The organism is Geminicoccus sp. (genome assembly GCF_036263595.1).
Lineage (GTDB): Bacteria > Pseudomonadota > Alphaproteobacteria > Geminicoccales > Geminicoccaceae > Geminicoccus.
The window spans coordinates 1-51,163 of record NZ_DATAGQ010000145.1; the positions used below are offsets into that span (position 1 = coordinate 1).

Below are 51,163 nucleotides of genomic sequence, written 5' to 3' on the forward strand. Positions count from 1 at the left end.
GATCTTCGGCACCATGAAGCGGCGCTACCTCTACCGGCGCGTGCGCTACCGTGGCCTCGTCCGCAACCGCTGCCAGCTCTGGCTGCTTTGTGTCGCCATGAACCTGCGCAGAGCGGATCAGATCACCGCCTGAACGGTATCGAGGGTACGGCATCGATCGATCCGGTGCCAACCAGCAGCGTGATGGGCCGGAACTTCCTGCCCGAGGCGCTTAACCATCCGCCCTGTTCACCGGACAAGCCAGGCACCACGGCTTTCGCGCCAGTCTCCAGAGGCTTCAGCGCTTTACGTAACGCCGGGCACGAGCGTAGGGGCTGAGGCTGAGGATGTCGGTATGCACCACGTGCCCAACTCCGTGCCGCTGCAGTCCGGCAGCCAAGATGGACAACGCAGGCGCATCTTATTCTTGCGGCTAACGTAAGTTAGCGCCTTCCTGGTGCCTTTCTGCGACGTCCACATAAGCAGCCTTGAAGTTCAGGGCCCATGTGGGAGGCGCTTCATGGAAATACCGATCGGACTTCCGTGGTATCGGCGGGACGCCTACTCTGATCTACGGAGAATATTTGTAGATGGGCATCGCCTCCCTCCTGCTTATGACCAGTGGCTGGAGGATGCCGAGGCAAGCTTCGCACAATTGCAGGTGTATGGCGGCCTCGTGATGAAAGTGCATCTGGATCCCCGGCATTTCAGCTTCTGGTGCGAAAAGCGGCACATCCCGATGGACTTCCGGGCGCGCCAGCAGTTCGCGATGGAGATGGCGCGCGAGCACGCCGCGAAAGTGCCATCGGTGGCGCTTCTGTAAACGCCGATCCGCCTTCTAGCCATAGAAGTTATTGGACGTCAGCGTCGTCACCCCGACCAGCGTGATGGTGTGCTGCTCGACCGTGAAGCCGAGGGCCTTGCCGACGTCCAGGACCAGGGAAGCCTGGCCTTCCACCGTGCGCGCATAAACAGACGTCTCGGTACCGCTCAAGGTCCCGTTCTTGTCGCTGTCGAGCCTGGCGAACATCTGGAAGGCGTGGACCGTGACGTTCTTGCTGTCGTAGCCCTGGACATACAGGCCGTCTTGCGCGCGGTCGAAGTCCTGGACGACGTCCTGGCCGATGGTCTCCTTGACCCTGGAATCGAGGTTGAAGAAGCCCGTGTCATAGCCTTGGCCGAGCTCGATACGGTCGTTGCCCGCCATGCCCTGGATTGTGTCGTCCCCTTCCCCGCCCGAGAGCTGATCACCCGCAAGGCCACCGACCAGGAGGTCGTCACCCGACATGCCGGCGAATGCTACGGCGCCAGCGCTGGCCGCCGCCCCCTCGTCAAAGATATCGTAAGCATAAATCTCGTCGCTGGCAGACGATCCGACGATCCGCTCGATGCCGCTCAGTCCGTCGCCGGCGGCGTAGCCCGCTCCATTGACGAGGACGACCAGGATCGAATCGCTTTCATCGGCAAAGCTGGCGGTATCGAACCCGGCGCCGCCATCCAGATCGTCATCACCCTGGCCACCGATCAGCAGGTCATCGCCGCTCGCCCCATCGAGCTGGTCATCGCCATCTCTGCCTTCCAGCACGTCATCGCCGGAACTGCCGCTCAGCGCATCCGCATGATCGGATCCGAGCAGCCGTTCGATGCCCGCCAGCGTGTCGCTGCCGGCACCCCCGGTGGCTTGTGCCGTGGCGAGGGCCAGATCCACGCTGACACCACCGGACGCGGCCCCGTAGTCCACCGTGTCGATGCCACCCGAGCCATCGAACCACTCATTGGCCTCGGTACCGGCGAGCACATCGTCGAAGTCTGACCCGATGAGACCCTCGATGTCGTCGAGGCGGTCGCTGCCCGCCCCACCGGTGGACTGGACGCCTGCCATCGACAGGTCCACCGCAACACCACCTGACGCACCGGCATAGCTCACCATGTCCGCGCCGGCCCCGCCATCAAGGTCGTCATCACCGCCCGTGCCGGCCAGGATGTCGTCGAAGCCGGATCCGATCAGCCGCTCGATGGCGATCAGCCGGTCGTTGCCGGCACCGATCGTGTCCTGAACGTCCGTGATCGACAGATCCACCGTGACGCCGGCAGATGCCGAGGCGTAGCTCACGGTATCGATGCCGGCTCCGCCGTTCAGCACATTGTCTCCGTCGGACCCGCCAAGGACATCGTCGAAGCCGGAGCCAACCACGTGCTCGATCCCGGTCAGGGTATCGTTGCCTGCTCCAACCGTCGCCTGCGCATCCTTGAGCGACAGGTCAACGACCACCGCAGCACTGGCCGTGGCATAGCTGACGGTATCATCGCCTTCTCCGCCCTCCAGCCGGTTGTCGCCGCTGCCCCCGGACAGGTGGTCGTCGAAGTCCGAACCGATCAGCCGCTCGACCCTGACCAGCGTGTCGGTGCCGGACCCACCCGTTGCCTGCGCGTCGGCCCGGCTGAGATCCACCGTCACGCCGGCACTCGCCGTCTGGTAGCTGACAGTGTCATGGCCCGCGCCGCCGTCCACGACATCGTCACCGGCGGAGCTTTCAAATCGGTCGTCAAAGTCCGAACCTAGCACACGCTCGAAGCCGATGAGCATGTCGTTGCCAGCTCCACCCGTCGCCTGGACCCCGTTCAGGTCCAGATCGAGCGTGATGCCTGCCCCGGCGCCAGCGTAGCTGACCGTGTCGATGCCTGCCCCCCCATCCAGCACGTCGTCTCCCGACGTTCCAGCCAGCGAATCGTCGAACCTCGAGCCGATCACCCGTTCGAAGCCGACCAGCAGGTCATTGCCGGCCCCACCGGTTGCCTGCGTCCCCGCAAGGCTCAGATCGATGCTCACGCCCGACGAGGCGCCGGCATAGGACACCGTATCGATGCCAGCGGCCCCATCCAGCACGTCGTCGCCGGCACTGCCTTCCAGCTCGTCATCGAAGTTCGAGCCCAGGATCCCCTCGAACCCCATGAGCGTGTCGTTGCCGGCGCCAACCGTGGACTGGGACCCTGCCATCATCAAGCTTACGGAGACGCCGGCTTCAGCGCCGGCATAGCTGACCGTGTCGCTGCCGCCCGAGCCGTCCAGCACGTCGTTGCCCGACGTGCCTGCCAGGATGTCATCGAAGCCGGATCCGATCAGCCGCTCGATGCCGATCAGGCGGTCACTTCCCGCTCCGCCGGTCACCTGGATCCCAACCGAAGCCAGGCTGACGGTCACGCCGCTCGAGGCGCTCGCATAGCTCGCTGCATCGACACCGGTGCTCCCGTCCAGTTCGTCGTCGCCGCTGCCTCCATCGAGCGTGTCATCGCCAATACCGCCGAGCAGCACGTCATTGCCGTTGCCGCCTGCCAGGATGTCGTTGCCGGAACCACCTTCCAGGCGGTTCGCGACGCTATTCCCGCGCAGGGTGTCGGCATGGCTCGAGCCCGTCAGCCCTTCGATGCTGGCCAGCGAGTCGTTGCCGGCTCCACCCGTCGCCTGGGCACCGCTGACTGCCAGGTCGACCACCACGCCCGATGCCGCGTTTGCATAGCTGGCGGTGTCGATCCCGCTGCTGCCATCGAGCGTGTCGTTGCCAGCGGCACCATCGAGAAGGTCGTTGCCGGCACCACCGGCAAGCTTGTTGACCCCACTGTTACCGCGCAAAACGTCGTCAAAGGTGGATCCGATGACGATCTCGATGCTCTTCAGCGTGTCGCTGCCGGCAGCACCGGTCGCCTGCGCACCGGCTAGGCCAAGGTCGACCTTCACAGCCGAACTGGCCGACGCGTAGCTAGCTGTGTCCGAGCCGAGGCCCCCCTCAAGGAGGTCGTTACCCAGCCCCCCGTCGAGCGTGTCGTTGCCGGCGCCGCCCGTCACGATGTCATTGCCGCCGCCGGCCTGCAGCAGATCATTGCCGTTGCCGCCGTCCAACGTGTCGTTGGCGGCAGCTCCCTTCAGCACGTCGTTGAAGCCGGAACCAGTCACCCGCTCGATGCTCAGCAGCGTGTCGCTGCCCGCTCCGCCGGTCGCCTGGGCGCCGGTCAGGCCCAGGTCGACGGTGATACCTGCCGTGGCGGCGGCATAGGTCGCGTGGTCGGTGCCGAGCGCGCCGTCGAGCACGTCGTTGCCGGCTCCACCGTTCAACGTGTCGTCGCCCTCGCCACCGGCAAGACCATCATTGCCGTCATTGCCCTGCAGCAGGTCGTTGCCCTTGCCGCCGTCGAGTAGTTCTTCGCCGGCACTACCCTTCAGCACATCGTCGAACGCGGAGCCCGTCAGCCGTTCGATGCTCAGCAGCGTGTCATTGCCGGCCGTATTCAACGCTTGCGCCGCCGTCGATGCGAGATCGATCGTGATGGCCAAGGTTGCGCCAGCATAGCTGACTGAATCGGTCCCGATCCCGCCATCGAGGAGGTCGTCGCCAGCACCGCCATCCAGGATGTCGTCGCCTGCGTCTCCCATCAACGTATCATTGCCGCCGCCGCCCTGCAGCAGGTCGTTGCCTCCGGCGCCGCCGAGCCGGTCACCGGCGGTTCCACCCTTGAGCGCATCGGCAAAGCCCGACCCAGCCAATGCTTCGATTCCAACAAGCGTGTCGCTTCCGGCGCCACCGGTGACCTGAATCCCCGTCAGGCCCAAGTCGACGCTGACGGCGGCCGTCGCCGAGGCATAGCTTGCGGTGTCGGTTTCCGCGCCTCCGTCCAGCACGTCATTGCCTGCTCCACCCTCGAGCAGGTCGTTGCCGCTCCCGCCGGTCAGCCGATTAGACGATGTGTTGCCCTTGAGGGTGTCGCCGAAGCTGGAGCCGGTCAGCGCCTCGATCCCGATCAGCGTGTCGCTGCCCGACCCGCCGGTCGCCTGCGCCACCGTCAGCGCGAGGCTGACCGTCACCGCCGCCGTCGCGGAAGCATAGCTGGCCGTGTCCGTCCCGGAGCTGCCATTGAGCACGTCGCTACCGGCACCACCATCCAGCAGGTCGTTGCCGCTGCCGCCCGACAGGCGATTGTTCTGGGTGTTGCCCCTGAGCGTGTCGCCAAAGGCGGACCCTGTCAGCGACTCGATACTGCTGAGCGTATCGCTGCCCGCCCCACCGGTCGCCTGCGCCACCGTGACCGCCAAGTTCACGGTGACGCCGCTCGTGGCTGATGCATAGCTGGCGGTGTCGATCCCGGTGCTGCCGTTCAGCTTGTCGTTGCCGCTGCCGCCGTCGAGCACATCGTCGCCTGCCAGCCCATAAACGGCATCGGCGCTCGCCGTCGTCCTCAGTGCGCTGTTGGCTGACGTCGGCGAAATCACGTCGGCAGCGGTGGTGCCGGTAATCGTGGCCATCAGATGCCCCTTCAGGATAGGCAATCAGGTTTCGGGCGGCGAGAACGGACGGCCGCCCCGATGAATGCGCTCAGACGATGAAATCGTCAGCCGACAGGCTGGCGAGCCCCGAGAATGCCAGGGTGATCGGAGCATCGACATGGAAGTCCGGCTGTCCGGCCGACCCGAGCGTGATCAGGGCCGGTGCCAAGTCGATCGTCAGCCCGTCCACGCCGGTGGTCACCCCGGCGTCTTCGGCGTCGATCACGCCGTCCCTGCTGCTGTCCAGCGCCGCAAAATCGACCAGGGCGGCACCGTCGTCATCGGTGAAGACGAAGTTCAGGCCACCGATACGATCGATGCCTTGCTCGAAGTCACTGACGAGAATCTTGGCGCCACCGGGAAAGGCCCGGCTGTCGCCAGCGGCGTCCAGGGTGAGCCGGTCGGCTCCCATGCCGAGGGCTACGGTCGCATCCAGCGTGGCATAGCCATAGAAACTTGCCAGATCGTCGCCGTCGCCGGCCGAAGCCTGGTCGCTGCCGTAGATGAGCAGGACGTCGTTGCCATGGCCACCGGACAGCGTGTTGCTGCCGCCTCCGGCGTCCAGATAGTCGTCGCCCTGTCCACCCCGAAGCTCATCGTCGCCGAGGCCGCCGCGTAGGTCGTCCTGTCCGTCACGGCCGAGCAGGACATCGTTGCCGGCACCACCCGACAAACGGTCGTCTCCCGCACCTCCATTGACCGCGTCGTTGCCGCCTTCGCCATTGATGAAGTCGTTGCCATCCCCACCATAGATCGTGTCGTCACCATCCCCGCCAAAGCCCAAGTCATCGCCGCGATCCAGCAAGATCACGTCGTCGCCACCCAGGCCCCAAACCTGATCGTTGCCTGCTTTGGCAAGGACTGTGTCCTTGCCCCAGGTCGCCTCAAGAAGATCGTTGCCCAGGGTGCCTTCGATACTGCTCATGACAGACCTTCTCCACTCAAAGCTCAGGCATCAGACAGACAGGGATCATGTGATCGTTGAATTCGCGCCATGAACCGGACGGAGCGTAGAGTTTGCCGGAAGTATTGTAGTATCGTCCGGAGTTGTTGGTGTTGTCTTCGGCGACGGTCGGTACCGACATCGGATTGCAGGGCCAGACCTGGGGGATCGTGATCGGTGGGCGCTGGGTGCCATCGGGCATGAAGGCCCGGCCCTGGCTGGTATCGATGGTGTTGTCCGACTTCTTCCGCCGCAGATTGAGGTAGCGGTGCGGGTTCTTCTGCATCTGCATTGCATAGGCCGAGCCAGGCTCAGCCATGATCTCGATGACATAGCGGTACGAGGCCGAGATCTCGATGCTCGGGTTGATCGTCAGGCGTCCATAAGGAATGCATGGGACAACCCGCTCGAATTCACCGAGCGTTGGCGACGTCCGGGAGGTGAGATTGGTGGGCGTGATGCTGAGGGTCTTGCCTTGCACCACGTCCTGCCCGAAAGCGGCGAAAGTCCCGGCAGGAAAGGCCTTGAACGGGCCGGCACTGCCGACGCGGAACAAGTCGTCGCCATAGGCGTGAGGTGGTGGCCAGATCTGCCTGAACCCGAGCGTCAGGTTACGGCCACCCACCGTGGACACGCGCAGGATCCGGACGCCCAGCCGCTTGTCCTCGCCATAACCGGTGAGGCTGGTCCAACGCCAACCGTGCAGGTACAGCGCGTTGATCTTCTCGCGCTGGAAGTCGGCCGGCGGCGTCAGGACCTGGCGGAGGCGCCGCTCGCCGTACAGCAGCAGTGCGGGACCTCGATCGGCCGTGGCGAGCGCAGGCGCAGTGGGATCGGTCGCATGTTCGTCGAACAGGCGGCCGCCGGTGCTGCCGCCTGGAAAGCGGCCGCGATAGTACCAGGGCTGCCCGTACCAGCGATCGTCGTCGTACCGCAGCAGGTAGAAGGGAATCATGCCCCTGGCCCCGCCGGCACTACTGTTGGTGCTGGGTTGCTCCGTCGCGAGAACATGCTCGCGTACTGCGAGAAGCCGGTCGATCGGCGAATTTGACACGGCCTGTCCCGGATGGGCGGCCGACGCCGAGAACGCATTGTTATCGAAGGAGAAATTGACAGTGGGCTGGGCCGCCAAGTTGACGACCTCGGCCAGGATCCACTCTCCCGCCGTCACCGTCCAGGGCGCACCATCGGCGGTGACGTCGATATAGACATAGGCCGTGCCGCAATAGACGGACTTGCCGTTCAGCGCCTGGGTGCGGTTCAACCAGGCCTGGACGTGCAAGCCTCCCACCAGTTCCGGGCTTCGCGGCACGCCAGCTATGGGCGACGACGGATCGAGGATGTCGAATCCGCCGACCTGCCGGCCGGGATAGTAGCCGAGTTCCCCCGGAGTCACGACGCCGCTCGCCAGCATCGGGCCCTTTGGCTGCGTCCAGTCATTGCAGCGGTGGAACCGCACACGATAGCAGCCGAAATTCCCACCGCTGTGCTGGTCGCCAGGTTCGGCGTGCTGCCTCGCTCCTTGGGTCTGCCAGAGGAAACCCGTGACGACCCCGCTCTTGGGCGCCTGGAACGAGAAATAATGCCCGGCGTGCCAGCGAATGTTGGCATGGGTCGAGGCATAGACCGGACAACCGATCAGCCTAGTCTCCGTCAGTATCATATCGTATCCGCCAGATGAATTGCCGCCGTCGATCATGGACGAGCGGCATCCGCAGTTGCCACGCTATGTTGATGCCAGCGGGCTAGCGTCCTCGACCCCGTCCACGGCGCCATGGCGGCGCTGACTTCGTCCAGTTCGGCGGCAGAGGAGGAGTGCTCCCATTGTCCGGCCGGTCGTCATACCCGGGAATACGTTCTCCTGCCGCGACCGCCGGATGTTCGGCCCCGACCGGAACGAGCGTAGCAACTGCCACGCCTCCACCAAGCAACAACATTTCGCGGCGTCGAGTGATCAAGACCCGCTCCTCCCCCAACATTCATTCGGCCATATATTCGTTCTTAAGTTGCGCAGAGCATCTTAGCGCCGACCCTCCGGAACCAATGTACGGTGTTCCTGTATGTCAGCAAATGTTTGCCGCGGCAATACCACTGTTCGCCGCGGACATGTCAGAAAGTCGAACAACAATATTCATGGGTGGTGATACTGCGACTCCAGGTGCAAGACGTCGGCTGACGTTTGCGCTGGCATTGTGCTCGTTTCCGGAGACGCGCTGGGTGACGGCGGCCGGTGGCGGCGTTGGCAATCCCGGCCATCAGCGCCGATCGTTGGCGTAGTGAGCATGCAGGACGACGACATCAGCCCGCGGCAGCCATGCATTTCGCCGTCACGGCAAAATGCATGGCTGCCGGCCGCATTCGGTGGCGCGATACGAGTTCTATCCGGCTCGACGGGCTCGCCGAGGCGGTTCTACGGATTGCAACCTGCAGACGCCGGTCCCATGGACCGGGCAGGACCGTTCAGGTCGTGGCCATGTCCCTCGCCCGCTCCTGCCGGACTGGCGCCGCTTCCTGATCTGCCCCTGTCTGGCCGAGGACGGGCTGTCCACCGACCGGCACCAGCCGCGCCGGCCCCATTGGCACCTGCGTCGCCGATGCGGCGAAAAGGTGGAAGAGGCCAAGCGCCGCCACGGCCACTCGTCCAGCCGCCGGTTCGCCCCGCAGCGTCGTCGCTGCCGCCAGCAACAAGTTAACGCCGCTGCCGGCGTCCATGTTGAGGTGGACCGTCATCGGAAGCTTGCGCGCGGCCCCAAGCTCGTAGTCGGTGAAAAGGCTGTAGCTCGTGGCCATGAGCCCGTTCATGGCAAGCAGCTTCTCCGTACGCGGGCCCCACCCCATCGCGCGCGGCACCGTCAGGCAGAATGCTGCAGTCAGATAGTCCAGCACGCCGTGGGCCAGCGTCGAGATCGGCTTGGTCGGAGCGAGGGGATCGTGACGGGCATCGGAGGCAGGGACAACGGTGCCGTCCGCCGGGGCCGGCAACGGCCAGTCCAATTGTCCCTGCAGGAAGGAATGAACCAGCCGCGCCGTGATCTGTGCCGCAGAATAGTGCACGTTGTGCGCGGCACCCTCGACGACGACGAGCCTGCCGTTCGGCAGGAGCCGCGTGAACTCCTCCGCCCACTCCTGCGATAAGGTCATGTCATGCTCGCCGCGCACCACCAGGGCCGGCGCCTGCACATCGGGCAGCCTTGTCTCGATCGGATCACCCACCGTGCGGCGCAACTGTTGGATCATGCGCGGAATGCCTGCCGACGCGTAATCCGCCTGCATGATCGGATTGAGCGAGGGCAACTCGAACGGCATGTTCATGACGACGAGGGGATACTGGCGCGCAGGCGTCCGGTAGCGCGGATCCGGCGTAGGGCCGGTCAGGATCAGCCGCTCGACGCGCTCGGGGAACCGCACCGCCACGTCGACCACGACCTGGACACCGACCGAGTTTCCGAAAAGGACGGCACGCTGGATCCCGCATGCGTCCATCCAGGCCAGCAGATGGTCCGCCTGTTCGCGCACATCCGGTCCCGCCGGCCAGGACGCACCGGCCGGAGGGGGGCTGCTGCCAAAGCCCGGCAGGTCCGGTGCGAGCACGTCATAGCCAAGCGCCAGCCTGCGTCCCAAAGGGACCATGTATCGGCTGGAGAGCCCTAGGCCATGAACCAGCACGATTGGTGCCTTGCCATGGCCCTCCATGCTGCCGCGCCAGGTTCGCGCGTGCATGCTGATGCCGAGCGACGGCACCTTCGTCCAGACGCTTCGTGGGGTGCGGGAAGTGCCGAACATCGCGATGGCCCTTTGATCCGGAGGAAGCGGACAGGATGGGAGGGTCCGCTCGGGAGGATGGAACGTCGTGGCGAGCGCGAACCTGCAAGGTCGATCGAGCCGTCCCGTCGGCTCCCATTGAAGCCCGGGGCAGCAGCCGTTCCGCATGGTCACGCGCGGCCGTAACCGGACAGACTGGCCAGGGTTTCGAGATACATCTACTGCTGGGTTTATTCTACCGAAGCGCCGCCCGACTATGCCTCGGCTGAAGGGTGTTCGGTTTCACAGTGACGATCGCGTGCCTAATCATCATGTGGCGCGATCGCATCTTGAGAACTTACTCACCTGCGCCGGCTAAGCTGGGCCCTCAACCTGCAGAATCGCAGTCGGCAAATGGCAGCCGCCGCCGGCCGGCGCTGGTCCCCCAGCCCATCTCACTGTTGCCCTCGCCAGCTTGCGCGCAGGCGTCACCCCAGGAGGTGAGAATCCCTGTGGCCTTGTAAGGCATGCCGGCCGCACGACAGCGTCCGCATGCGCAACTGCGGGGAACCGGTTCGCCGGTCGCAGCCGCGCATGTCTGGCACCAGCCTCGTCGAACGCCGCGTCACCCGTCCAGCAGGCTGGCGAACCGCTCGCGCAAGACGTTCTTCTGGACCTTGCCCATGCTGTTGCGCGGCAACTCGTCCACGAAGCAGACCCGCTTGGGTAGCTTGTAGCGTGCCAGCCGCTCGGCCAGCGCATCGATTGTGGCAGCTTCATCGGGCGTGGCACCCGCGCTCGGCACCACCACCGCCACCACGGCTTCGCCGAAGTCCGGGTGGCGGACGCCGATCACTGCGCTTTCGGAGACCCACGCCAGCTGGTCGAGTTCAGTCTCGATTTCCTTCGGGTAGACATTGTAGCCACCAGAGATGACCAAGTCCTTCCCGCGGCCGACGATGTGCAGGTAGCCGCGCTCGTCGAGCCGGCCGAGGTCGCCGGTGATGAAGAATCCGTCCTCACGGAACTCGGAGGCGGTCTTCTCGGGCATGCGCCAGTAGCCCTTGAAGACGTTGGGGCCCCGCACCTCGATCATCCCTATCTGGCCATCGGGCAACCCCGCACCGGTTTCGGCATCCACGACCCGCAGTTCCACGCCGGGCAATGGCAAGCCTACGGTGCCGGCGATGCGCGGACCGTCATAGGGATTGGACGTGTTCATGTTGGTCTCGGTCATGCCGTAGCGCTCGAGGATGGCATGGCCGGTCCTCTCGGCGAATGCGGCATGGGTTTCCGCGCGCAACGGTGCCGAGCCGGAGACGAACAGGCGCATGCCAGCCGTCGCTTGCCGCGTGAGATCCGGCTGCTGCAGAAGGCGTGTATAGAAGGTGGGCACGCCCATCAGCACGGTGCCGCGCTCCATCATCCGCAGCACCTCGTCCGCATCGAAGCACGGCAGGAAAATCATTGATGCGCCTGCCATGAGCACAGTGTTGGTCGCGACGAACAGCCCGTGCGTATGAAAGATCGGCAAGGCGTGGATCAGCACGTCGTCCTGGGAGAAATGCCAGTAGTCGACAAGCACCCGCGCGCTCGATGCGAGGTTCTCGTGCGTCAGCATGGCGCCTTTGGAGCGGCCGGTCGTGCCCGAGGTATAGAGGATGGCCGCAAGGTCGTCCGGCTCCCGTGCTACATCCTCGAACTGGGTCACCTGCTCCTTCGAGCCAAGCATCAGGCTGCCCTTTCCCTCCTCCCCGAGGGTCAGCAGGCTGGCACCGGTCTCGTACACGGCCGATGCAAGAGTCTCCACCCGCACGGGATCGAGCACCACGAGCTTCGGCTCCGCATCGCCCAGGAAGTAGGATACCTCATGGTCGGTGTAGGCCGTGTTCAGTGGCAGGTATACCGCACCCGCGCGGACGCAGGCGAGATAGATCATCAGCGCCTCGATGGTCTTCTCGGTTTGGACGGCGACCCGGTCGCCCGGCTCCACCCCTTGCGCCAGCAGCAGGTTCGCGATGCGCCCGCTGAGATCGAGCATCCCGCCATAGGTCATGGCCGGACCGTCAGCGGTGTGCAGGAGGACCCGGTCCCTGCTTGGCATACGGTCCAGGAAATGGCCGAAGAGATGATTGCTCATACGATGACTGTCTCCGTCCAACCCTGGACCGGCCGCTCGAAGGTTCAACCGAGCTTGCGGCCCGCCGGGATTCGATAGCTGTCCTTCCAGGGCCTGAGCCGCTCGAAGGTTGCACAGGCCGCGAGGAGATCCGCATCGGCATGCCGCCTGCCCACAATCTGCAGACCCACCGGCAGGCCGTTGGCCGCGAGCCCCGCCGGCAGAGAGGCCGCTGGATGGCCTGTGAAGTTGATGAAATAGGTCATGCACCAGCCGATCAGCCGCTCCACCTGCTCCCCGTTGATCTCCGCAGGGCCCATGGTGTCGCCGTCATCCGCATTCTCGACAGCCAAGCACGCCAGCGTCGGGCTGATCAGGAAATCATGCGTCGCCATCACAGCGTGGATGGCATCGAAGATCTCCGTGCGCATCACCTGGTCGCGCTCGATGTCCACCGCGCTGAGCTGGTAGCCCCGCTCGATCCAGTTGCGGAGGGCAGGCGGAAAGTCGTCGGCATGATCGCGCATCAGGTCCAGGCCATTCGCCTTGAATGCCTCCAACGCACCGATGTTCAACGGCAGGATGAGCCGGCACCAAAGTTCGGCCAGCTGATAGTGGGACCGCTTGATGCCGAGCTTCACCGGCTCGACGATGGCACCAGCCTCCTCGAAGACCTTCACAGCCTGTGCCACCACCTCGGCGACCTTCGGGTCAACCGGGAACACATCAAGGTCAGGGCTCCAGGCGATCCGCATGCCCTTGATCGATCCGGAGGTGGCACCGATGAAATCGACCTTCTCCGGCAAGCTGAACGGGTCGCGATCGTCCGGCCCGTTGATGGCCGTGAGCACCAAGGCCGCATCGGCCACGCTTCGCGTGAGCGGCCCTTCGAAGATGAAGGGCGTGTTGCCGCCGAACGCGTTGGGCCGGGTGATCGTGGGCACGCGTCCCCAGGATTGCTTGTAGCCGAACACGCCGCACCACGACGCCGGGATACGGATCGAGCCGCCGCCATCCGTCCCCTCCGCAAACGGCACCAGCCCGTCCGCTACCGCGCCGGCGCTGCCGCCCGAGGATCCCCCCGTGTTGTGCTTCGTGTTGAACGGGTTGCGGGACGGCCCGAACAGGTAGTTGTCGCAGGTTCCACGGAAGCCGAAGGTCGGGCTGTTGCCCTTGCCAAGGAGGATCGCGCCGGCCTGTTGCACCCGCTCGGAGAAGACACAGTTGAGGTCCGGGCGAAAGTCCTTGAGAGCGCGCACACCACCAGCCGTTGCTGGCCAGCCCGGCTTGAAGTCGAACAGGTCTTTGAGGATGCCTGGAACGCCGAACAATGGCCCGAGTTCGCCGCCCTGCATCAGCTTCTGCTCGGCCGCCTTGGCCTCCGCGCGAGCTCCTTCGTGGTCGACGAAGGTCAGCGCCGTGATCGACGGGTTGCGTGCGTCGATCCGCTCGAGAAAAGCATCGACCACCTCGACTGGCGACAGTTTCTTGCGCCGAATCCGGCCGGCGATGTCGGTGACGTCGGCATAGGCGAGTTCGTCGGACAGGCTGCTCATGGTGCTCCTCGCTTCTTGCTTGGACCACGAGTGGCACCGTGCAGGCGGCTCAGGCAACCGGAAACGTCAGAGGATTTCGTCAGGAGGCTGATAAGGTCCGACGCGAGGCAGTGCATGCGGCGTGATATGCTGCTCCAGCTGCTCGACGCGGTCGAGCATCACGGCCTGGGCCAGAAGCGGAATGGCGGCCTCCAGGCGGATGGCGTCATCGAGCACCCAGGCGGCTCGACCGTCTACCGGCGCTCGCTCGGGAATGAGCGCGTTCAGCACGCCACTCACGTCGATCTCCAGGGGCAGTGCCTCCAGCATCTGCCGGAGTTCGCCTCGGGCCTGGCTTGCCACGGCAGCGACCGAATCACCGAGACCCTGGGCGTAATGGGCCGTACCAGCATGGCCGCAGCGGACCAGCCGGTCCTGCGGGACCAGCTTGTGCAGCACCGGGACGGCGAGTTCCACGCCCTCGGCGTCGCCTGCGACGAGCAGACGCTCGGCGTTCATCGATCCGATGAAGGCCATGTCGACATGGTAGATCGACCGATGCCTCATGCGTCGGAACCGGCGCAACGTGTCCACCCAATAGCTGCCGGTGACGTCGATCACGACGTCGCCCGGCTCCAGCCACTGGTAGACGGCCTCCAGAACGTCGTCGACCAGTGGTCCCGCCGGCAGGTCGAGCACGATCCGGCGCGGAAACTCAAGCTGATCGAAGAAGCTGCGCTCGCCCTGGACGACGCGCGCATCAGCCGGGGGCGCCGGTTCGCCCGGCACGTCACGGCGTGCCACGACATCCAGGTCCGCCGATGCGAGCTTGGCGCCGATGCCATGGGCATTGCCCATGAGGCCCACTGCCAACTTCACCTGCCTCTCCCCATGCTCGTGATACAGCTACGGATCACGCCGGAGCACCGAAAGGCGCAGGACGGTCGCTGCGACAATGCGGACCCAAAAAGAAGGCCGGCAGAACGCCGGCCCATGCAGTTCACAGCAGCAACGGCTTCAGCCGCGGCTCTGGCTGGCCGCCGAACCCTTATCGGCGCCAGGCGCCTTGTGGATCTGGGACTGAGCGACCTGATCCTTATAGGGGCATTGGGCGGCCGCAGGTAGCGCCGCCGCCGAGAAGAGGAGGCCGGTGATCACCAAGGCAAGGACGCGCATGCTCCAACTCCTTTTAGTGCATCCAGTCTCAAACTGGCATCCTTGCCGCGAGATGGCCAGGGTTCACCTGACGGTTTCTCCAAGCATATCCAGCACCATGCTGCCGTAGCGCTCCAGCTTGGTGGCACCCACGCCGGGCACGGCCGCCAGCTCTCCAAGAGTCGCCGGTCTGCCACGAGCAATGGCGGCGAGCGTCGCATCATGGAAGATCACATAGGGTGGCACGCCCTGCGCCCGTGCCTCGGCGAGCCGCCAGCGCCTCAATGCCGCGAACAAGTCCTGCCCGGGACCCGTCAGTTGCTGATCGTCGCGCGGCTGGTCGCGGCTTGCCTTGGCGCGCCCTGGGTCGACCCGCAGCGAGATCCGCTGCTCGCCACGCAGAACGGGCCGCACCGTTTCCGACAGGTGCAACCCTCCGTGGCCATCCACGTCGACCACAACCAGTTCGAGGGCAGCCAGCTGACGAAGGATCGATCGCCACCTGGCGGTGCTGATGCCCTTGCCGACGCCGAAGGTCGGCAGCCTGTCGTGCTGCAACTGGTCGACCCGCTCCGTCCGATTGCCCACGAGCACGTCGATGACGTGGCCAGCACCGAACCGTTGCCCGGTCCGGAAGATGGCGGACAGCGCCATCTGCGCATGCTCCGTACCATCATAGCTGGCAACCGGAACCATGCAGGTATCGCAGTTGCCGCAAGGAACTGGCAGTTCTTCGCCAAAATAGGCCAGCAGCACCTGTCGGCGGCACCGGGTCGTTTCGGCATAGGCGAGCAAGCTGGCCAGCTTGTGCCGGTCGCTGCGCTTCTTGTCGTCGTCGCCGTCGCCGTTCCGGATCTGCGCGAACGTCCGGGCGACGTCGTCCATGCCGTAGGCCATCCAGGCATGGGCAGGGTCGCCGTCGCGACCGGCGCGCCCGATCTCCTGGTAGTAGGCTTCGAAGCTCTTCGGCAGGTCGACATGGCCGACGAAGCGGACGTCCGGCTTGTCGATCCCCATCCCGAACGCGATCGTCGCGACCATGACGAGCCCGTCCTCGGCCAGGAAGCGGTCCTGACGCCGGGACCGCTCGTCGCTTTCCAGCCCGGCATGATACGAGGTGGCCGGTATCCCCTGCCCGCTGAGCCAGGCCGCGAGATCGTCGACCTTGGCGCGGGACTGACAGTAGACGATGCCGCTCTGGCCCTGATGGTGCAGCCGGATCATGTCCAGCAGCTGGCGCTTCGGGTTGTCCTTGACGGTGACGGTCAGGTGGATGTTCGGCCGGTCGAAGCTGGCGCGGAACACCTGGCCGTCGTGAAGGTACAGCCGCTCGATGATCTCCTGCTCCGTGCGCCGGTCGGCGGTCGCGGTGAGCGCGATCCTGGGCACATCGGGGAAGCGGCGGTGCAGGACCGACAGCGCCAGGTAGTCGGGGCGAAAGTCATGCCCCCACTGGCTGACGCAGTGCGCCTCGTCGATGGCGAACAGGACGGGACACCAGCGCTCGAGCCGGTCGAGGAAGCCATCCGCCTGAAACCGCTCCGGCGCCACATAGAGAAGTCGGATCTCCCCCTGGTCGAGCTGGCGTTCCAGCAGCCGCCGCTCCGGTAATGCTACACCCGAATGGAGGGCGGCTGCTTTCACCCCCAGCTGCCGCAACGCTTCCACCTGGTCGCGCATGAGCGCCACGAGCGGCGAGATCACCAAGGTGAGCCCACTCAGGCACAAGGCCGGCACCTGGTAACATAGCGACTTGCCGCCGCCGGTCGGCATCAGGACCAGCGCGTCGCCGCCCTCGACGACATGGCGGACGATCGCTTCCTGCGCGCCGCGGAAGCGATCGTAGCCGAAGACATCGCGAAGGACCTCGAGCGGGTCGGCGGATCCCGTCACGAAAGCTTTCCGAACCCGCCGCCGGCCGGTGTCTGGATCACGAAGATGTCCCCGGCCTGAACCTCCCGCTTGTCCGCCGCCTTGAGCTTCTCGATCCGGCCATCCGGGTGCTCGATCCACTGGTCCCCGACCGAGCCCGGCTCGCCACCATCCATTCCGAACGGCGGGACGCGGCGGTGGTTCGAGAGGATGGCTGCGGTCATCGGTTTCAGGAAGCGCGTCCGGCGGATCGTGCCGTCGCCGCCGTTCCAGCGCCCCTTGCCGCCTGAGCCGCGGTTGATGCGATGGCTCTCCAGCAGGACCGGGTAGCGATGCTCCAGCACCTCCGGGTCGGTCAGCCGCGAGTTGGTCATATGAGTGTGCACGGCGGCCGTGCCCTTGAAGCCAGGGCCCGCTCCCGATCCACCGCAGATCGTCTCGTAGTACTGGTAGGTGGCATTCCCGTACGTGAAGTTGTTCATGGTGCCTTGAGCCGCCGCCATCACGCCCAGCGCTCCGTAGAGCGAATCGGTGACCCACTGGCTGGTTTCGACATTGCCTGCGCAGACGGCCGCCGGGTACTTCGCGTTGACGATCGTCCCTTCGGGAATCGTGATCCGGATCGGCTTCAGGCAACCCTCGTTCATAGGGATGTTCTCGTCCACCAGCGTCCGGAAGACGTAGAGGACGGCCGCACGGGTCACCGCGGCCGGCGCGTTGAAATTGTTCGGCTGCTGCGGGCTCGTGCCGGTGAAGTCGACATGGGCGGTGCGGGCGTCCTTGTCGATCGTGATTCGGACCTCGACCGCCGTGCCGTTGTCGTGCTCGTAGCGGAACTGGCCATCCTTCAGCACGTCCAGGACACGCCGGACGCTCTCCTCGGCATTGTCCTGCACATGACCCATGTAGGCGCGCACCACGTCGAGCCCGAACTGCTCAACCATGGCTTCCAGTTCATTGGCGCCTCGCTGGCAGGACGCGACCTGCGCCAGGAGATCGGCCACCGACTGGGTCATGTTGCGCACCGGCCATTCGCCCCTCGCGAACACGGCCCGCACCTCCTCGTCCAGGAAGCGTCCCTTCGCCACGATCTGCACGTTGTCGAACAGCACACCTTCCTGATCAATATGGGTGCTGTCCGGCGGCATGGAGCCCGGCGTGATGCCGCCGACATCGGCGTGGTGCGCCCGCGACGCCGTGAAGAACAGGAGCCGGCCGGCCTTGTCGAAGATCGGCATCACCACGGTGACGTCCGGCAGATGCGTCCCGCCGTTGTAGGGGTTGTTCAGCGCATAGACGTCGCCCGGTCCCATCTCCTGCCTACGCAGCCGCAGGATCGTCTGGACCGATTCGCCCATGGAGCCCAGATGCACCGGCATGTGCGGCGCATTCGCGATCAGCCCGCCATCCGCATCGAACAGGGCACAGGAGAAGTCCAGGCGCTCCTTGACGTTCACCGAGTAGGCCGTGTTCTGGAGGGTGAAGCCCATCTGCTCGGCGATGGTCATGAAGAGGTTGTTGAAGATCTCGAGCATGATCGGATCGGAATCGGTACCGACCGCCGCCTGCCTGGCCAACGGCACGACGCGGCGCAGTACCAGATGCGAGCGTGCCGTGACGGCCAGGTCCCAGCCGGGCTCCACCACGACGGTCGTCGTCGACGTCACCACAAGCGCAGGGCCAAGCACCCGGTCGCCCACGCGCATGGCCTCGCGGGCATACAGTTCCGCCTCGAACGCGCGAGCTGGTGCATGCGGCGCCTCGGCCGTGAACAGCCGGACGGTCCGCACGGGCATCAGGGCCTCGTCAGGGCCGCGAGGCACGATCTCCTGCTCCGGCTCGTCGATCTGCTCCATGTGGCCGATTCCCTCGACCACGAGCTGCTCGACGACCAGTTCTCTTCCCTCGACCACAAAGCCGTAGCGCGCCCGATGCTCTCGCTCGAAGCCCGCTACCATGCTCTGGAGGTCGGCCTGCGGCACGTCCAAAGCGGCATCGGTTCCGGTATAGCGCAGGTGCACCCGGCTCTCGACCGTCGCCGTGGCCGTATCGACGTTCTGCGCCGCCAGGTCGGTCAGCACGTCGGCTGCCAGCTCTTCCCGTGCCAGGTCGAGCGCTGCCAGCGTCGCCGTGCTCAGCGGCTGCTCGATCGAGCGCTGCTTGATGACGCGCACGTCCGCAAGCCCGATCCCGTAGGCCGACAGGACCGAAGCGAAGGGGTGGATCAGAACCGACGAGACGCCCAGGAGATCGGCGACCCGGCAGGCATGCTGCGCACCTGCACCACCAAAGCAGTTCAGCGTGTAGCCGCCGACATCATAACCCCGCTGGATCGAAATCTTCTTGATGGCGTTCGCCATGTTGTCGTCGGCGATGGCAAGCGCGCCGTACGCGATCTCCTCGGGCGTCCGATCCACGCCCGTCTGGTTCCTGACTTGGTCCGCGAGGGCCGTGAACTTTGCGTGCACGATGTCCGCGTCGAGCGACTGGTCCCCGCCGGACCCAAACACGTGGGGGAAGAATGCCGGATGGACCTTGCCGACCATGACGTTGGCGTCGGTGACCGTCAGCGGCCCGCCGCGGCGATAGCAGGCAGGGCCGGGGTTGGCACCGGCGCTTTCGGGGCCCACCCGGAACTTCGCCCCGTCGAACACGATGATCGAGCCGCCGCCGGCCGCCACGGTGTGGATGTGCATCATCGGCGCCCGGATCCGGACCCCGGCAACCTCGGTGTCGAAGACGCGCTCGTATTGGCCGGCATAATGGGTCACGTCGGTGGACGTGCCGCCCATGTCGAACCCGAGCAGCTTGTTGAAGCCAGCCAGTTCTCCCGTCACCACGGCACCCACGATCCCACCTGCCGGGCCGGACAGGATCGCGTCCTTGCCCTGGAAGCGGTGGGCGTCGACCAGGCCGCCGTTGGACTGCATGAACATCAGCCGCGTTTCGCCGGTCTGCGATGCCACCCGCTGCACATAGTCCATGAGGATCGGGGACAGGTACGCATCGACCACCGTGGTATCGCCGCGCCCGACGATCTTCATCAGCGGGCTGACCTCGTGGCTCACCGAGATCTGCGTGAACCCGACCTCCCTGGCGATGTCCGCCAGCTTCTGCTCGTGCTCCGGGTGGAGGTACGCGTGCATCAGCACGATCGCGATCGCGCGGTAGCCCCGCCCGAAGGCATCCTGGAGCGCCTGCCGCGCGCCCTGCTCGTCCAGCGCCTGCTCGATCGAACCGTCCGTCCGGAGCCGTTCATCGATCTCGACCACATCCCGGTAGAGCTGCTCCGGCAAGACGATCTGTCGGGCGAAGATGTCGGGACGAGCCTGGTAGCCGATCCTCAGCACGTCCCGCAGGCCGCGGGTAACCGCCAGCACCACAGGCACGCCCTTGCGCTCCAGCAGTGCATTGGTAGCGACGGTCGTACCCATCTTGATCGCGCCGATTTGCCTGGACGGCAGCGTCTGGTCGGGCCCCAGGCCAAGCAGGTCCCTGATCCCCTGCAGCGCTGCATCCTGGTAGCGCTCCGGGTTCTCGCTCAGCACCTTGTGAATATGCAGGCGCCCATCGGGTGCTCTTCCCACGACGTCGGTGAAGGTGCCACCGCGATCGATCCAGAACTGCCAGAGGCGCTCATCCAATGCCTGTCTCCAAAGCCGCACGCTGGTCGGACGTGACGGCTGGATAGACGAACGGTCATGCCTTGCCTATCTGGGCACTGACATCGGCCAGAAGCGGGAAGCGATGGCGGTCTGGGGGAAGCTGATTGGTGCTGCGTTGGGTTTCGCAATAGGGCAGTGGATCGGAGCGCTGCTGGGCGGGATCGCCGGGCACGCGTTTGACCAATGGCGGACCGAGGTCAGGGAGCGGCGCATCCGGTCCAGCGGCCAGGAGCCCATCGATCTCGATTCGCTGCTGGATACCAGGCGCGTCGCCTTCTCGACGGCCATCATCGTCCTTGCGGCCAAGCTGGCCAAGGTCGACGGCCGGGTGAACATGGACGAGATCCAGGCGTTTCGCCGAATCTTCGACATTTCGGACGACGATGTCGGCAGCGTCGCTGCAATCTATAACGAGGCCAAGCAGAGCCCGGAAGGCTTCGAAGCTTCGGCACGGCAGGTGGCGGCGGTCTTCGGCACGGAGCGCGTGGTGCTGGAGGAACTGCTGTGCGGGCTTTTCGAGGTCGCCATCGCCGATGGCGCCGTCGACGAGAACGAGCTGCGCTTCCTGCGGGAGGTCGGATCGATCTTCGGGTTCGGCCCCTTCCAGTTCGATACCATTTCCGCCCGCTACATGTTCACCTGGCAAACGCGTCGGTCCAGGCCCGGCGGGACTGGAGTTGACCAATATGCGGTGCTGGGGCTGACACGATCGGCAGCCGACGAACAGGTCAAGCAGGCTTGGCTGGCCCTGGTGAGGGAGCATCACCCGGACCGTCTGGTCGCACGGGGCCTTCCGCAGGAGTTCGTCGACAAGGCCAACCAGCGTCTGGCTGCCATTAACGCGGCCTATGACCAGGTCGCCTCGGAGCGTGGCCTCCGGCGTTAGGCTTGTGGTGCAAGCGCAACTGCGGCATTGCCTTGCATCGGGATGATCCTGAGCGGTTGCGGTGCATGTCGGCAGAATTCCCTCCGATGACCACGACATGCCAGCCAACGAACGCCAGTTTGCTGGCAGTTCTGCCCAGTGGCGAGGCCGTGCGTGCCAGTATGGTTCGGGCGGTCCTACTGGAGGAACTGGCGGGGCTGCTTGGCGAAGAAGACGTACGCTTCCGGGTCGTGGTCGAGATGGAAGACGGCTCCAGGCGCGTGGTCGGCACCGAACTCGCTCGCACAGATGCGATGGACTTGGCGCGGCGTACGGGCCGGCTGATCAACGATGTTATTCGGGGAAGCTGAGGTGTCCGGCTGGCCGATGCTGCCATGGCGGCGGCAGTCGGTTACGACTGCGCCGCCACCGCCGCCGCCAGCCGAGCGTAGCTCGACGGTTGCCGAGGCTCCCAAGCCTCCGCCTGCGCCGGCTGGCAAGCCGGCTGCATCCAAGATCGTCCTCGTGACCGTGCTTGGGATGCGTGGCGAGGCGTTGGCGAACGTGGTCGAAACAGTCACCGCCGAGTGCAAGCAGGCGCGGACAAGGCCGTTGTTCATCACGGACCAGAACAATTTCGCGACGTTTCGTGCCAGCCGGTCACTGTTCGAGCAGGTCATTGACGTGGAGCGCTGCCGCGCCCAGCGGCCGGACCTGGATTGGCAAATGTATGGCGAGCATCAGTACCGGCTGATCGGGCGCAAATGGAAGCCGGTGACGACGATCGCCTTTGGTCGCAAGCCGAACCAAGTGTTCCTCGACGCGGTGCTGCGGGGAGTGCGCGAGAAGCTCTGAGCTCATGCAAGCAGTGGAGCGGACCTGGGTCGGAAATACGGCAGCGCGCCCGAGTTCGCCAGTACGTCGCGGCATGCGACCTGTTCTGCGATCAGGCGCGCGATCTCGCCGGCGCCATCCGCCTTGGGAAGGTGCAGGATGTTCTGATGCATGCGCTCGGCCACGCCCGGTTCCTGCATGGAGGCCAGAGCCCAGACCAGGCGGTCCGTCTCGTGAGACCGCACGGCCACGCCCAGGCCATGCCGCTCCGCCCAGGCTGCACGTGCTTCCTGTTCGTCCATCGAAGGATTCTCGTTCGGCACGAAGATGGTAGGCACGCCGATGGCAATGAGCTCATGGAACGAGTTATAGCCCGCTGCACTGACCGCGAAGTCGAACGCCCGGAAGAGCCGTGCCAGCGGAAAGCCTGACAAGGGTCTTGCTCGCGGAAGCAGGACGGCAGCGTTCGCCTCGCTGATCAGCCACTCTGCTTCTATCAGCACGACGTTCGGGCGGCGTCCCAGTTGGGCGGCGATCGTCCGGCGCACCGGGCCATAGTCGAAGTTGTTCTGCGAGCCCAGCAGGACCACGACCGCCGTGGCGTCCGGAGCGATCCCGAGTTCCAGGCGAGCATCCTCGCGCGACAGCACTTCGTCCGGGTCCAGGAGCGTGACCGGCGCCACCCGCACGATCCCATTCGCCTGCGAGCGCGTCAGGCCCCGGTCTGCTTCGGCAGCATACTCGCCGGGTTCGAAGACCATGTCGAACAGCGAGCTGCGTTCCATGGCGACCTTCCCGGCATCCGGCCGCCAAAGCGCACGGCGCAGCCACAGGAAGCGGCGCTCGGGGATCGCCCGGCGCAGATCAGCCAGGGCCGCATACGGCATGTTACCGTCGAACAGGATGCACTGCGGATCGTAGAAACCGATCATGGCGAGCAGGCGGGCGAGCAGCCCCCTGTTCCAGTAATCGGGGTCGCCACCGTAGTAGGCATGATAGGGAAGGTACTCGGCATGGAAGCCGTATTTCTCTACGACCGCCAGCGCCTGGGACATGGTCAGGAAGATGGGATCGACATGTCCCGGCAGCCGCCGTGCCACCGCCAGCTGTCTCGTCAGATGGCCCATGCCGATCCCGTTTGGGGAGATCATCAGGACCGTTCGCCTGGACTTGCGTATGCCGCGCGGCAGGCCTCCCACGGCCGTGCTGTGACGTAGGCCACGCGCTTCCAGGCGCCCCGCCAGGACGTCGGGTGTCGCCTCGGTGCGAACGTGGTCCAGGGCACGCACGGCGGTCGTTTCCCGGTCCGGGCGGATCTCGCGGAAGTCACCTGCGTGAAACGAGGCGGCCTCCTCCGGCCAGCCGTTCAACTCGCGCGGCAGCGACAACGGCACACCATAGGCGGCGGCTTCCACTACCTCGGCGGTCACGGGTAGCGGCCGGCCCTTCCAGCTGGCGAGGTGCCAGCTGTCCAGCCTGCCCAGGAACGCATCCAACGGCTCGACCGAGGCGGGGATAAGCCGCAGACGAGGCGAAGGCCCCACGATGCGCTGGCTCAGGAGCCCGACCGGTGGGTCCAGGAGGTTGACCTGGAGGGACGCACCCGCGGGGTAGGCTCGTCTGAACGCCGCTGCATCGGAGGGCCAGGCAGCGTTGCCGAGGCCACCATGACGGCCGATTACGGGCCTTTCCGGCTGCAGCGGTTTCTCCCATCTCGCCACGAGGTGGGATGGTGGTAGCCAAGTCTCGGAGGACCCCAGTACATCGGCCGTGTGGCGGTCGGCGGCCACTTCTTCAAAGGGTTGCGCATTGGTCAGGCGACTGAAGTTCGCCCGCACGCGGCTGACCAGTGCCTGGTCCAGCCGATCCTCCCGCCAGGGCAGCTGGTCGAAGCGCAGGACGGACTGTCCGGCGACCACGTGGAACGGGCGGTCCAGTTCCCCGAGCAGCGGTGCGATGTGCCAAGCTACGAACAGGCGACACTGGATCAGCCCATCGGGATCGGCGAGCGTGAGCACCCGTTGATCGAGCAGCTTTCGCAGGGCGGGGGCGAATGGGCGGCTGGACGCATGAAGCGGCGAGCGGGCGGCGAGGAGCGCTACCGAGTAGCCACGTGCGACCATGGTCTCGACAAGACCCGCCAGCGACCGAGCTTCCGCCGAGGGCAGCCGAGGATCGATCAGCAACAGGAGATCGGGACAGGTCAAATCAGCGTTCTCCCGGGGGCACGACGGACGGCCTCACCCTTTTCGCATCGCGGGACATGACGAGCGAAGGCTTCACCTTGATCCCGCCCGCACCTAGAGCAGACCGCGATTGCGGACATGTCGATGAGCTATGATCTGATTTTCTTCCCTGATTACAGGGCGGCCAACCCCTACCAGCGTCTGCTTTATGATCGGTTGGGACCGCTTCACCCGCAAGCCGGCACGATCGATGACGCCATTGCCATGCTCGATCGCGCGGCACCCGAACAGCGCGTCATCTTCCATCTCCACTGGGAAGACGCGATCCACCGGCACATCGCCGACCCCGCGTCCGCGGAACGGGTCGTGAGCGTTTTCATGGCCAGGATTGATGACTTCGTGGCTCGCGGCGGGACCCTGGTCTGGACGATGCACAATCACGGCTCGCACATCGGTGCCCATCCGGCACTGGACCGCAGCCTGCGCAGATACCTCGCCGATACGGCCGACCGCGTGCATGTCCACTCGCTTCGGGCGGCGGCCCCGGTTCTGCGCCAGCTGAACGTTTCGCCGGCAAAGCTGATCGTCCTGCCGCACGGGAATTACCTGCCCATCCATGATCCTCGCGGCATCGACCAGGCCATATCGCTGGCTGGACGTGCTTGGCCAAAGGACCGGCCGAGCCTGCTCCTGTTCGGGCGCCTCGACGCCTACAAGGGGGTCCTCGACCTGCTCGATGCATTCGCCGCCGCGGACGCCGATCTTCGCCTCGTCATCGCCGGCAAGCAGATCGCTCCATTGGAGCCGGACATCCAGGATCTGCCGCCGGCCATGCGCGAACGGGTAACCGTCCTGGACGGATTCATCGCCGAAGAGGACGTCGGCCCCCTGTTCGCTGCCGTGGACGGCGTGGTGCTGCCCTACCGGACGATCATGACGTCCGGCACGCTGATGCTTGCACTGTCGATGGACAAGCCCGTCATCGCGCCCGACCTGCCGGCCATCACCGACATCGTCCAGGATGGCCGCGAAGCCATCCTTTACCCGCACGGCGAGCAGTCGGCGCTTTCCCAGGCACTGGCCCGCTTCGCTGTCCTGAGCGAGCATGAGCGGAGGCGGCTGGCTGATGCGGCCCGGGCGACGGGTCATCTCTACGACTGGGAATGGATTGCCAGGCAGATGGGCGGCGCCCTTGTCGAGGCGACAAGCCACGGAAGGGCGGTGCGCCGGCCCCAGCGCGCTATGGCGCTTTCGGCAGGCCCTGGATGACGAGACGCTCGAACTGGCCGGTCGGTAGGCAGGTGGTGCCTTTCTCGAACGAGCCAGTCTCGCCGGATCGGAAGTCGATCATCCTTTGCTCGTCCTCCCCGTTCTCGGCGGACAGGCTACGGGTGACCACATAGGTCGCGTGGCCGGTGACCCGCGTATTGTTGTTGCCGACAGGCTCGACCTGCACTGCCAAGAAGCCGTCCAGGGTGACGCGGCGTTCCAGCTGCAATGTCTGGTCACCTCGCCGGACGGCAATGGTGGCTCGCTCGGCAGCTCCACCGACTCGTTTGGGCGACGCCCGCTGGCCCTGCTCGAAACTGAAGATCCAGCCGCAGTCGATCCAGGGCGTGGCCTTGCCGCTATAGGTCGCCGCCACGACTCCCGACGTCGTCGTGGCCACGAGGCTCAGGCCGGCTCGCTTGAGATTCGATCGGATCCGCTCCAGCACCTTGTCCGGCGGCAGGGCGACGGTCAGATCGATCGGCAGGGAAGCCCGGCCCGCGGGTTTCACGTAGGTCAGGACCTTGGGTCGCTGCTGGGCTTGCGCCGGCACCCAGAACAGTGCCGCCGCAAGCACGACCAGAAACCGCCGATGCCTAGCGCAGGTCGTCATGCTGCTCATCAGTACAGATCGGCCGTGGCCAATGCACCGGCCGCGGCCAATGCACCGGCTGCAGGCTCTGGCCATTCATCTTCGAGGGCGACGTTGCCCACCCTGCTCCTCTCCACGAGCATGCGGAACGCCTCGCTGGCAAATCGTCCAACCGGGTAGGCCTCAAGATAGGACTGATACGCTTCCGTCGTGTCGGCCGCCTTTGCCTCCAGCCAAAACCTATCCTCCGCCGATAGTTCGATGCTGCTTTCCTGGGCGTGGGCGATGCTGCCGGTTGCAAGCGCTCCGATCAGCAAGGCTCGCACCGCCGCGTAGTATAGTTTTAGGCGCTTCACGAGCCTTGTATTCCACTAGAGGGGGACGAAGCGATGGTCACACTCCGGAGCTAGTCTCCTTAGCGGATAGCGCTGCGTCAAGCTACATGAACAGTCTGTAACCAAAGACCGGATCATCCACCGTACCCAGGTCCCTCACCGTATCAGCAGCGAGGCTAGGCTTCTGGCGACCACACGAGTCGCAGCGTGAAGGTCGGCGAGCACGAGCTTTTCGTCGGCACGGTGCGCATTCGCCTCGAGCAGGTCGCGCGGCCCGGCGCCATAGAGCACGCAGGGCACGCCAGCCTCGGCATAGTGCCGCCCATCCGTGTAGAGCGGAATGCCAGCCGAGGCGACCTGGATGCCCATTACCTCTGTGGCCTGGGCGACCAGCGCCTCGATCAGTTTGGTGGCGCCAGGGAGCTGGGTGAGAGGACGAGCAAGCAGGATGCGGCGGATCCGCACGCTGATACCGGGATATTTCTGGGCGGCACTTTCAATGAGCCTGCGCAATTCGGCTTCGACATCGTCCGGTACTTCCTCGGGGATCATCCGCCGGTCCAGGCGAAGCAGGACGCGGTCCGGCACCACGTTCGTGTTGATGCCCCCCGAGATCAGTCCGACGACCAGGGTCGGCGCTTCGATGCCCTTCACCTTGGACCGGCGCGTCTGCAGCGACTTGCGGGACGCATATAGAGCCGTCAGCACGCCGTTCGCTGCCTCGAGCGCATCGAAGCCGGTATCGGGGCGGGCGGCATGGGCCGAGCGTCCGAGCAACTCGACTCCCAGATGAAGGCAACCATTATGGGCGGTCACGACCGAGTAGGCGAAGCCCGCGCCGATGGCGAGGTCAGGCCGGCTCAGGCCGGTTTCGAGCAGCCGCTTGGGGCCGATTTCACCGCCCGCCTCCTCGTCGTAGGTGAAATGGAGCTCGACTGTGCCGGCGATGTTCCCGGCGACCTCCTGCAGGGCGAGGAGCGCGAAGGTGTAGGTCGCGAAGTCCGACTTGGAGACCGCGACGCCTCGCCCATACATGACGCCATCCACAACCTCGGCACCGTACGGATCCTTGGTCCATCCCTCGCCCGGCGGAACGACGTCCCCATGGGCGTTAAGTGCAATGGTAGGACCGTCGCCAAACTTGCGACGTACGATCAGGTTGGAGGCCGATACCATGCCATTGGCCTGGACGACCGAGGCCGGCACCAGGTCCACCTCCACCGGAAGGCCCAGATCCTCCAGCAGTTCCTTGGTGCGGGCGGCAAGGGGCGCGCAGTCCCCCTTTGGATTGTCGGACGGGACCTTCACGAGTTCGGCGAGAAAGGCCTCCGCCCGAGGTCGACTGGCTTCTAGGAACGTGTCGATGGTGTCGAAGATGGAAGTCATGACGATGCCTCAGGGGGAATGAGGTCGCGCAGGACGCGCAGCAGGACCCGCACGGCGACGTCCGCGTCCTCGACCGTGATGCTCTCGAGGGGATTGTGGCTGATGCCCGACTTGCAGCGGACGAACAGCATCGCGGCCGGGCAGCATTCCGCCATGGCCATGGCGTCGTGCCCCGCTCCACTCGCCAGATACTTCACTGGCAGGCCTTCCGCACGCAGTGCCTGGGCGAGCCAGCGCTGCAGGCGCGGCGCACAGGCCATGGCGCGCTGATCATGTTCGCGGCCGATCGAACAGGCGAGCCCGCGGCTCGCGGCGATCCGCTGGATACCCTGCACGACCTCACTGGCCGCCTGGCCCCGGATCAGGTCGTTCGGCGCACGCAGGTCGACCGTGAACAGGACACGGCCCGGAATGACGTTCACCGCGCCGGGCTGCGCGTCGATGCGGCCAACGGTGCCCACGAGCTCGGGAACGGCGGCACAGCGCCGCTCGACGAACAGGATCATCTCGGCAGCACCGGCCAAGGCGTCGCGCCGGTGACCCATGGGCACGGTTCCGGCGTGGCCGGCCATGCCGTCGAGGCAGACGACCATGCGCGATTGACCCTGGATGGCCGTCACGATGCCCACTGCCCGATCCTCCGCCTCAAGGACCGGGCCTTGCTCGATATGGACTTCCAGGAAGCCCCGGATCGATCCTTGGGAATAGGCCGCTTCCCCCAGCCGGTCCGGATCGCCGCCAAAGGCGCGCAGCGCGTCGGCGAGGCTCGTACCGTCCCGGTCCCGCACCTCGAACACGGCCGGATCGAGCGTGCCGCAGATCGCCCGCGATCCCAGGAACGTCGTAGTGAACCGCACGCCCTCCTCGTCGCAGAACGCCACGACGTCGATGGGAAACGGCAGCCTGTCCCCCTGCTGGTGAAGGGCATGCACCGCGTCGATGCCGCTCAAGATGCCCAGAGGCCCGTCATAGCGCCCGGCAGCCACGACGCTGTCGATGTGAGAGCCAATCAGAAGAGCCGGTGCGTCCGGGTCGTCGCCCTCGTACCGTCCGATCAGGTTGCCGATCACATCGACGCGGGTGATCATCCCCGCCTCGTGCATCCATGCCCTGACCTGTTCCAGCGCCTGACGGTGCGCCGGGGTGAACGGCAGGCGGGTGAGCCGGTCCGAGTCGGAGGAAATCCGACCGAGCTGGTCGAGCCTCGCCATCAGCCTTGGGCCGAACCGGAGGTCGGTCATGCCGGGGGATGCCGGGCCAGCCAGTGCTCGGCGATGTCGATCCGGCGGGTGACCCACACCTTCTCGTGCCCCTGGACATGGTCCAGGAAGCGGGCAAGCGCCGCGGCACGCCCGGGGCGCCCGGCCAGCCGGCAGTGCAGGCCGATCGACATCATCTTGGGCGCGCCCCGGCGGCCCTCCTCGTAGAGCACGTCGAAGCTGTCCTTGAGGTAGGTCAGAAACTGCTCGCCGGTGTTGAAGCCCTGGTTGGTCGCAAAGCGCATGTCGTTGGCGTCCAGCGTGTAGGGGATCACCAGCTGGTCGTGGCGGCCCACCTGCACGTAGTAGGGCAGGTCGTCCGCATAAGAGTCGGCGAAATAGTCGAAGCCGCCTTCGGCGCAGACCAGGGGCAGCGTGTTCGGGCTGCAACGGCCGAGATACCAGCCTCTCGGGCGGCTTCCGGTCACGGCCGCATGGACGTCGATTGCAAGGCGCATGTGCTCGCGCTCGATCTCTAGCGGGACGTGCTGGTAGTCGATCCAGCGGTAGCCGTGGGTGGCGATCTCCCACTCGGCTTCCTTCATGGCGGCCACCGCCTCGGGATGCCGGGAGAGCGCCATCGCCACACCGTACACGGTGAGCGGCAGGTCGCGCTCGGTGAACAGGCGGAACAGGCGCCAGAAACCCGCCCGTGACCCATACTCGTAGATCGATTCCATGTTCATGTGGCGGGCACCGGCGATCGGCTGTGCGCCCACAATCTCGGACAGGAAGGCCTCGGAAGCAGGATCGCCGTGGAGGACGCAGTTCTCACCGCCCTCCTCGTAGTTCAGCACGAACTGCACGGCGATATGGGCGCCGTCCGGCCAGTCGGCGAACGGAACCGAGCGGCCATAGCCCACCATATCGCGCGGATAGAGGTTCAAGGCGTCGCTCCCCCCGAGGTCGTCCCCGGCAGTTCTAGCGAAGTGCGGCCAGCACTCCCAGGGGCGATGACCAGCGTTGCGATCCGGCAGCGGCACCGTCAATCTCCGCCCGGTCGGCTGGACGAGGGAAGCAGGTGCGCATCAAGGTCATCAACCCCAACACGACCGCGAGCATGACCGCCAAGATCGCGGCGGCGGCGCGGGCGATCGCCCTGCCCTCGACCGAGATCATCGCCGCCAGCGGCACGACCGGCCCCGCCTCGATCGAAGGCAACTACGACGAGGCGGTGGCGACGGTCGGCCTGCTGGAGGAGGTCCGACGGGGCGAAGCGCAGGGCTGCGACGGCTATGTCATCGCCTGCTTCGGCGACCCTGGACTGCTGGCGGCGCGCGAGATCGCAAGCGGCCCTGTGCTTGGCATCGCGGAGGCGGCCTTTCACGCTGCGTCGATGGTCGCCACGGGCTTCTCGGTGGTGACGACGCTCGGACGCTCCACGGTCATCTGCGAGCATCTCCTGCACCGCTACGGCTTCGAACGGATCTGCCGGCGGGTGCGGGCGACCGATCTGCCGGTCCTGGAACTGGAGAACCCCCGGTCCGACAGCCGACGAATCATCACCGAGGAATGCCGGCGTGCCCTGGCCGAGGATCGCGCCGGTGCCATCGTGCTGGGCTGTGCGGGCATGGCCGACCTCGCACGCGACCTGTCGGACGAGCTGGGCGTACCGGTGATCGACGGAGTGGCCGTGGCGGTGACGATGGTGGAGGGCCTGGTGCGGCTGGGACTGAAGACCGCCAAGAACTTCGACCTCGCCTACCCCATCACCGGCAAGAGTTGGACCGGCCGGCTCGCGGACATGGCGCCATGAGCATCGATCCAATCGCCTTCCTCCGCGGCCTGTTCGGCCAGGCGGTGCAGGCCGCCGACCCCCTGTTCGCCGTGCCGCCCCATCTGCCCCCGCCACCCAAGGGCCGCACGGTCGTGGTCGGCCTCGGCAAGGCGGCCGCGGTGATGGCCCAGGCGGTCGAGCGCCACTGGCCGGGGCCGATCGAGGGCGTGGTGGTCACCCGTGACGATCACGAGGCACCGACCGACCGGATCACCGTGCTGTCGGCCTCGCACCCGGTCCCGGACGAGCGGTCCGAGGCGGGAGCGAGGCGGCTGCTGGACGCGGTGGCCGGGCTGACGGCCGATGACCTCGTGCTCTGCCTGGTCTCGGGCGGCGGCTCGGCCTTGTGCGCCCTGCCGGCCCCGGGCCTGACGCTCGCCGACAAGATCGCGGTCAACAAGGCGCTGCTGCGCTCGGGCGCCTCGATCGACGAGATGAACTGCGTGCGCAAGCACCTGTCCGGGTTCAAGGGCGGCCGGCTGGCGCGCGCGGCCGCCCCGGCGAAGCTGGTGGCGCTCCTGATCTCGGACGTGCCCGGCGACGACCCGGCGGTGATCGCGTCCGGGCCGACCGTACCCGATCCCACCAGCTTCGCCGATGCGCTGGCCCTGGTCCGGCGCTACCGGCTGGACCTGCCCGACGCGGTGCGCCGGCACCTGGAGGAGGGAGCCGACGAGACGCCGAAGCCGGGCGACCCCGCCTTCGCCCATGTCGAGAACCGGCTGATCGCCGCCCCGCAGCGCTCGCTCGAGCGCGCCGCCGCGTTCGCCCGGGCCAAAGGGATCCGGCCCGTCCTGCTGGGCGACGCGCTGGAGGGCGAGGCACGCCAGGTCGCGACCGTGATGGCCGGGATCGCGCGCTCGGTGCGACGCCATGGCGAGCCGGTAGCGGCTCCCTGCGTGCTGCTGTCGGGTGGCGAGACTACCGTCACGGTGCACGGCAACGGGCGGGGCGGCCGGAACGTCGAGTTCCTGCTGGGCCTGGCGGTCGCGCTGCAGGGCGAGGCCGGCGTATACGGGATCGCCGGCGACACGGATGGGATCGACGGTGCGGAAGACGTGGCGGGTGCGGTGGTGACGCCGGACACGCTCGGGCGGGCAGCAGCACTCGGGCTCGACGCGCGGGCCATGCTCGACGACAACGATGCCCATAGCTTCTTCGAGAAGCTGGGCGACCAAGTGGTGACCGGACCGACGCTTACCAACGTCAACGACATCCGGGCCGTGCTGGTGATGTGAGGGGACGGGACGATGGGGCTGTCGGTCTGGCTGGCGTTCGTGGCGACCGCGATCGGCATCCTGGTGATCCCGGGGCCGACCATCTCGCTGGTGATGTCCTATGCGCTGAGCCAGGGCTCGCGGGCGGCCGCCGCCATCGTGGCCGGCGTGGCCCTGGGCGACCTCACCGCCATGAGCCTGTCCCTGGTGGGCCTGGGCGCCCTGCTCGCGACCTCGGCGACGCTGTTCACGGCCCTCAAATGGATCGGCGCCACCTACCTCGTCTATCTCGGCATCAAGCTCTGGCGCGCCCCGCTCGAGGCTGCCGACACGACCGCTACGACCGTGCCGGCCAAGGTCATGTTCGGCCATGCCTGGCTGGTAACGGCGCTGAACCCGAAGAGCATCGTGTTCTTCGTGGCCTTCGTGCCCCAGTTCATCGACCCGCACCGCCCCTACCTGCCCCAGGCCCTGATCCTGATCGCGACCTTCGTCGTCCTGGCCGCCGCCAATGCCGGTGCCTATGCGCTGGTGGCGTCGCGCCTCAAGTCGGCCATCCGGCGGCCGTCCGTGCAGCGCTGGGTGAACCGGACCGGCGGCACGGTGCTCGTCGGTGCGGGGGTGGCGGCGGTGGCATGGAAGCGGACGGGGTGAGCCAAACAGCCCTCCTACAGTGATTCATCCACGCGGCACCGGCACCTCCACCCCTAGCCGCTCGGCCCATGGCATCAGCGCCGGCATGATTGAGGGATGGAGGACAGCACCTTCGGCCAGGGCCCGGCGCTTCTTCGACATGGCGGCTTGCCCTGGCAGGCGGACGCCTTCCACGCCCGGGCGGGGCGGGTTGGTGCGGCAGGCTTCAGCGATGTGGTCGATCTGGCGGTGGAACCCGGCAAGGCCCGCGAAGGCGGCGGGGTCGATGACCTGGACCCAGACCGAGGCGCCCCAGCCCTCGCCCGGATCGGCGCGGCCGAAGGCGGAAAGCCCCTGGGTCAGCGCCTCGATAGTCAGCGCCAGGCCGTAGCCCTTGTGGCCATGGTCGATCCCGCCGGTTGGCAGGATCGTGCCAGGCGGGTCGGTGGTGAAGACCTTGGGGTCGTTGGACGGCTGGCCGTCGGCGGTGAGCAGCCAGGGATGGTCGAAGGTCCTGCCCTCCGCGAGCAGGCGGTTGGACATGCCGTTCGTGGTGATCGAGGCGGACGTGTCGATCAGGATGGGATCGCCCGAGGTCGGGATGCCGAAGGCATAGGGGTCGGGAGTGAAGACCGGCCGGGTGCCGCCGAACGGTGCCACCGAGCAGACGTTCGGGTCGGAGCAGGCGATGTGGATGAGCAGGCCCTGCTCGGTGGCTTTCGGCAGATAGGTGGCCAGGCAGGCGATATGGTGGGCGCGGCGGATCGAGACTGCGCCGATGCCGGCCGTGCGCGCCATGGCGATGGCCTCGTCCACGGCCTTGGCCGTGAGCCAGACGCCCGGCAGGCGGCGGCCGTCCAGGGTCAGCGTCGCGGCCTTGCGGGCGATCTCCTCGGGCTCGCCGTCGGTCGCCATCGAGCCTTTCTGCACCTCGGCCAGATAGGGACCGGCCAGCGCCAGGCCATGGGTAGTGTGGCCCATCAGGTCGGCGTCGACCAGGAGACGGGCGGTCACCTCCGCCTTGTCCGGCGAGAAGCCTACCTTGCCGAACAGCGCGCCTGCAAACGCCACCAGTGCTTCCACCTCGAACCGATCCGCCGTCACCCTGCCGTCCTCCAGCCGTTGCCGCGCCGAACCTAGGGAGTGCGCCGCCGCCGATCCAGCCCGGCGGCGGCACCCCATGGGAAATGCTCCCGCGGTCAGCCGATCAGCGGCTGGGCGTTGCGCGGCCGATAGGCCAGCTTCTCCCCCACCTTGTCGGCATCGTTGGCCAGCAGCACGACCTCCTTGCCGAAGCGCTGCTTCACGCTCGGATGCAGTTCCTCGCCGATCGTCGGCAGCGGATGGCCGTCTTCGTCCAGCGGCCGGTAGAGCCGCTCGAACACGCTGACATCGATCGTCTTGCCGGCGATCTGCCGGATGGTCGGCGTGAGCCTGTCCTTGCGCGAGAAGTTCAGGCGGGATTCGTGCTGGGGGGCCAACGGGTCGTCCTTGGGGGGCAGCATGGTCCAGTCGAGCTTCAGCCCGGACTTCTCCGCCTCCTCGGCCATCCAGCGGAGCGGGATGTCCGCCAGCCCGCGGTCATGGTAGCCGCCACCGACGTCGGAATGGGCACCGGCGAACCAGACCTGCCGGATGTCGACGCCTGGCGGCAGCTTGCCCGTCCACAAGGTCGGGACGAACTCGTCGCGGTGCTCGTCGATCGCCAAAGCGTGCCGGCCGATCTTCACGATCCGCGACGGGGTCGTGTCGTGGAACTCGTACTCGTCGTCGGTGAGCGCCCCCAGGACGGTGGTCGGAATGCCCAGCGCCCCTACCGTGTCCCAGACACCCAGGAAGGCGACCTGGACGTCCTGGTGGCTGTCTGTCTTGCAGGTCGCGCAGAAATTCGGCGGGCTCCTGTCCTCGCCCGTCCGGTAGTAGTCCCAGGCCGCCCTGAGGTCGGCCAGCTTCTCGCGCTTGAGCAGGCCGCAGCAGCCGATGAAGCCCACCAGGCTGCGAGCGGTGAAGGCGCCGCGGGAAAAGCCGAAGATGTGGATCGTGTCGCCCGGCACGTAGTTCTGGGCCAGGAACATGTAGCCGGAGATGATGTTGTCATCGATGCCGAGCCCGGTGGCTCCCCCCAGCAGCTTCTGCAGGGCGATGCCTGTCGAGCCCACGCCGCGCAGGTAAAGGGTAAGCTGCGGCTTGCCGCCGGTCTCGCTGTTGGCCCGCACGGCGCGGGCGATCCGGGCGACGTTGGTCTCGGCCTCCTTGCTGTCGGCACTGTTCCAGGTACCGTCGAAACACAGGACCAGGCGTTTCATTGGCGGACTCCAAGGATCATCCCGCATCGTAAGGAATCACAGCGCTCCCGGCATGGCAATGGGCTGCTGCCAAAGCCTGCTGCTCGGGTTCGTTCGTGCATCCCGCTCTCCCTCACCTGGGCTGGCTGCACGCCGGCAGGTCCTGCACCCAGGCTGGCGGCCCGAGGCCGTCGCTGCCGTACTTCAGCAGGAAGGTCTCCACGGTGGCGTGCATGGGCGTGGGCCAGCGCTCGGCGATGTGGCAGCGCAGCCGGGCCAGCTCGACCAGGGCGAACTGCATGGGCGTGGTCGGCGGCGGCAGCGGCTCCGGTTCGATCGTGCCGTTCACCTCCTTCGGCGGTGCCTCCAGCAGGGGCGGCGTCGGCACAGGCGGCTCTGGCCGGTGGGCCGGCTCTGCCGGCGGCTCGGGTTCGTTCGTGCCGTCCGGCTGATCGGGCCGGTCGTCGTTGGCGGGCTCGGGTTCGTCCGTGCAGCTTTCCGCCTCCTCCGGTGCTTCGGCTCCCTCCTCCGGTGCTTCGGCTCCCTCCACCGGGGCCGCCACGCCACGGCGCAGCTGGTCCAGGTCCTTCAGTGCCCGGGCAAAGGCACGGTCGGCCTCGGCCAGGTAGCGCAGGATGGTGGACAGCGACGTGCGCCCTGGTCGCTGACGAGCAGGCGGATCAGGGGGTGGGTGGCACCGATCTGGACGTCCGACGGGTAGAGGCACCAGAACGAGCGCTCAAGTTGCTGGGCGCGCTCGGAGCGCCACAGCGCCCGGACCATGCGGGCGCAGATCGCGGCCTCCAGGGCGCAGGCGGGCTGGAAGCGGGCGTGGATGGCCTCGTCCAGCTGGTCGAAGGCCGCCTGGTCCTCGTTGCCGATGAAGGCGAGCCTGGCGGAGCGCAGGCCGAAGCTGCGGGCGTTCTGGGAGGAGCGGGCCTTGCCCTTTGGCGTGGTGGGGCCGGTGGAGCGCTGGCCGTTGCGGCGCGACGCTTCGGCCTGGGCTGGGGTGGGGGAGCGGGGCATGGGGGCATCCGGGGCAGAAGGACGATGATCCTCCTCAGGGTGTACCTAGGATCCTGATCCTTGACAACTGGAATGGGTTCTCCGCCCGCCGGAGTCAACACCGAGGCACACACCTCAAGCTGCGATGTCGACCACTAGCTTGCCCGATGCGTCCCGGCTGGTTAGCGCGGCATGGGCGTCCGCCACATGGTCCAGGCAGAAGCGGCGGGGATCCAGCGACGGGACGAGCTTGCCTTCCTCCACCAGCCGGGTGGCTTCGTGCAGGATCTTGCCGTGATGCGCCCTGCCCTCGCCCGTCAGCAAAGGCAGGAGCGTGAAGACGCCCGAATAGCTGGCTGCGCGGAACGACAGCGGCGCCAGCCGGTGGGTGCCCCAGCCCAGGGCGCTCACCACATGGCCGAAGCGGCGCACCGCCTCGAACGCGGCATCCAGTGCCGGCCCGCCGACCGTGTCGTAGACGAGGTCGAAGCCTTGCCCGCCAGTGTGCGCGGCGACATGGTCGGCCATCGGAACGGCGCGATCGAGAGCCACGGCATCCAGCCGCTCGATGCGCGCCGCCTGCCCTGCGGATCCGGTGGCGAAGACCTGCGCTCCCATGGCGCGGGCGAGCTGGATGGCCATCTGCCCGACCCCGCCGGCGCCGCCCTGGACCAGAACCCTCTGCCCCCGCTGGATGCGTGCCCGGTCGACCAGCCCCTCCCAGGCCGTGATGAACGCCAGCGGCAGGGAGGCGGCCTCGCGCATCGTGAGGTTCACGGGCTTGCGGGCCAGGAGGTCGGCATCGACCGCTGCATACTCGGCAAGCGAGCCCTGGATCCCGCCGACACCGCCGGTCATCCCGTACACCTCGTCGCCAGGCTTCCAGGCGGCCGCCCCCTGCCCTGCCGCTTCCACCGTGCCGGCCAGGTCGATCCCCAGGATGGCGGGCAGCCTGTGGCCGGCATGGGGTGTCGTGCCCGCCCTGATCTTGGCGTCGAGCGGATTGACCCCGCTGGCAGCGATCCGCACCAGCACCTGGCCCGGCCCCGGCACGGGGCGCCGGACCTGCCGAAGGTGGAACGGCCCGTTCTCCGTCTCGAGCACGGCTGCCTGCATGCTGGGAAATGTCGTTCCGGTCATCCTGAACTGCTCCCGCGAGGGTGGATGACCCGAGGGTAGATCTTCAAGATCGTATGGAAACGAAATAGATCGTATCGAATGCATGCGATTTTGTTTGGGCTGGCATGGAGTGGAGTGACCTCCGGATCTTCCTGGCGATTGCCCGGGCGGGCACGCTCGGCGCGGCAGCGCGGCAGGCTGGCCTTACCCAGCCCACGATGGGCCGCCGCCTGCGCGCACTGGAGCAGGCGGTCGGGCAGACGCTGTTCCAGCGGACGAGCGACGGGATGGTGCTGACCGACGAGGGCCAGTCCGTGCTCGCCCATGCCGAGCGGATGGAGGAGGAGGCGATTGCCCTGGAGCGCCAGCTGGCCGGCCGTGGCGGCCAGCTCAGTGGCCTCTTGCGCGTGTCATGCTCGGACTGGTTCGGCAGCCATGTGCTGGCCCCGGTTCTGGCGCACTTCGCCAGCCTTCATCCGGGCGTCACGATCGAGCTCCTGACCGAGGCCCGGCTGCTGAGCCTCGCCCGGCGGGAGGCGGACCTCGTCTTCCGGATCCGCCCGTTCGAGGAGCCGGAGGTCGTCCAGCGCAGGCTGATGCACATGGCGTACGGGCTCTACGCGCCTGTCGGCATGGACGCGCCAGTGGCCGGCGACGGGACCGGCTGCCCGCTCGTCACGATGGATACCGGCTTTGGCGGGATGCCCGACGTCGCATGGCTGCAGCGGATGCTGCCGCGCGCCCGGATTGCGTTTCGCAGCAACAACCGTGACGTCCAGGCCCGGATGTGCGCGCGCGGCGTGGGCCTGGCGGTGCTGCCGCGTCTGCTGGCCGACGGCATGGCGGGCCTGTACCCGGTCGACCTGGGCGAGCCGCCGCCCGGGCGGGACGTGTGGCTGGGCTATCACCGCGACCTCAGGCGGCTCGGACGGCTGCGGGCGCTGCTGGCCCTGGTGATCGAGCGGTTGGGCAGCTGACACGGGGCCTGCCCGAACCGGCGCCACGCGCAAGATGGGGGACAGCTTCAGACCTGCGCCTGCCCCCGATCACGCACGCAGCGCGTCGGCAACCCGGCTGCGATAGGCCAATGCCGCAGGCAGGATCGCCAGCACCAGGCCGATGACGACGATGCCGGCGACGAGCCAGAGTTCGGGCAGGCCCAGGGCGACCGGCAGGGCGATGCTGGTGCGCTGCTCGAACAGGGCCGAGACGGCGAACGCGCTGGCCCAGCCCACCAGCAGGCCCAGCAAGGCGCCGCCCGTCAGCATCAGCGCCACGCTCAGCCAGATCGCGGAGAAGACGAAGGCGCGGGATGCGCCCAGCGCCCGCATCACGCCGATCAGGCGGCGCCGATGGGACAGGCTCGCCAGCACCGCCAGCAGGACCGCCCCGATCACCAGGACCTGCGTCAGCACGGAGATGACGGCGACGAGGTCGCGCACGTCGCCGAGCCGGGCGTAGAGCTGCACCAGCACCTCCGCCGGGAACACCGCGATCGTGCCGCGCTCGTTGGAGCGGAAGGCGGAGCGCAGGCCGTAGGCGGCGGCGAAGGTCGCGGGCTTGACGGCGATGGCCGGCACGCCCGGCAGTTCGGCCTCGTCCCAGGGCGGACCCACCGGCACCACGTCGAGGTCGGGCTCTCCCCCAGGTCCTTGCGGCCAGAGGCGTGCCTCGTCGACCTGGTGGCCCAGCGGTAGCGAGTGCACCCACCAGACCGCTTCGATCGGCACCAGGATCGCCTTGTCCCAGGGATTGCCCTGCCGCGCCAGTCGGCCGACGACGGCCAGCGTGAAGCCGTGATGGTCCTCTTCGTCGTCCATCTCGAGCTGCCCGTGGCTTGGCTCGAACCGGTCGCCGACCTGCAACGGGACATCCGCGCCGACCACGACCTCCTGGAGGCGTTCGAACACGCGCCCCTCGGCAGGCGCCATCCTGCCGCCGCGCGTGACGAAGGCGGGGGTCGACCCGACGATGGCGTGGCCGCGCCAGTTGTCGCCAAAGCCGATCGGTGCCGCATAGGTGACATCGGGCCGGCGCTCCAGCTCGGCCAGCAGCCGGCCCGGGATCAGCTCGATCGCCGCCGGCTGGAGGTAGACGGTGCTGAGCACCAGCTGGGTCTCGCTGCCGCGTGCGCCGATGATGAGGTCGAAGGCGTCGGCGGCCCGAGCACTGCCCTGCCGCAATGCCCGCTCCTGCGCCGAGACCGCGACCCCCAGCCCGACCGCCAGGGCGACCAGCACGACGACGGCCAGGGTTCCGGCCAGGCTCTGGCGGAGGTCGGCCCACACGAACGGCCAGGGATTGAACAAGGCTCAGGCAAGCTCGTAGCTAGCGTCGACCAGCCGTACGCGGCTGACGAAGCCCGTCTCCTCGTCGATCTCCGTGCCGAGCGACAGGGTGCCGGTGACCAGGATCGGCTGGTTGAAGTCGACCCAGTCCTGCTGCCCGGCAAGGCGCACGAGCACGATGTCGTTCGGCCAGTTCAGCTCGCTGTCGCAGAACGGGCAGACCGCCATTGGCAGCTTGGTGAGCACGAAGAAGCTGGCGTCCGGCTTGAGCGGCGGCGCCATGAAGCCCGGCACGGTCACCGTCTTGTCGGCCAGCGCCAGCGCCTGCGGGGAGAACTCAGCTCCGCGGGCATAGAGATCACGGATACGGATGCGCTCGGCCGCAAGACCTGGCCGGGCCAAGCAACAGCCTGCCGCCATCACGAGCGCGGTCCAGCGTCGAGTGAGCCCGGCCATCGGCCAGCTCCTACGGTGCATCCGCGCGCTGGCTGGCGCGCTCGCTGATCTTCGAGGCGAAGTCCATGACATGGAAGGTGTAGTTCTCTTCCACCGTGCCCTGGAACAAATGCGACCACGGGCCGATCGCGTAGATGCCGAGATCCTCGCCGCCATGCGTCTCGCTCTGCATGGGCACCAGCGTCTGCTGGATGAAGTCCGGATCGGTCGCCTCCTCCATGGTCAGCATGCGCCGCTCCTGGCCGCCCTTCTGGCCGCCGGGGCCATTGGCGAAGGAGACGGTGGTGTAGGGCTTGCCGTCCATGCCCAGGATCGGCTCGTTATCGACGCCGACCGAGACGCCGAGGATCGGGTTGCCGCGCTTGGCATAGCCCGCGATGGTCAGCGTATGGCTGTGGTCGCCGGTGACGACCACCAGGGTCTCGTTCAGGTCGACCTTGCGCATGATCGTCTTGACGGCCTCGTTCAGCGCCACGGCGTCGGTCATGGTGCGGTACGCATTGCCGGCGTGGCTGCCATGGTCCACGCGCCCGCCCTCGACGAGCAGCACGTAGCCCTCCGGGTTCTTCGACAGCATGTCGATCGCCTTGTCGGTCATCTCGGCCAGCGACGGCTCGCCCGCCTTGTCCTTGGGACGATCGTAGTCGTACTCCATGTGCGACATCTCGAAGAGACCCAGCACGTGATCGACATTGTCCGGGTCGAGCTTGTCGAACTGTTCCTTGTTCCAGACGAAGGCGCCGCTGTTGCCGTAGCGGGACAGCCATGCCTGGGTCAGGTCCTTGCCGTCCTTGCGCTTGCCCTTCTTGCCTTCATCCTCCGGGTCGGCCGCGGTCGTCGGCAGGAAGTTGGCCCGCCCGCCGCCGAGCGCCACCTCGAGCCCGTCGCCGAACTTCATCTCGACCAGTTGCCGGGCGATGTCCGCGCATCCCTGCGCGATGGCCTCCGGCGTCATCGCGGCATCCGACTCCCAGTCCCGGTTGGCGATATGGGCGTAGGTGGCGCCAGGCGTCGCATGGGTGATCGTCGCGGTCGTCACGGCGCCCGTGGACATGCCGATGGTCTCGGCCATCTCCCACAACGTCGTCACGGTCTTGGACTTCTGGTCTTCGCAGCTGTCGAGCTTCGCGGTGTGGTCCAGCCCCATCACGTCGTTGATGGTCTTCACCCCGGCCGTCATGGCGACCGCGCTGGGTGCCGAATCGGTGATCTGCGCATCCGCCGAATAGGTCTTGGCGGCGGCCAAGTGCGGAAAGGCCTCCCAGGACAGAACGTTCGATTCGCCATCGACCCCGCGCTGCTGGCCCTCGAAGATCCGGGCCGCCGTGACCGTGGAGAAGCCCAAGCCGTCGCCGACCACCAGGATCACGTTCTTGGCGCGATTGGTGTTGTTCTGCTGGGTAAGTACCTGTTGAAGCTGACCCTGTGCCTGCTTGAAGTAGGGATCGTCGCCTTGCACCAGTCTGGCATCCTGCGCCAGCGCCGAACCGGCAGCGGTGCAGACGAGGCAAGTCGTCGCCACCAATCGTGAGATCCTGACCCGAGCGATCATTCTACGCTCCCTGTTCTGTTGCTTCTGGGTTGGCCACGTGACCACGACGAGCGAATGTGACAGTCTGATGACAGCCTGACTACCCCGTTTGCTTCGGATCACCGGTAAATGCGGTGCTGCCCGGCAAGAGCAGGATCCGTGCATGAGCCCTACGAACAGCATCCCGGTGAACCAGCTTCAGTTGCGCAACCTACGGGTGGCCTTCGCCTCGGCCGGAGCGCCCGTGCTCGACATCGAGGCGCTGGACATCGAGGCTGGATCGCAGGTGGCGGTCACCGGGCCGTCGGGCTCGGGCAAGACCACGCTGGCCTATGCGCTGACCGGCATCCAGACGATCGACCGCGGCGAGATCCGCTGGGGCGGCGTCGACCTGGCCAAGCTCAGCGAGAGCGCCCGGGACGGCTGGCGGCGGCGCCATCTGGGCCTGGTATTCCAGAACTTCCACCTGGTGCCCGGCCTCACCCCGCTCGCGAACGTCCTGGCGCCCTGCTACTTCGACGCCCTTCGGCCGAGCAGCGGGCAGGTGGCGCGGGCAAAGGAGCTGCTGGAGCAGATGAAGGTGCCGACGGCACGGCCCGACGCTGCCATGCTGTCGCGGGGCGAGCAGCAACGCGTGGCGATCGCCAGGGCCTTGCTGCACGACCCGCCGATTCTCGTCGCCGACGAACCGACAGCGTCGCTCGACGAGCGGAGCGGCGCGCAGGTGATCGAGCTGCTGACCGACACGAGCCGCGTAGCCGGGCGCACGCTCATCATGATCACGCATGACGTTCGGCTGGTAGACGCCGCCAGCCGCTGCATACTGCTGGCGGCTGGACATCTCGACCAGGGGGGCCATAGCCGCACCAGCCCTGGCCACCTGAACGAGCTGTTCGGCTTTTAGGAGGGCAGACCCATTCCTTGGTAGAGCTGCCGGAACGGTGGATGGGTCATCAGGCCGCGGCCCAGTGCCACCTCGGTCAGCACCAAATGGGGCACCGCATTGCCCTCCATCAGCACGACCCCTGGGCCGGTCACGGCCAGGTCCCAGCCGATCAGCGGGTGCGAGAGGTCCGCCGCCGCCTGCTGGGCAACGCTCACGGCCATCTGAAGATGTGGCACCTCGAACCCCTCGAACCGGAAGCCCGTGTCGGGGTGCGCGGCACAGACCTTGCCGCCATACTCGAAGAACTGCCGAGCCAGCCGCAGCAGCCGGCCGGTCTCCAGATCGATGCCGACGGCAATGCCGCCCTGGCTCGCATTGTCCACGATGCTCCGGCCCATCCCCAGGCGCAGGATCGCGGCGATCACAGCCGGCGGCTGGCCCGGCGCACGGCAGGTGAGCAGTCGGATCGTGTTGATGCTGCCGGGGTAGATGGCGGCGAGGGCCGGGTGCTGGACCAGGGTCTCCTGAAACAGGAAAGGCCGCGCACGGGTATCCTCATACAGCTCGGCCAGATCGGCATCCGCCCTGTCGATGCGCCGGCACCCGTCTCCCTGCATCCCGCCCACCGGCTTGACGAAGATGCTGCCATGGCTGGACCGCGCGCGCAGTTCCTCCACCAGGGCCTTGAACGCGGCAAGGTCGTCAACCTGCCGTTCCGCTCCGTCGACCCAGAACGTCCTGCCCTCGTTGTGCGCGAACTGGCGCGCGAGCGGGAAATTCCTGCTGCGAAACCATGCCTCGAAGCGCAGCTTGTCCTCGAGCAGCCCATGCTCGTCGCTCGCCTTCAGCCGGTCGACCAGCGACGTGATCTGATCCCCATAAAGGTACTCGGTGTGCGGCCCCGCATCCTTGCGATAGGCGAAGGAGTGGAAATAGCGCCATGGGAACTTGCCGCTGCTCCTTGCCATGTCGCCAGCCTCGCGGATCATCCGGATCAAGGGCTTGCGTTGAGGATCGCCCAGAACCTGGCGGACCTCGCCCAAGCGCATCGCTACCTTTGCCATGTTAGGCATTGTCTTTTGGCCCCTTGTCGGCAGCGGTTCTCGGACTGTTCCGGCTCTACCCGCAACGTCCTCGTCAGCCGCGTTTTGGACAAACAGACTGTTCGCCCAAGGGTGGTTCCCGGAGAACGCGAACCGTCGGCTTCCCCCGATGATCGGCCGGCGTCGGCCGGACCCAGCGGGCCTAGATCGGAACGGCGTCGCGGTCGCATTCCGCCAGGAACGCGGCGAATTCCTTGTCCATGATGCCCCGGTCCGTGGCGAGCTGCGGGAGGTCGAAGTCGCCCCCGACATTGAGCTCGACCAGCAACGGACCGTCCGGGCACATCGCCACGTCCCAGGCCTGGAACCGCAACGGGGCGAAGGAGCGCGCCGCGTCGAGGGTGAGTGCCACGAGTTCATGCCAGCCCGGCAGCGTGAAGCCGAGGAGCCGGGCGCCACTGTCCGGGTGCAGCTCGGGCTCCTCCAGCGCCAACCCATAGCCGCGCACGGCCCGGAGCACTCTGCCGGTCTGCGGGTCCAGCGCGCACAGGATATTGCCCGGGCGCCAGAAATTATCGGCGATGTTCGCACCGGCAGGCACCTTCCACAGGGCCCGGAGCACCATCGGCCCCGACGGCCGAAGGGCGACGACCAGCCGGACCGTCGCCAGCCGCGGACCGCAGACGGCGGCGATGGCGGGATGCGGTGCCTGCAACGCCTGGAAGACATATCCCCCGTCGGTCCGGGGATCGAGCGAGCTGGAGAAGGTGGCCAGGTCCATGGTCGATCCGTTCCAAAAGCGCAGCGCGTCGCTCGCCTGGTCGAAGGCCATGATGGCGTGGGCGCCATGGCTGAACATGCCGCGCACGGGCTTGGCAAAGCAGGGATAGCGCATGCCACCGCGCAGCAGATCCGCCAGCTCGGCAGCATCGCGCGGGCTGGGCACGCGTCCGAAGGCCCGGGCGGGAGGGTAGACGGCCAGGATCTCGGGAGTCGGATAGCCGAGCCCCTGCGCGACCGCGTGGAAGAGCAGCTTGTCGTGGGCGAGCAGCCACCAGCGGCGCGGGCTGGTGCGCTCATAGATCCGCGTCTGGGCAGCGTGGCCGCGAAAGGCCTGGCGCTCGGCGTCGGTATGCCGGTCGTCGTAGAGGCGGTAGTAGAAATACTCCTGCGCGGTGAGCCTGCCGGGCCCGCGCCTGAGCGCCACGATCTCCCGCAGCATCCGGCCGACGGGCTTGCCCGAGATCGCCGCAGCTTCACGAAGCGCCTCGGCCAGGTCGATTGTCGGCTTGGGCTTGCCGGCAGCGGCTCGATCCGCTGCGGCGGCCTTGGTCTCGCCCCCAGGCTGCACCACTGGAGGCCGCGCGGGCCCAGCGCCAGCCCTCGCCGCCGCGATGGCCAGCGACCCGGCCTCAGCTCCAAGTTTGAAGGGCTTCACCGACAGGCCGTGGATGGCCTTGCCGACCTTGCGGAGAAATCCGTCGCTCGCCATCCCTTGCCTTCTCTTCCTTGCATCCGGGCAAGCCGGCGTTCCGGCGCTGGCGCAAGGGCCGGCGACGGTACTGGGGCCGATAAGGAACGGAGGCGGACATGGGAGGTGCCGCGGCCGCTTCAGGCACCGGCGCGGGCGAGCGAGAAGGGCCCGCCCAGGCGGAAACGCCGCCCCGGCATGATCACCGGCCGACGGCCGCCACCGTTGCGGGCAGCGGGGCGCCGTTGACGGCCTGCGGCGCGGCTCGCATATCGCAGCCATGGAAAAGCCCACGAAGTTCGCGATCAAGCTCGAGGTCGGACTGACGCCGGCCATGGACCGGGCACTCACCCAATGGCGCCGGCGGCAGGCCGACCTGCCGACCCGGCCGGAGGCCATCCGCCGGCTGGTGGAGATCGGGCTCGAGGTGGAAACGGAGAAGCGGCTGCGCGCGCAGGACCGGCGGGGCGGCGATCAGGAGGACTAAAACGCGCCGTTTGTCAGTGATCGACTGACTCGCGTTGCCGGTCCGTTTGAGCCATCTTGCCTGATGGAGCCCGCACGATCCGTGCGCGGCCGATCAGGAGGAAGCCATCATGCCCGAATTCGTGATCGAGCGGACCATGCCCGGTGCTGGCAAGCTCTCGCCGGCCGAGCTCAAGGCCGCCTCGCAGACCTCGTGCGCCGTGCTGCGCGACCTGGGCCCCGATATCCAGTGGGTGCAGAGCTACGTCACCGACGACAAGATCTACTGCATCTACCGGGCGCCCGACCCGCAGCTCATCCGCGACCACGCCCAGCAGGCAGGCTTCCCCGCGGACCAGGTCGCCGCGATCCGCACCGTGATCAGTCCGATGACGGCGGAGTGACCTGAAGGGAGGCCGGCGGCGGGACGACGACCGTCAAGCAGCCCATGAGCGGCATGGCACGTCGACGCGGTTTGCAGCGATGGATGTTCTACGTGGCGCCGATGTCGGCCTCCCGTCGAAGGCCTCTTCGGAGGCCTGGCCGGGCGCAGGCTCAAGCCTGGCATTTCCTGCGCGATGGCGGACGTTCGAGCCGTCTTCCCGCCTTCTTGAATGGTCTGTCCACGGCGAGCCTCGACAGATTGAAGGCATGGGGGTCCCAGCCCGATCCGCTAGTCATCGCCTTCCTCCAGCCACTTCTGCATGACGACGCGAGGTGCGGGTTCAAAGCCGAGGTGTGTGTAGAACTCGACCACCTGGGTGTTCGTCTCGCGCACCAGCAGCATGACCTTGGCCACGCCTTTGTTCCTCAGCCATTGCTCCGCAGCCTCGACCATCGATCGGCCAATGCCCTGATTGCGGTGGGTCGGAGCGGAGGCAAGATAGTAGATCCAGCCGCGATGTCCGTCGTGGCCCACCATGACGCTGCCGACAATGGCATGGTCCACGTCGACCCCGACCAGAACGTCCGAACCTTCTTTGGCCCGGGCGAAATGGAAGTCCCGCGATGGATCATTGTAGCTGGTCACCAGGTTGCTGGCTCGCCACAAGGCTGAGACGTGCGCTTCATCCGCCTCGGTGGCGCTGCGGATGAGCAAGCGCGGCGCTGCGGCGTCGTCTTGTTCGTGCTTTGTCATTCCCGGCTTCCAACCAGATGGCTGCCCGAGGCGGATCGTAGGCGTCGCCACGGTAGCGCGACGAGGGGCAGTGCAGGAATCCAGGTGGTCGAATGGCGATCCCGGCGCAGGCGCGAGGAGGTCGAGAAGCCCGGCAGCTACAGGATCCGGGGCCTGCCGGCGGGACCGCCCTCGCCTCGCCTGAGCGTGCAGGATCGTCCATGCGAGTTGGATCGTGCCGACGGCGACATCGCCCTGTTCACCAGGTTCTTCCGCGCAGGCGTCTGAGTCTGCCTCACCGCCATGCGCCTTCCAGGGCGGCGGTGGCACGCGCATCGGGATCCTGTCCTGCCAGGGGATCATCCATGGAGCCGCGAAAGTCACCCCGCAGCGCTTTCAGCGCCGTTCGCTCCGCATTGATCTCCTGCATGGTGCGCACACCGAGCCGACGGAACACGGGTACGGGCGGGCACCATCCCTGGAGCGCGTGCTGCAGCAAGAAGGCGGCGACGCCGCCACTCAGGTACAGCCAGCGGCGATCGCGGGTCGCGCCGAGCACCAGGCTGGCAAGGGTGATGGTGGCGGCATTGGCCTCCAGCGTGCGCTCGATATCCCATTCATGGTCGAGCTCCCGCAGGCGCTGGTCGATGAGGTCCGGTCGCCTTGCGAAGTAGCGGGCACGCGCCTCGATCCTGGCGCGATGGTCCCGGCTGATGGCCTCGCTGCTGTGCAAGGCCACGCGTGACGTCGTCGGGGGCAGGTTAGACATGGAGTTTCTCCTTTCAGGTTGCCCGCGCTGTCGGGGGAACGGTCGGACTTGGCGACGAATGAGGGATTCAAGGTCAGGGGCACCACTCCTCTCGAAGCCCCAGGTCGTTTTACAGGGGATTACTTCCGGCGCGGCGGGAAGCGATTGAGGGGGATCTTGAGGTAGGAGGTGCCGTTCGGCTCCGGCTCGGGCAGCCGCCCGCCCCGCATGTTCACCTGCAGCGCATCCATCATGAGCCCCGGCAGCGGCAGCGTGGCGTCGCGTTCCTCGCGCATCCGCACGAACTCTTCCTCCGTGACGCCGTCACGGACGTGGATGTTGTGCGCGCGCTGCTCGGCGACGGTCGATTCCCAGCGCGGCTCGCGGCCTCCCGGCATGTAGTCGTGGCCGGTGAAGATCCGCGTCCGGGGCGGGAGATCCAGCAGCCGGCGGATGGAGCGCCACTGCGTGCGTGCGTCGCCGCCGGGGAAGTCCGCCCTGGCCGTTCCGGCGTCAGGCATGAACAGCGTGTCGTGCACGAAGGCCGCGTCGCCGACGCGGTAGGCGATCGACGCCGCGGTATGGCCCGGCGTGAACAGCACCTCCGCCTCCATCCCGCCAATGCGGAAGCGATCGCCGTCGTCGAACAGGCGGTCCCATTGCGACCCGTCCGCCGGGAAGTCAGGGAGATTGTAGATTTCCTTCCAGATCCGCTGGACGACGACGACACGGCTTCCGATGGCTGTCGGCGCTGCCAGCTTCTCCTTGAGATGGAAGGCGGCGGAGAAGTGGTCGGCATGCGGATGGGTGTCGAGGATCCAGTCGACGGCAAGGCCGCGTTCTCGGATGAAGCCCAGCAGGCGGTCGGCGAACTCGGTGTGGGTCGCCCGCGCGTTGCGGTCGAGATCGAGCACGGGATCGATGACGGCGCAGCGCCGGGTATCGGGGTCGGCGCACACATAGGCGACGCTGTTGGTTTCCTCGTGAAAAAAGCCGGTCACTTCGGGCTGGTATCGTTCGGACATGCCGCTCTCCTTTCTCGACGATGAAGTTCCAAGGCGGTCGGTCGTCGTCACGGCGAGGCCGCGTGCGTTTGGGGTTTCAGCCGATCAGGCCCAGACTGCGGGCGAACATGTAGGCGGCCACCAGGATGATCAGGCCGGCGAAGACCCTGGTGAGCGCGCCGCGCCTTGCTGCCAGGCCGCCGGCCAGGCGGGCGCCGGCCAGGCTGCCGAGGATGCCGCCGCCGACGAACACCGCGGCCAGCGGCCAGTCGACCAAGCCGGACGCGGCATAGCTGCCGGCGGTGGCCAGGCCGAAGGCGGTAACCGCGACCAGCGAGGTGCCGACCGCCTGGAGCATCGGCATGCCGGTCGCCAGGATCAGACCCGGCACGACCAGGAAGCCGCCGCCGATGCCGAAGAAACCGGACAGCGCCCCGGCCGCGAGGCCAGTGCCGAGCAGGGCCGGCGCGTTGCCGCGGTTCAGCCGCACCCGGCGATCCTGGGCGGGGTCGCGCCGGCGCAGCATCAGCACGGCCACGACGACCATCAGCACGGCGAACGCGGCAAGCAGCGCGTCGCCGTCCACGCGCCGACCCAGCGCCGAGCCGACAAGGGCGCCCGCCACGCCCGCCGTGGCGAACACCAGGGCGCAGGGCCAGCGGACATTGCCGGCCCGGGCATGGCCGGCAAGGCTCGCCACGGCATTCGCAGTGACAGCGACGGCGCTGGTGCCGATGGCGAGATGCGGGTTCGACACGCCCACCAGGTAGACCAGCAGCGGCACCGCCAGGATGGAGCCGCCACCGCCGACCAGGCCAAGGGTGAAGCCGACGAGCGAGCCGGAGGCGCCGCCCAGCAGCCCTTGCAGCAAGGAAAGGCCCAGCATGGCCGGTGATCCCTGTGCTCAGGCCGCAGCCGGGGTGCCGGGGGTCGCGGCCGGCCGGTTCCAGGGCATGTGGCGCAGGAGGCTGGCCATCCCGCAGGTTCCGGTCACGCCCGCGAACACGAGGCCGGCGCCGACGAAGCCGGCAAGCGCGTAGAACCAGGGGGTGACGAGCGCGCCCAGCAGGACGAGAGAGCCAGCGGCGATCTGCACCTGGCGCATCACCTCGATCGGCTGGCGGCGGTCCTGCTCGACGGGCAGGCCGGCGCGCTTCCAGGCCTCGAGCCCGCCCTCGACGACATAGGCCCGATAACCCCCCGGCCTTGCCTTCGAGCCGTGCGGCATGGCCGGCGGTGCGGCTGCCGCTGCGGCAGTGGAACAGGACCGGCTGGTCCGGCTGCAAGGCGAGCTTGGCCGTTTCCAGCCCCGAGAGCGGCAGGTTGCGCGCTGCCGGGATGCGCTCGCGGGCATACTCGTCAGGCTCGCGCACGTCGACCAGGAGGGCGCCCTCGCGCAGGAGCCGTGCGGCGTCCTGCGGCTTGATCGAAGTCAGCATCTTCGGTGTCCTTCCTTCCGTCAGTCTTCCGGCGGACAGTACAGATCGCGCAGGACCTCCAGCAGGCGGGCCGCCTTGGGATCGGCCAGGCGGTAGAACACCGCCTGGGACTCCTTGCGCGTTTCCACCAGCCCGTCCTCGCGCAGCTTGGCCAGGTGCTGGGAAAGGGCCGGCTGCGACAGGCCGATCGTCTCGGCCAAGGCACCCACCGTCATCTCGCCCGCACCGGCCAAGTGGCAGAGCAGCAGCAGCCGGTTCTCGTTCGCGAGCAGCCGCAGCATCCGCGCGGCTTCCGCCGCCTTCTCCTGCAGGCCCGCCATGTCCGGCGCCGTCATCGCCATCGTCCTGTACGCCTTTCATTAGCTTGTGCTTAATAAGGTGACACTTATATAAGTTTCAAGCCCCGCGCCTGGGGCAAAGGAGGACGACATGGAACATCCGATTATCCGGGCCTTCTTCGACGAGCCCACCAACACTGTCAGCTACCTGGTCTCTGATCCGGCGACGAGGGAAGGGGCGGTCGTGGACCCGGTGCTGGACTGGGACAACCGGTCGGGAGAGGCCGATACCCGCTCGGCCGACACGATCCTCGAGGCGGCCAGGGACGAGGGAGTGACGGTCCGCTGGGTGCTGGAAACCCACGCCCATGCCGACCACCTGACCGCCGCCCCCTATATCAAGGCCAGGACCGGTGCCCTGATCGGCATCGGCGAGCATATCAAGGACGTGCAGCGGATCTTCCGCCCCGTGTTCGATGCGCAGGACCTCAAGCCGGACGGCGGCGACTTCGACCGGCTGTTCCGGGACGGGGAGCGGTTTGCGCTGGGCCGGCTGGAGGTGGAGGTGATGCATGTGCCCGGCCACACACCCGCCGACATCGCCTATCGGATCGGCGACGACGTGTTCGTCGGCGACACGCTGTTCATGCACGACTACGGGACGGCGCGGGCGGATTTCCCCGGCGGCGACGCGCACGCCCTCTATCGCTCGATCCGCCGCCTCCTGGCGCTGCCGCCAGCCACGCGCCTGTGGATGTGCCATGACTACAAGGCGCCGGGCCGCGACCAGTACGCCTGGCAGAGCATGTAGCCGAGCAGCGCGCCTCGAACCCGCAGGTAAAGGACGGCGTGACGGAAGAGGAGTTCGTGCGCTTTAGGACCGGGCGCGATGCCAAGCTCGCGGCCCCTCTCCTGCTGTTGCCCTCCATCCAGGTAAACATCCGCGCCGGGCGGTTTCCGCAGGCGGAGAGCAATGGCGTGCGCTATCTCAAGATCCCGGTGAAGGCGAAGGGCGGAGCGGCCGTCGGGTGACGGTACCGCGCCTGGCTTGCCTGCCATCGAACGGATCGCTGTTCCTCCATTGCCGTGCCGCCCGCGCGCACCAGCCTTAAGGACGCAGGCCGGCGACCGGCCGGCCTGCCAGACCGTCCGCCCCAGGGCCAAGGCCGCAAGGTTTGGCCTTCACAGCGAGTGCAAGAGATGACGGCCAGCCCGGAGTTCGTTCGCCCGCACTTCATGATCGCGACGGGCATCGAGAACAGCTACCCGACGATCGCCTTGCCCGATGGCCGGATCAAGCGCGTGGACAGCATGGCCAAGTCCGACCACTACCGGCGCTGGCGGGAGGA

The 51,163-nt window shown here is 67.1% G+C and carries 45 protein-coding genes and 2 pseudogenes; 15 read left to right on the top strand and 32 right to left on the bottom strand.

All coding sequences use genetic code 11. The features are described from left to right. Positions 1 to 13 precede the first annotated feature (13 nt). The gene (locus VHL31_RS26975) at positions 14 to 133 is read left to right on the top strand and encodes a transposase (RefSeq protein ID WP_414653740.1); all 120 of its coding nucleotides are present in this window, start codon (positions 14 to 16) and stop codon (positions 131 to 133) included. A gap of 366 nt (positions 134 to 499) precedes the next feature. After that, a complete protein-coding gene (locus VHL31_RS14765; RefSeq protein WP_329661986.1) occupies positions 500 to 802 on the top strand; it encodes a hypothetical protein in 303 nt (100 codons plus the stop codon). 15 nt (positions 803 to 817) lie between these two features. On the opposite strand, the gene VHL31_RS14770 is transcribed toward VHL31_RS14765, so the two are convergent. From VHL31_RS14770 to VHL31_RS14815, 10 genes are all read right to left on the bottom strand, one after another. Then, the gene (locus tag VHL31_RS14770) at positions 818 to 5,275 is read right to left on the bottom strand and encodes a calcium-binding protein (protein ID WP_329661987.1); all 4,458 of its coding nucleotides are present in this window, start codon (positions 5,273 to 5,275) and stop codon (positions 818 to 820) included. Positions 5,276 to 5,345: 70 nt separating this feature from the next. Beyond that, entirely contained in the window at positions 5,346 to 6,221 is an 876-nt protein-coding gene (locus VHL31_RS14775; RefSeq protein WP_329661988.1) for a calcium-binding protein, read from the bottom strand. 16 nt (positions 6,222 to 6,237) lie between these two features. Then, complete coding sequence (locus VHL31_RS14780) at positions 6,238 to 7,902, bottom strand: hypothetical protein (protein WP_329661989.1); 1,665 nt, start codon at positions 7,900 to 7,902, stop codon at positions 6,238 to 6,240. 797 nt (positions 7,903 to 8,699) lie between these two features. After that, complete coding sequence (locus VHL31_RS14785; RefSeq protein WP_329662032.1) at positions 8,700 to 10,169, bottom strand: alpha/beta hydrolase; 1,470 nt, start codon at positions 10,167 to 10,169, stop codon at positions 8,700 to 8,702. A gap of 436 nt (positions 10,170 to 10,605) precedes the next feature. Next, positions 10,606 to 12,120 carry a malonyl-CoA synthase gene (locus tag VHL31_RS14790; protein ID WP_329661990.1) on the bottom strand — a complete coding sequence of 505 codons (1,515 nt, stop codon included), beginning with the start codon at positions 12,118 to 12,120 and terminating at the stop codon, positions 10,606 to 10,608. 44 nt (positions 12,121 to 12,164) lie between these two features. Continuing rightward, the gene (locus VHL31_RS14795) at positions 12,165 to 13,655 is read right to left on the bottom strand and encodes an amidase (protein ID WP_329661991.1); all 1,491 of its coding nucleotides are present in this window, start codon (positions 13,653 to 13,655) and stop codon (positions 12,165 to 12,167) included. Positions 13,656 to 13,721: 66 nt separating this feature from the next. Then, positions 13,722 to 14,513 carry an NAD(P)-binding domain-containing protein gene (locus VHL31_RS14800; RefSeq protein ID WP_329661992.1) on the bottom strand — a complete coding sequence of 264 codons (792 nt, stop codon included), beginning with the start codon at positions 14,511 to 14,513 and terminating at the stop codon, positions 13,722 to 13,724. Between the two features lie 138 nt (positions 14,514 to 14,651). Further along, on the bottom strand, positions 14,652 to 14,810 hold the full coding sequence (locus tag VHL31_RS14805) for a hypothetical protein (RefSeq protein WP_329661993.1): 159 nt from the start codon (positions 14,808 to 14,810) through the stop codon (positions 14,652 to 14,654). A 63-nt stretch (positions 14,811 to 14,873) separates the two neighbouring features. Next, on the bottom strand, positions 14,874 to 16,682 hold the full coding sequence (gene recQ, locus VHL31_RS14810; protein ID WP_329661994.1) for a DNA helicase RecQ: 1,809 nt from the start codon (positions 16,680 to 16,682) through the stop codon (positions 14,874 to 14,876). After that, positions 16,679 to 20,305 carry a hydantoinase B/oxoprolinase family protein gene (locus VHL31_RS14815; RefSeq protein ID WP_329661995.1) on the bottom strand — a complete coding sequence of 1,209 codons (3,627 nt, stop codon included), beginning with the start codon at positions 20,303 to 20,305 and terminating at the stop codon, positions 16,679 to 16,681. The genes recQ and VHL31_RS14815 overlap by 4 nt, the downstream gene beginning before the upstream one ends. A gap of 103 nt (positions 20,306 to 20,408) precedes the next feature. On the opposite strand from VHL31_RS14815, the gene VHL31_RS14820 reads away from it, so the two are divergent. From VHL31_RS14820 to VHL31_RS14830, 3 genes are all read left to right on the top strand, one after another. Next, positions 20,409 to 21,212, top strand: coding sequence for a TerB family tellurite resistance protein (locus VHL31_RS14820; RefSeq protein WP_329661996.1), 804 nt, complete (start codon positions 20,409 to 20,411; stop codon positions 21,210 to 21,212). A gap of 86 nt (positions 21,213 to 21,298) precedes the next feature. Then, entirely contained in the window at positions 21,299 to 21,562 is a 264-nt protein-coding gene (locus VHL31_RS14825; RefSeq protein ID WP_329661997.1) for a hypothetical protein, read from the top strand. 154 nt (positions 21,563 to 21,716) lie between these two features. Next, on the top strand, positions 21,717 to 22,046 hold the full coding sequence (locus VHL31_RS14830; protein WP_329661998.1) for a hypothetical protein: 330 nt from the start codon (positions 21,717 to 21,719) through the stop codon (positions 22,044 to 22,046). Positions 22,047 to 22,048: 2 nt separating this feature from the next. Here the strand turns inward: VHL31_RS14830 and VHL31_RS14835 are convergent, their stop codons facing one another. Then, positions 22,049 to 24,232, bottom strand: coding sequence for a glycosyltransferase (locus VHL31_RS14835; protein ID WP_329661999.1), 2,184 nt, complete (start codon positions 24,230 to 24,232; stop codon positions 22,049 to 22,051). Between the two features lie 123 nt (positions 24,233 to 24,355). On the opposite strand from VHL31_RS14835, the gene VHL31_RS14840 reads away from it, so the two are divergent. Next, the gene (locus VHL31_RS14840; protein ID WP_329662000.1) at positions 24,356 to 25,480 is read left to right on the top strand and encodes a glycosyltransferase; all 1,125 of its coding nucleotides are present in this window, start codon (positions 24,356 to 24,358) and stop codon (positions 25,478 to 25,480) included. Here the strand turns inward: VHL31_RS14840 and VHL31_RS14845 are convergent. From VHL31_RS14845 to puuE, 5 genes are all read right to left on the bottom strand, one after another. After that, on the bottom strand, positions 25,452 to 26,102 hold the full coding sequence (locus VHL31_RS14845; protein WP_329662001.1) for a hypothetical protein: 651 nt from the start codon (positions 26,100 to 26,102) through the stop codon (positions 25,452 to 25,454). The two genes, VHL31_RS14840 and VHL31_RS14845, sit on opposite strands and share 29 nt — an antisense overlap. Further along, on the bottom strand, positions 26,102 to 26,428 hold the full coding sequence (locus VHL31_RS14850; protein ID WP_329662002.1) for a hypothetical protein: 327 nt from the start codon (positions 26,426 to 26,428) through the stop codon (positions 26,102 to 26,104). Before VHL31_RS14850 ends, VHL31_RS14845 begins: the two co-directional genes overlap by 1 nt. A gap of 135 nt (positions 26,429 to 26,563) precedes the next feature. Further along, the gene (locus tag VHL31_RS14855) at positions 26,564 to 27,793 is read right to left on the bottom strand and encodes a M20/M25/M40 family metallo-hydrolase (RefSeq protein ID WP_329662003.1); all 1,230 of its coding nucleotides are present in this window, start codon (positions 27,791 to 27,793) and stop codon (positions 26,564 to 26,566) included. Further along, complete coding sequence (locus VHL31_RS14860) at positions 27,790 to 29,034, bottom strand: allantoate amidohydrolase (RefSeq protein ID WP_329662004.1); 1,245 nt, start codon at positions 29,032 to 29,034, stop codon at positions 27,790 to 27,792. The genes VHL31_RS14855 and VHL31_RS14860 overlap by 4 nt, the downstream gene beginning before the upstream one ends. Next, positions 29,031 to 29,918 carry an allantoinase PuuE gene (gene puuE / locus VHL31_RS14865; RefSeq protein WP_349262453.1) on the bottom strand — a complete coding sequence of 296 codons (888 nt, stop codon included), beginning with the start codon at positions 29,916 to 29,918 and terminating at the stop codon, positions 29,031 to 29,033. The genes VHL31_RS14860 and puuE overlap by 4 nt, the downstream gene beginning before the upstream one ends. 155 nt (positions 29,919 to 30,073) lie before the next feature. Between puuE and VHL31_RS14870 the strand changes: the two genes are divergently transcribed. Genes VHL31_RS14870 through VHL31_RS14880 form a run of 3 tightly spaced genes read left to right on the top strand, consistent with a single transcriptional unit; the run spans position 30,074 to position 32,700 of the window. Further along, positions 30,074 to 30,808, top strand: coding sequence for an aspartate/glutamate racemase family protein (locus tag VHL31_RS14870; RefSeq protein ID WP_329662006.1), 735 nt, complete (start codon positions 30,074 to 30,076; stop codon positions 30,806 to 30,808). Further along, complete coding sequence (locus VHL31_RS14875) at positions 30,805 to 32,067, top strand: glycerate kinase (protein ID WP_329662007.1); 1,263 nt, start codon at positions 30,805 to 30,807, stop codon at positions 32,065 to 32,067. The genes VHL31_RS14870 and VHL31_RS14875 overlap by 4 nt, the downstream gene beginning before the upstream one ends. 12 nt (positions 32,068 to 32,079) lie before the next feature. Beyond that, positions 32,080 to 32,700 carry a LysE family translocator gene (locus VHL31_RS14880; RefSeq protein WP_329662008.1) on the top strand — a complete coding sequence of 207 codons (621 nt, stop codon included), beginning with the start codon at positions 32,080 to 32,082 and terminating at the stop codon, positions 32,698 to 32,700. A gap of 24 nt (positions 32,701 to 32,724) precedes the next feature. Here VHL31_RS14880 and VHL31_RS14885 read toward each other — a convergent pair whose 3' ends face one another. The 5 genes from VHL31_RS14885 to VHL31_RS14905 all read right to left on the bottom strand — a co-directional run bounded on the left by VHL31_RS14885 (position 32,725) and on the right by VHL31_RS14905 (position 37,085). Next, positions 32,725 to 33,783 carry an Ldh family oxidoreductase gene (locus tag VHL31_RS14885; RefSeq protein WP_329662009.1) on the bottom strand — a complete coding sequence of 353 codons (1,059 nt, stop codon included), beginning with the start codon at positions 33,781 to 33,783 and terminating at the stop codon, positions 32,725 to 32,727. A 95-nt stretch (positions 33,784 to 33,878) separates the two neighbouring features. After that, positions 33,879 to 34,985: a DUF2235 domain-containing protein gene (locus tag VHL31_RS14890; RefSeq protein ID WP_329662010.1), complete on the bottom strand. Its 1,107-nt coding sequence runs from the start codon at positions 34,983 to 34,985 to the stop codon at positions 33,879 to 33,881. A 112-nt stretch (positions 34,986 to 35,097) separates the two neighbouring features. Continuing rightward, positions 35,098 to 35,526 (bottom strand): hypothetical protein, encoded by a 429-nt coding sequence (locus tag VHL31_RS14895; protein WP_329662011.1) that lies wholly within the window; start codon positions 35,524 to 35,526, stop codon positions 35,098 to 35,100. Between the two features lie 26 nt (positions 35,527 to 35,552). After that, positions 35,553 to 35,990, bottom strand: a complete 438-nt coding sequence (locus VHL31_RS14900; protein WP_329662012.1) for a hypothetical protein — start codon at positions 35,988 to 35,990, stop codon at positions 35,553 to 35,555. A 114-nt stretch (positions 35,991 to 36,104) separates the two neighbouring features. Beyond that, the gene (locus VHL31_RS14905; protein WP_349262454.1) at positions 36,105 to 37,085 is read right to left on the bottom strand and encodes a zinc-dependent alcohol dehydrogenase family protein; all 981 of its coding nucleotides are present in this window, start codon (positions 37,083 to 37,085) and stop codon (positions 36,105 to 36,107) included. A gap of 128 nt (positions 37,086 to 37,213) precedes the next feature. On the opposite strand from VHL31_RS14905, the gene VHL31_RS14910 reads away from it, so the two are divergent. Beyond that, positions 37,214 to 38,065: a LysR family transcriptional regulator gene (locus VHL31_RS14910; RefSeq protein ID WP_329662014.1), complete on the top strand. Its 852-nt coding sequence runs from the start codon at positions 37,214 to 37,216 to the stop codon at positions 38,063 to 38,065. 69 nt (positions 38,066 to 38,134) lie between these two features. Here VHL31_RS14910 and VHL31_RS14915 read toward each other — a convergent pair whose 3' ends face one another. The 3 genes from VHL31_RS14915 to VHL31_RS14925 are packed head-to-tail and all read right to left on the bottom strand — an operon-like array spanning position 38,135 to position 41,384. Continuing rightward, entirely contained in the window at positions 38,135 to 39,397 is a 1,263-nt protein-coding gene (locus VHL31_RS14915; protein WP_329662015.1) for an ABC transporter permease, read from the bottom strand. Between the two features lie 3 nt (positions 39,398 to 39,400). Beyond that, entirely contained in the window at positions 39,401 to 39,832 is a 432-nt protein-coding gene (locus VHL31_RS14920; protein WP_329662016.1) for a hypothetical protein, read from the bottom strand. A gap of 10 nt (positions 39,833 to 39,842) precedes the next feature. Further along, entirely contained in the window at positions 39,843 to 41,384 is a 1,542-nt protein-coding gene (locus tag VHL31_RS14925) for an alkaline phosphatase (protein ID WP_414653739.1), read from the bottom strand. A gap of 142 nt (positions 41,385 to 41,526) precedes the next feature. Here VHL31_RS14925 and VHL31_RS14930 point away from each other — a divergent pair, with 142 nt between their 5' ends. Then, the gene (locus tag VHL31_RS14930) at positions 41,527 to 42,267 is read left to right on the top strand and encodes an ABC transporter ATP-binding protein (protein ID WP_329662018.1); all 741 of its coding nucleotides are present in this window, start codon (positions 41,527 to 41,529) and stop codon (positions 42,265 to 42,267) included. Here the strand turns inward: VHL31_RS14930 and VHL31_RS14935 are convergent. Together VHL31_RS14935 and VHL31_RS14940 are read right to left on the bottom strand one after the other, a co-directional pair. Then, complete coding sequence (locus VHL31_RS14935) at positions 42,264 to 43,313, bottom strand: sugar-transfer associated ATP-grasp domain-containing protein (RefSeq protein WP_329662019.1); 1,050 nt, start codon at positions 43,311 to 43,313, stop codon at positions 42,264 to 42,266. The genes VHL31_RS14930 and VHL31_RS14935 overlap by 4 nt on opposite strands. A 181-nt stretch (positions 43,314 to 43,494) precedes the next feature. Next, positions 43,495 to 44,784, bottom strand: coding sequence for a sugar-transfer associated ATP-grasp domain-containing protein (locus tag VHL31_RS14940; RefSeq protein WP_329662020.1), 1,290 nt, complete (start codon positions 44,782 to 44,784; stop codon positions 43,495 to 43,497). Between the two features lie 259 nt (positions 44,785 to 45,043). On the opposite strand from VHL31_RS14940, the gene VHL31_RS14945 reads away from it, so the two are divergent. Together VHL31_RS14945 and VHL31_RS14950 are read left to right on the top strand one after the other, a co-directional pair. Then, positions 45,044 to 45,250 (top strand): hypothetical protein, encoded by a 207-nt coding sequence (locus VHL31_RS14945; protein WP_329662021.1) that lies wholly within the window; start codon positions 45,044 to 45,046, stop codon positions 45,248 to 45,250. Between the two features lie 109 nt (positions 45,251 to 45,359). Continuing rightward, a complete protein-coding gene (locus VHL31_RS14950) occupies positions 45,360 to 45,632 on the top strand; it encodes a DUF4242 domain-containing protein (RefSeq protein WP_329662022.1) in 273 nt (90 codons plus the stop codon). A gap of 269 nt (positions 45,633 to 45,901) precedes the next feature. On the opposite strand, the gene VHL31_RS14955 is transcribed toward VHL31_RS14950, so the two are convergent. Further along, the gene (locus VHL31_RS14955; protein WP_329662023.1) at positions 45,902 to 46,417 is read right to left on the bottom strand and encodes a GNAT family acetyltransferase; all 516 of its coding nucleotides are present in this window, start codon (positions 46,415 to 46,417) and stop codon (positions 45,902 to 45,904) included. 33 nt (positions 46,418 to 46,450) lie between these two features. Here VHL31_RS14955 and VHL31_RS14960 point away from each other — a divergent pair, with 33 nt between their 5' ends. Further along, positions 46,451 to 46,633: a hypothetical protein gene (locus tag VHL31_RS14960; protein WP_329662024.1), complete on the top strand. Its 183-nt coding sequence runs from the start codon at positions 46,451 to 46,453 to the stop codon at positions 46,631 to 46,633. Positions 46,634 to 46,640: 7 nt separating this feature from the next. Here VHL31_RS14960 and VHL31_RS14965 read toward each other — a convergent pair whose 3' ends face one another. The 5 genes and pseudogenes from VHL31_RS14965 to VHL31_RS14990 form a co-directional block, all read right to left on the bottom strand. Continuing rightward, positions 46,641 to 47,114, bottom strand: coding sequence for a hypothetical protein (locus VHL31_RS14965; RefSeq protein WP_329662025.1), 474 nt, complete (start codon positions 47,112 to 47,114; stop codon positions 46,641 to 46,643). 119 nt (positions 47,115 to 47,233) lie between these two features. Then, a complete protein-coding gene (locus VHL31_RS14970) occupies positions 47,234 to 48,118 on the bottom strand; it encodes an MBL fold metallo-hydrolase (protein WP_329662026.1) in 885 nt (294 codons plus the stop codon). Positions 48,119 to 48,194: 76 nt separating this feature from the next. Further along, the gene (locus tag VHL31_RS14975; RefSeq protein WP_329662027.1) at positions 48,195 to 48,983 is read right to left on the bottom strand and encodes a sulfite exporter TauE/SafE family protein; all 789 of its coding nucleotides are present in this window, start codon (positions 48,981 to 48,983) and stop codon (positions 48,195 to 48,197) included. 18 nt (positions 48,984 to 49,001) lie between these two features. After that, positions 49,002 to 49,536 (bottom strand): annotated as a pseudogene (locus VHL31_RS26685) (rhodanese family protein). 20 nt (positions 49,537 to 49,556) lie between these two features. Beyond that, entirely contained in the window at positions 49,557 to 49,877 is a 321-nt protein-coding gene (locus VHL31_RS14990; RefSeq protein WP_349262452.1) for a metalloregulator ArsR/SmtB family transcription factor, read from the bottom strand. A gap of 88 nt (positions 49,878 to 49,965) precedes the next feature. Between VHL31_RS14990 and VHL31_RS14995 the strand changes: the two are divergent. Beyond that, positions 49,966 to 50,846 (top strand): annotated as a pseudogene (locus tag VHL31_RS14995) (MBL fold metallo-hydrolase). Positions 50,847 to 51,163 lie beyond the last annotated feature (317 nt).

Excerpts from the sequence above, each read along its gene's own strand:
- VHL31_RS14925 (WP_414653739.1), bottom strand. The coding sequence starts at position 41,384 with ATGATCGCTCGGGTCAGGATCTCACGATTGGTGGCGACGACTTGCCTC.
- VHL31_RS14880 (WP_329662008.1), top strand. The coding sequence starts at position 32,080 with ATGGGGCTGTCGGTCTGGCTGGCGTTCGTGGCGACCGCGATCGGCATC.
- VHL31_RS14890 (WP_329662010.1), bottom strand. The coding sequence starts at position 34,985 with ATGAAACGCCTGGTCCTGTGTTTCGACGGTACCTGGAACAGTGCCGAC.
- VHL31_RS14935 (WP_329662019.1), bottom strand. The coding sequence starts at position 43,313 with ATGGCAAAGGTAGCGATGCGCTTGGGCGAGGTCCGCCAGGTTCTGGGC.
- VHL31_RS14775 (WP_329661988.1), bottom strand. The coding sequence starts at position 6,221 with ATGAGCAGTATCGAAGGCACCCTGGGCAACGATCTTCTTGAGGCGACC.
- VHL31_RS14795 (WP_329661991.1), bottom strand. The coding sequence starts at position 13,655 with ATGAGCAGCCTGTCCGACGAACTCGCCTATGCCGACGTCACCGACATC.
- VHL31_RS14965 (WP_329662025.1), bottom strand. The coding sequence starts at position 47,114 with ATGTCTAACCTGCCCCCGACGACGTCACGCGTGGCCTTGCACAGCAGC.
- VHL31_RS14900 (WP_329662012.1), bottom strand. The coding sequence starts at position 35,990 with ATGCCCCGCTCCCCCACCCCAGCCCAGGCCGAAGCGTCGCGCCGCAAC.
- puuE (WP_349262453.1), bottom strand. The coding sequence starts at position 29,918 with ATGGTGGGCTATGGCCGCTCGGTTCCGTTCGCCGACTGGCCGGACGGC.
- VHL31_RS14975 (WP_329662027.1), bottom strand. The coding sequence starts at position 48,983 with ATGCTGGGCCTTTCCTTGCTGCAAGGGCTGCTGGGCGGCGCCTCCGGC.
- VHL31_RS14860 (WP_329662004.1), bottom strand. The coding sequence starts at position 29,034 with ATGACCGACCTCCGGTTCGGCCCAAGGCTGATGGCGAGGCTCGACCAG.
- VHL31_RS14950 (WP_329662022.1), top strand. The coding sequence starts at position 45,360 with ATGCCCGAATTCGTGATCGAGCGGACCATGCCCGGTGCTGGCAAGCTC.
- VHL31_RS14820 (WP_329661996.1), top strand. The coding sequence starts at position 20,409 with ATGGCGGTCTGGGGGAAGCTGATTGGTGCTGCGTTGGGTTTCGCAATA.
- VHL31_RS14970 (WP_329662026.1), bottom strand. The coding sequence starts at position 48,118 with ATGTCCGAACGATACCAGCCCGAAGTGACCGGCTTTTTTCACGAGGAA.
- VHL31_RS14765 (WP_329661986.1), top strand. The coding sequence starts at position 500 with ATGGAAATACCGATCGGACTTCCGTGGTATCGGCGGGACGCCTACTCT.
- VHL31_RS14940 (WP_329662020.1), bottom strand. The coding sequence starts at position 44,784 with ATGGCGAGCGACGGATTTCTCCGCAAGGTCGGCAAGGCCATCCACGGC.
- VHL31_RS14855 (WP_329662003.1), bottom strand. The coding sequence starts at position 27,793 with ATGACTTCCATCTTCGACACCATCGACACGTTCCTAGAAGCCAGTCGA.
- VHL31_RS14910 (WP_329662014.1), top strand. The coding sequence starts at position 37,214 with ATGGAGTGGAGTGACCTCCGGATCTTCCTGGCGATTGCCCGGGCGGGC.
- VHL31_RS14920 (WP_329662016.1), bottom strand. The coding sequence starts at position 39,832 with ATGGCCGGGCTCACTCGACGCTGGACCGCGCTCGTGATGGCGGCAGGC.
- VHL31_RS14805 (WP_329661993.1), bottom strand. The coding sequence starts at position 14,810 with ATGCGCGTCCTTGCCTTGGTGATCACCGGCCTCCTCTTCTCGGCGGCG.
- VHL31_RS14990 (WP_349262452.1), bottom strand. The coding sequence starts at position 49,877 with ATGGCGATGACGGCGCCGGACATGGCGGGCCTGCAGGAGAAGGCGGCG.
- VHL31_RS14845 (WP_329662001.1), bottom strand. The coding sequence starts at position 26,102 with ATGAGCAGCATGACGACCTGCGCTAGGCATCGGCGGTTTCTGGTCGTG.
- VHL31_RS14785 (WP_329662032.1), bottom strand. The coding sequence starts at position 10,169 with ATGCGGAACGGCTGCTGCCCCGGGCTTCAATGGGAGCCGACGGGACGG.
- VHL31_RS14780 (WP_329661989.1), bottom strand. The coding sequence starts at position 7,902 with ATGATACTGACGGAGACTAGGCTGATCGGTTGTCCGGTCTATGCCTCG.
- VHL31_RS14825 (WP_329661997.1), top strand. The coding sequence starts at position 21,299 with ATGACCACGACATGCCAGCCAACGAACGCCAGTTTGCTGGCAGTTCTG.
- VHL31_RS14945 (WP_329662021.1), top strand. The coding sequence starts at position 45,044 with ATGGAAAAGCCCACGAAGTTCGCGATCAAGCTCGAGGTCGGACTGACG.
- VHL31_RS14790 (WP_329661990.1), bottom strand. The coding sequence starts at position 12,120 with ATGAGCAATCATCTCTTCGGCCATTTCCTGGACCGTATGCCAAGCAGG.
- VHL31_RS14905 (WP_349262454.1), bottom strand. The coding sequence starts at position 37,085 with ATGCAGGCAGCCGTGCTCGAGACGGAGAACGGGCCGTTCCACCTTCGG.
- VHL31_RS14875 (WP_329662007.1), top strand. The coding sequence starts at position 30,805 with ATGAGCATCGATCCAATCGCCTTCCTCCGCGGCCTGTTCGGCCAGGCG.
- VHL31_RS14930 (WP_329662018.1), top strand. The coding sequence starts at position 41,527 with ATGAGCCCTACGAACAGCATCCCGGTGAACCAGCTTCAGTTGCGCAAC.
- VHL31_RS14840 (WP_329662000.1), top strand. The coding sequence starts at position 24,356 with ATGAGCTATGATCTGATTTTCTTCCCTGATTACAGGGCGGCCAACCCC.
- VHL31_RS26975 (WP_414653740.1), top strand. The coding sequence starts at position 14 with ATGAAGCGGCGCTACCTCTACCGGCGCGTGCGCTACCGTGGCCTCGTC.
- VHL31_RS14770 (WP_329661987.1), bottom strand. The coding sequence starts at position 5,275 with ATGGCCACGATTACCGGCACCACCGCTGCCGACGTGATTTCGCCGACG.